48 protein-coding genes and 5 tRNA genes (1 of these 53 only partly in view) are annotated in these 53,408 nt (G+C 71.7%); 41 read left to right on the top strand and 12 right to left on the bottom strand.

The window, feature by feature from the left end; genetic code table 11:
* Window positions 1-2,720: sensor histidine kinase (locus tag FHS39_RS00535; RefSeq protein ID WP_425507720.1), on the bottom strand; the 2,720-nt coding region annotated here is incomplete at its 3' end.
* A gap of 560 nt (window positions 2,721-3,280) precedes the next feature.
* Here FHS39_RS00535 and FHS39_RS00530 point away from each other — a divergent pair.
* From FHS39_RS00530 to FHS39_RS00485, 10 genes are all read left to right on the top strand, one after another.
* Window positions 3,281-3,469 carry a hypothetical protein gene (locus tag FHS39_RS00530; protein ID WP_184346596.1) on the top strand — a complete coding sequence of 63 codons (189 nt, stop codon included), beginning with the start codon at window positions 3,281-3,283 and terminating at the stop codon, window positions 3,467-3,469.
* 103 nt (window positions 3,470-3,572) lie between these two features.
* Window positions 3,573-4,355, top strand: a complete 783-nt coding sequence (locus tag FHS39_RS00525) for a fumarylacetoacetate hydrolase family protein (protein WP_184345753.1) — start codon at window positions 3,573-3,575, stop codon at window positions 4,353-4,355.
* Window positions 4,348-5,823, top strand: a complete 1,476-nt coding sequence (gene gltX / locus FHS39_RS00520; RefSeq protein WP_184345752.1) for a glutamate--tRNA ligase — start codon at window positions 4,348-4,350, stop codon at window positions 5,821-5,823. Before FHS39_RS00525 ends, gltX begins: the two co-directional genes overlap by 8 nt.
* A 197-nt stretch (window positions 5,824-6,020) precedes the next feature.
* A tRNA-Gln gene (locus FHS39_RS00515) sits at window positions 6,021-6,092 on the top strand.
* Window positions 6,093-6,154: 62 nt separating this feature from the next.
* Window positions 6,155-6,227: transfer RNA gene (locus FHS39_RS00510), tRNA-Glu, on the top strand.
* 40 nt (window positions 6,228-6,267) lie between these two features.
* Window positions 6,268-6,340 (top strand) — tRNA-Glu (locus FHS39_RS00505).
* A 13-nt stretch (window positions 6,341-6,353) separates the two neighbouring features.
* Window positions 6,354-6,425, top strand: a tRNA-Gln gene (locus FHS39_RS00500).
* A 36-nt stretch (window positions 6,426-6,461) separates the two neighbouring features.
* A tRNA-Glu gene (locus FHS39_RS00495) sits at window positions 6,462-6,534 on the top strand.
* An 89-nt stretch (window positions 6,535-6,623) separates the two neighbouring features.
* Entirely contained in the window at window positions 6,624-7,517 is an 894-nt protein-coding gene (locus tag FHS39_RS00490; protein WP_184345751.1) for an MEDS domain-containing protein, read from the top strand.
* Window positions 7,507-8,472 (top strand): MEDS domain-containing protein, encoded by a 966-nt coding sequence (locus FHS39_RS00485; RefSeq protein WP_184345750.1) that lies wholly within the window; start codon window positions 7,507-7,509, stop codon window positions 8,470-8,472. The genes FHS39_RS00490 and FHS39_RS00485 overlap by 11 nt, the downstream gene beginning before the upstream one ends.
* 30 nt (window positions 8,473-8,502) lie before the next feature.
* Here the strand turns inward: FHS39_RS00485 and ndgR are convergent, their stop codons facing one another.
* A complete protein-coding gene (gene ndgR / locus FHS39_RS00480; RefSeq protein ID WP_184345749.1) occupies window positions 8,503-9,231 on the bottom strand; it encodes an IclR family transcriptional regulator NdgR in 729 nt (242 codons plus the stop codon).
* A 103-nt stretch (window positions 9,232-9,334) separates the two neighbouring features.
* Here ndgR and leuC point away from each other — a divergent pair, with 103 nt between their 5' ends.
* The 4 genes from leuC (at window position 9,335) to FHS39_RS00460 (ending at window position 12,584) form a co-directional block, all read left to right on the top strand.
* Window positions 9,335-10,768: a 3-isopropylmalate dehydratase large subunit gene (leuC, locus tag FHS39_RS00475; protein ID WP_045933622.1), complete on the top strand. Its 1,434-nt coding sequence runs from the start codon at window positions 9,335-9,337 to the stop codon at window positions 10,766-10,768.
* Between the two features lie 5 nt (window positions 10,769-10,773).
* Window positions 10,774-11,367, top strand: coding sequence for a 3-isopropylmalate dehydratase small subunit (gene leuD / locus FHS39_RS00470; protein ID WP_184345748.1), 594 nt, complete (start codon window positions 10,774-10,776; stop codon window positions 11,365-11,367).
* 180 nt (window positions 11,368-11,547) lie between these two features.
* Entirely contained in the window at window positions 11,548-11,826 is a 279-nt protein-coding gene (locus FHS39_RS00465) for an SCO5555 family protein (RefSeq protein WP_045933620.1), read from the top strand.
* A gap of 89 nt (window positions 11,827-11,915) precedes the next feature.
* On the top strand, window positions 11,916-12,584 hold the full coding sequence (locus FHS39_RS00460) for an HU family DNA-binding protein (RefSeq protein WP_184345747.1): 669 nt from the start codon (window positions 11,916-11,918) through the stop codon (window positions 12,582-12,584).
* Window positions 12,585-12,701: 117 nt separating this feature from the next.
* Here the strand turns inward: FHS39_RS00460 and FHS39_RS00455 are convergent, their stop codons facing one another.
* Both FHS39_RS00455 and cofC read right to left on the bottom strand, forming a co-directional pair.
* Complete coding sequence (locus tag FHS39_RS00455) at window positions 12,702-12,917, bottom strand: hypothetical protein (protein ID WP_184345746.1); 216 nt, start codon at window positions 12,915-12,917, stop codon at window positions 12,702-12,704.
* Window positions 12,918-12,926: 9 nt separating this feature from the next.
* Window positions 12,927-13,586: a 2-phospho-L-lactate guanylyltransferase gene (gene cofC / locus FHS39_RS00450; protein ID WP_184345745.1), complete on the bottom strand. Its 660-nt coding sequence runs from the start codon at window positions 13,584-13,586 to the stop codon at window positions 12,927-12,929.
* 173 nt (window positions 13,587-13,759) lie between these two features.
* On the opposite strand from cofC, the gene FHS39_RS00445 reads away from it, so the two are divergent.
* From FHS39_RS00445 to FHS39_RS00435, 3 genes are read left to right on the top strand one after another with little or no spacing between them, the layout of a single operon-like run.
* Window positions 13,760-14,521 (top strand): 1-acyl-sn-glycerol-3-phosphate acyltransferase, encoded by a 762-nt coding sequence (locus FHS39_RS00445; RefSeq protein ID WP_184345744.1) that lies wholly within the window; start codon window positions 13,760-13,762, stop codon window positions 14,519-14,521.
* The gene (locus tag FHS39_RS00440; RefSeq protein ID WP_184345743.1) at window positions 14,518-15,519 is read left to right on the top strand and encodes an NAD(P)H-dependent glycerol-3-phosphate dehydrogenase; all 1,002 of its coding nucleotides are present in this window, start codon (window positions 14,518-14,520) and stop codon (window positions 15,517-15,519) included. Before FHS39_RS00445 ends, FHS39_RS00440 begins: the two co-directional genes overlap by 4 nt.
* A gap of 34 nt (window positions 15,520-15,553) precedes the next feature.
* Complete coding sequence (locus FHS39_RS00435; protein WP_184345742.1) at window positions 15,554-16,702, top strand: D-alanine--D-alanine ligase family protein; 1,149 nt, start codon at window positions 15,554-15,556, stop codon at window positions 16,700-16,702.
* Window positions 16,703-16,742: 40 nt separating this feature from the next.
* Here FHS39_RS00435 and FHS39_RS00430 read toward each other — a convergent pair whose 3' ends face one another.
* Window positions 16,743-17,246 (bottom strand): DUF3515 family protein, encoded by a 504-nt coding sequence (locus tag FHS39_RS00430; protein ID WP_184345741.1) that lies wholly within the window; start codon window positions 17,244-17,246, stop codon window positions 16,743-16,745.
* A 20-nt stretch (window positions 17,247-17,266) separates the two neighbouring features.
* Window positions 17,267-17,500, bottom strand: a complete 234-nt coding sequence (locus FHS39_RS00425; protein ID WP_045933612.1) for an Lrp/AsnC ligand binding domain-containing protein — start codon at window positions 17,498-17,500, stop codon at window positions 17,267-17,269.
* Between the two features lie 146 nt (window positions 17,501-17,646).
* On the opposite strand from FHS39_RS00425, the gene FHS39_RS00420 reads away from it, so the two are divergent.
* Window positions 17,647-18,618 carry a thiamine-phosphate kinase gene (locus FHS39_RS00420; RefSeq protein ID WP_045933611.1) on the top strand — a complete coding sequence of 324 codons (972 nt, stop codon included), beginning with the start codon at window positions 17,647-17,649 and terminating at the stop codon, window positions 18,616-18,618.
* Window positions 18,619-18,638: 20 nt separating this feature from the next.
* Entirely contained in the window at window positions 18,639-19,436 is a 798-nt protein-coding gene (thiD, locus tag FHS39_RS00415; RefSeq protein WP_184345740.1) for a bifunctional hydroxymethylpyrimidine kinase/phosphomethylpyrimidine kinase, read from the top strand.
* 148 nt (window positions 19,437-19,584) lie between these two features.
* Here the strand turns inward: thiD and rpmB are convergent, their stop codons facing one another.
* A complete protein-coding gene (gene rpmB / locus FHS39_RS00410) occupies window positions 19,585-19,770 on the bottom strand; it encodes a 50S ribosomal protein L28 (RefSeq protein WP_003957616.1) in 186 nt (61 codons plus the stop codon).
* Window positions 19,771-20,027: 257 nt separating this feature from the next.
* Here rpmB and FHS39_RS00405 point away from each other — a divergent pair, with 257 nt between their 5' ends.
* From FHS39_RS00405 to mutM, 10 genes are all read left to right on the top strand, one after another.
* Complete coding sequence (locus FHS39_RS00405; RefSeq protein ID WP_343069277.1) at window positions 20,028-21,698, top strand: DAK2 domain-containing protein; 1,671 nt, start codon at window positions 20,028-20,030, stop codon at window positions 21,696-21,698.
* Window positions 21,699-21,782: 84 nt separating this feature from the next.
* Complete coding sequence (gene recG, locus FHS39_RS00400; RefSeq protein ID WP_184345738.1) at window positions 21,783-24,056, top strand: ATP-dependent DNA helicase RecG; 2,274 nt, start codon at window positions 21,783-21,785, stop codon at window positions 24,054-24,056.
* Window positions 24,057-24,140: 84 nt separating this feature from the next.
* Window positions 24,141-24,659 (top strand): hypothetical protein, encoded by a 519-nt coding sequence (locus FHS39_RS00395; RefSeq protein ID WP_045933607.1) that lies wholly within the window; start codon window positions 24,141-24,143, stop codon window positions 24,657-24,659.
* A 90-nt stretch (window positions 24,660-24,749) separates the two neighbouring features.
* Window positions 24,750-25,349, top strand: coding sequence for a 16S rRNA (guanine(966)-N(2))-methyltransferase RsmD (gene rsmD, locus FHS39_RS00390; protein ID WP_045933606.1), 600 nt, complete (start codon window positions 24,750-24,752; stop codon window positions 25,347-25,349).
* Window positions 25,346-25,855, top strand: a complete 510-nt coding sequence (coaD, locus tag FHS39_RS00385; RefSeq protein ID WP_045933605.1) for a pantetheine-phosphate adenylyltransferase — start codon at window positions 25,346-25,348, stop codon at window positions 25,853-25,855. Before rsmD ends, coaD begins: the two co-directional genes overlap by 4 nt.
* A 97-nt stretch (window positions 25,856-25,952) precedes the next feature.
* Window positions 25,953-27,062: a F0F1 ATP synthase subunit B gene (locus tag FHS39_RS00380; protein ID WP_045933626.1), complete on the top strand. Its 1,110-nt coding sequence runs from the start codon at window positions 25,953-25,955 to the stop codon at window positions 27,060-27,062.
* 191 nt (window positions 27,063-27,253) lie between these two features.
* Window positions 27,254-27,850, top strand: a complete 597-nt coding sequence (locus FHS39_RS00375; RefSeq protein WP_343069276.1) for a YceD family protein — start codon at window positions 27,254-27,256, stop codon at window positions 27,848-27,850.
* A 2-nt stretch (window positions 27,851-27,852) separates the two neighbouring features.
* Window positions 27,853-28,026: a 50S ribosomal protein L32 gene (gene rpmF / locus FHS39_RS00370; RefSeq protein WP_045933603.1), complete on the top strand. Its 174-nt coding sequence runs from the start codon at window positions 27,853-27,855 to the stop codon at window positions 28,024-28,026.
* Window positions 28,027-28,045: 19 nt separating this feature from the next.
* A complete protein-coding gene (rnc, locus tag FHS39_RS00365; protein ID WP_045933602.1) occupies window positions 28,046-28,918 on the top strand; it encodes a ribonuclease III in 873 nt (290 codons plus the stop codon).
* A 100-nt stretch (window positions 28,919-29,018) separates the two neighbouring features.
* Window positions 29,019-29,903, top strand: coding sequence for a bifunctional DNA-formamidopyrimidine glycosylase/DNA-(apurinic or apyrimidinic site) lyase (mutM, locus tag FHS39_RS00360; RefSeq protein ID WP_184345737.1), 885 nt, complete (start codon window positions 29,019-29,021; stop codon window positions 29,901-29,903).
* Window positions 29,904-29,915: 12 nt separating this feature from the next.
* Here mutM and FHS39_RS00355 read toward each other — a convergent pair whose 3' ends face one another.
* A complete protein-coding gene (locus FHS39_RS00355; RefSeq protein WP_184345736.1) occupies window positions 29,916-30,326 on the bottom strand; it encodes a winged helix-turn-helix transcriptional regulator in 411 nt (136 codons plus the stop codon).
* Between the two features lie 111 nt (window positions 30,327-30,437).
* On the opposite strand from FHS39_RS00355, the gene FHS39_RS00350 reads away from it, so the two are divergent.
* Window positions 30,438-31,022 (top strand): NAD(P)H-dependent oxidoreductase, encoded by a 585-nt coding sequence (locus FHS39_RS00350; RefSeq protein WP_184345735.1) that lies wholly within the window; start codon window positions 30,438-30,440, stop codon window positions 31,020-31,022.
* An 80-nt stretch (window positions 31,023-31,102) separates the two neighbouring features.
* Here FHS39_RS00350 and FHS39_RS00345 read toward each other — a convergent pair whose 3' ends face one another.
* Window positions 31,103-32,269, bottom strand: a complete 1,167-nt coding sequence (locus FHS39_RS00345) for a CAP domain-containing protein (protein WP_184345734.1) — start codon at window positions 32,267-32,269, stop codon at window positions 31,103-31,105.
* A 210-nt stretch (window positions 32,270-32,479) separates the two neighbouring features.
* On the opposite strand from FHS39_RS00345, the gene FHS39_RS00340 reads away from it, so the two are divergent.
* From FHS39_RS00340 to FHS39_RS00325, 4 genes are all read left to right on the top strand, one after another.
* Window positions 32,480-32,761, top strand: a complete 282-nt coding sequence (locus FHS39_RS00340; protein WP_045933598.1) for an acylphosphatase — start codon at window positions 32,480-32,482, stop codon at window positions 32,759-32,761.
* Window positions 32,762-33,176: 415 nt separating this feature from the next.
* Entirely contained in the window at window positions 33,177-33,383 is a 207-nt protein-coding gene (locus FHS39_RS00335) for a hypothetical protein (RefSeq protein ID WP_045933597.1), read from the top strand.
* 329 nt (window positions 33,384-33,712) lie between these two features.
* The gene (gene smc, locus FHS39_RS00330) at window positions 33,713-37,285 is read left to right on the top strand and encodes a chromosome segregation protein SMC (RefSeq protein ID WP_184345733.1); all 3,573 of its coding nucleotides are present in this window, start codon (window positions 33,713-33,715) and stop codon (window positions 37,283-37,285) included.
* 210 nt (window positions 37,286-37,495) lie between these two features.
* The gene (locus tag FHS39_RS00325; RefSeq protein ID WP_184345732.1) at window positions 37,496-38,914 is read left to right on the top strand and encodes a sugar porter family MFS transporter; all 1,419 of its coding nucleotides are present in this window, start codon (window positions 37,496-37,498) and stop codon (window positions 38,912-38,914) included.
* Window positions 38,915-39,307: 393 nt separating this feature from the next.
* Here FHS39_RS00325 and FHS39_RS00320 read toward each other — a convergent pair whose 3' ends face one another.
* Entirely contained in the window at window positions 39,308-40,819 is a 1,512-nt protein-coding gene (locus tag FHS39_RS00320; protein ID WP_246469736.1) for a purine-cytosine permease family protein, read from the bottom strand.
* A gap of 208 nt (window positions 40,820-41,027) precedes the next feature.
* Here FHS39_RS00320 and ftsY point away from each other — a divergent pair, with 208 nt between their 5' ends.
* Window positions 41,028-42,269 carry a signal recognition particle-docking protein FtsY gene (gene ftsY, locus FHS39_RS00315; protein ID WP_184345730.1) on the top strand — a complete coding sequence of 414 codons (1,242 nt, stop codon included), beginning with the start codon at window positions 41,028-41,030 and terminating at the stop codon, window positions 42,267-42,269.
* Window positions 42,270-42,432: 163 nt separating this feature from the next.
* Here the strand turns inward: ftsY and FHS39_RS00310 are convergent, their stop codons facing one another.
* Window positions 42,433-43,101 carry a bifunctional DNA primase/polymerase gene (locus FHS39_RS00310; RefSeq protein ID WP_184345729.1) on the bottom strand — a complete coding sequence of 223 codons (669 nt, stop codon included), beginning with the start codon at window positions 43,099-43,101 and terminating at the stop codon, window positions 42,433-42,435.
* Between the two features lie 421 nt (window positions 43,102-43,522).
* Here FHS39_RS00310 and nsdA point away from each other — a divergent pair, with 421 nt between their 5' ends.
* The 5 genes from nsdA to ffh all read left to right on the top strand — a co-directional run bounded on the left by nsdA (window position 43,523) and on the right by ffh (window position 51,066).
* Window positions 43,523-45,049 (top strand): transcriptional repressor NsdA, encoded by a 1,527-nt coding sequence (nsdA, locus tag FHS39_RS00305; protein ID WP_484600443.1) that lies wholly within the window; start codon window positions 43,523-43,525, stop codon window positions 45,047-45,049.
* 314 nt (window positions 45,050-45,363) lie between these two features.
* Entirely contained in the window at window positions 45,364-46,650 is a 1,287-nt protein-coding gene (locus FHS39_RS00300; protein WP_184345728.1) for an ammonium transporter, read from the top strand.
* Window positions 46,647-46,985: a P-II family nitrogen regulator gene (locus tag FHS39_RS00295; protein WP_045933085.1), complete on the top strand. Its 339-nt coding sequence runs from the start codon at window positions 46,647-46,649 to the stop codon at window positions 46,983-46,985. Before FHS39_RS00300 ends, FHS39_RS00295 begins: the two co-directional genes overlap by 4 nt.
* A gap of 20 nt (window positions 46,986-47,005) precedes the next feature.
* Window positions 47,006-49,444 carry a [protein-PII] uridylyltransferase gene (locus FHS39_RS00290; protein ID WP_184345727.1) on the top strand — a complete coding sequence of 813 codons (2,439 nt, stop codon included), beginning with the start codon at window positions 47,006-47,008 and terminating at the stop codon, window positions 49,442-49,444.
* Between the two features lie 77 nt (window positions 49,445-49,521).
* Window positions 49,522-51,066 carry a signal recognition particle protein gene (gene ffh / locus FHS39_RS00285; RefSeq protein ID WP_184345726.1) on the top strand — a complete coding sequence of 515 codons (1,545 nt, stop codon included), beginning with the start codon at window positions 49,522-49,524 and terminating at the stop codon, window positions 51,064-51,066.
* A 102-nt stretch (window positions 51,067-51,168) separates the two neighbouring features.
* Here ffh and FHS39_RS00280 read toward each other — a convergent pair whose 3' ends face one another.
* On the bottom strand, window positions 51,169-51,999 hold the full coding sequence (locus tag FHS39_RS00280) for a class I SAM-dependent methyltransferase (protein WP_184345725.1): 831 nt from the start codon (window positions 51,997-51,999) through the stop codon (window positions 51,169-51,171).
* A 343-nt stretch (window positions 52,000-52,342) separates the two neighbouring features.
* Between FHS39_RS00280 and proS the strand changes: the two genes are divergently transcribed.
* Window positions 52,343-53,408: the 5' portion of a proline--tRNA ligase gene (gene proS / locus FHS39_RS00275; RefSeq protein ID WP_184345724.1), read on the top strand. It continues 350 nt past the right edge of the window; the window shows 1,066 of its 1,416 coding nt (coding positions 1-1,066); it begins with the start codon at window positions 52,343-52,345; its stop codon lies off the right edge, out of view.

Here is a 53,408-nt window from a genome sequence, read left to right as displayed (position 1 = left end):
CGCGCGAACTGGCCGGTGCTCTGCCGGTTGGCAGGGCGGGCGAACCGGCCCGTGTCACCGGGGCCCGCGGGCAGCTCGAACTTGCCGGTGCTCTGCGCCTCGCCGGGGCGGGCGAACTGCCCGGTCCCGGAGGACGGCGGCTCGGTCGCGTCGGTGATCGGCGCGAACTGGGCGGTGTCGCCCGGGCCGCCGCTCAGCGAGGCGCGGTTGCCGGTGTTCTCGACGTCCTCGTGGCCGCGCGGTGCGTCCTGCCCGCCGCGCTGGGAGCCGTTCGAGGGCAGCGGCCAGTCGTCGACCGGGGCCTGGCGGCCCTTGCCGGCGGCCGGCGGCCGGGAGTCGTTGCCCCAGCTCGGCGCCGGGCGGTCGTCCGCGCCGGGGCCGGACGCCCCGCGTGCGGACAGCTGCGGGCGCGCGCCGCCGCCAGCCGGCGGCGGTACGGCCGGGCCGCCGTTGCCGCGCGCGGGCAGCGCGGGCCGGCCGCCCGCGGCAGGGGCACCGCCCTTGCCACGCGGCGAGGTGTCGAAGAGGCTGCCCGCGGCGGCACCGCCGCTGGGGCCGGGGCCCGGGGCGGGACGCGAGGGCAGACCGTTGCCGTCGGCACCGCCGCGCGGCGCGATGGCCGGGCGGGGACCGCCGGGCACCTGGCGGCGCTGCTGGCCCTGGCCCGCGGGGAGCCCGGAGTTCGGCGCACCGGCACCGGGGGCGCCGGGAGCACCCGCGCCCGGAGCGGGCTTCTTGCCGCCCTGGGCGACGTCGACCGGCAGCATGACGAGCGCGGTCGTGCCGCCCGAGTCGGACGGGCGGAGCTGGATGCGGATGCCGTGTCGCAGGGACAGGCGGCCGACCACGAACAGACCCATGCGCCGGGAGACGGAGACGTCCACGGTGGGCGGGGAGGCCAGGCGCTCGTTGATCGCCGCGAGGTCCTCGGGCGACAGACCGATGCCGGTGTCGTGGATCTCGACGAGCACGCGGCCGTCGGGCAGCGCGTGACCGGTGACCTTGACCTTGGTCTGCGGCGAGGAGAACGAGGTCGCGTTCTCGAGCAGCTCGGCGAGGAGGTGCACGAGGTCGTTGACGACGCGGCCGGCGACCTCGGTCGGCGGCACACCGCTGAGCTCGATGCGCTCGTACTGCTCCACCTCGGACGCGGCGGCACGGAGCACGTCGACGAGCGGGACGGGCCGGGTCCACCGGCGACCGGGCTCTTCACCCGCGAGGACCAGGAGGTTTTCACCGTTCCGGCGCATACGGGTGGCAAGGTGGTCAAGCTTGAACAGCGAGGACAGCTGGTCCGGGTCGGCCTCGCGGCTCTCGAGCTCGGAGATCAGGGACAGCTGACGCTGGATGAGGCCCTGGCTGCGGCGCGAGAGGTTGGTGAACATCGCGTTGACGTTGCCTCGCAGAAGGGCCTGCTCGGCGGCGAGGCGGACGGCCTCGCGGTGCACGTCGTCGAAGGCCGCGGCCACCTTGCCGATCTCGTCACGGCTGTGCACACCGACGGACTCCACGGACGTGTCGACGTCCTGCGGGTCGCTCTCGGAGAGCTGCTTGACGAGCTCGGGCAGGCGGTCCTGGGCGACCTTCTGGGCGGTGTCCTGCAGTCGGCGCAGCGAGCGCACCATGGAGCGGGCCACGACGAAGGCGCCGACCAGGGAGATGCCGAGGACGAGCACGATGAGGGCACCGTTGAGGATGGCTTCCTGCTGGGCCTCGTCACGCAGCTCGCGGGCCTTCTGGTCCATCTCCGAGAGGAGCGTGGCCTCGATCTTGGCCATTTCCTGGAGCTTGACCGTGTCCTGGTCGTACCAGTCGCGGTACGTGGTCTTCTCGCTCTTGAAGGCGTCGGTGTTGCCGAAAGCCCGCTCGGCGAAGGTGTTCGCCGTGGTGACGTCCGGGATGCCGCCGCTGATCGACTTGAGCAGCTCGGCGGAGTCGCCGGCGCGGATGGCGGTGAAGCGGCGCAGGGCCTCTTCCTCGTTGTCCAGCGCCGTCTTGCCGTACTGGTGGTCGTTCTCCGTCAGCGTGGGGCCCTTGGGGTTGGCCAGGGCGGCGCTGATGACGGCTCGCTGGATGGAGGCGTACTCCTTGGCGGAGGAGAACGTCGCCAGCGCACGCGTCGCGGAGATCATGTCGCTGTTGCTGGTGGCCTGGGCCATGTCCTGGGACAGCGACAGCAGCGAGACGATCAGTGCGTTGTAGTTGCTGACGGTCTGCGAGATGTAGTCGCGGTTGGTGTAGGCCGTCTTGCGAATGTCGTTGATCTTGTCGAGCTGCTTGGTGATGTCGACAAGGGTGGTCTGCACGCCGACCATCGTCGGGTCGTCCGGCTTGGCCTGGGTGGTGCTCTCCCGGAAGGCCTGGATCGCTCGGTCGGCCTTCTGCTGACTCGAGACGATCTGGTCGTCCTTGGGGTTGTCGCGCACTCGCGGACCGGCGGACGAGTCGCGCTCCTCCTGGAGCGCGTCGGCGAGCTGGGTCGCCTTGCTCGTCATGTCCGTGAGGAGCTTCATGTGGTCGAGCTGGTCGACGTTCTGCAGCGAACTGTCGATACGCAGCGCACCCAGCGTCGTCGCGGCGACGACGGGGAGGGCGAGCAGGGAGACCAGTCGAGTACTAATGCGCCAGTTGCGCAGGGCTATTCGTGAGCCCGGCCCGCTGGGGCCCTTCGCTTTCGGCGTCGCCTCGGCGGCGGCCTCGTCGCCGCTCGGTGCGTCCACGGGTGTGCCGCGGTCCGTCGCTCCGCGCGTCTCCGGCTCCGCCGCAGCGCTGCCCTGCCTCTTGAAACGTCCCTGCACTAGCGTCGCAACCTCTGGACCAGGCGTCCCGCCGGATGAGCGGAGGGACGGTGTCGAGTCGTGGGGGGACCGCGGTGCCCCCCTGGCGGTCCGTGGAATTCCAGCACAGTGCCGGATCCCCCAACAAGGCCGGTGGGGCACACCTCCAGGGTGATGACCGTGTGTGAGGAATGTGATGACGCACCGTAGAACATCAGGTCCCCCATATCGGACTTATCGCGATGAGTCGCTCGGTTGAATGCGACAGTCCCGGCGTGTCCCAGTCTTCATGATCAGGAGCGGAACGTCTGGTTCAGCCCTGCAATGTCCGTTTCGCGGCGCCCCAAACCCCGCCCGTTATGCGGCAATTTTTGATCCATTCGTGAGCAAACTCACAGGAAAGTCGAGACTTCTCCCGCGCCGGAGAGGGGATAGACGCGCCTAGCCTGGTTCTTTACACCCATCGCGATAACGACCAACACGAGGCACCTCCAGTGAAGACAGTGAAGTCGGCGACGCCGTCCCGGAAGACCGCCAACCCCCGCCGCACCACGCTCGCGCACCTGAAGGACGCCGAGGCCCTGCGCGTCGCCGACACCCTCGAGTACGCCGCCGAGCTGCCGCAGGTGACCGCGAACCCGCGCCGCACCGTGCTGATGACCGCGCCCGCCATCGCGGTGCCCCAGGACTGACCCCTGACGCAACCGGCCCATAAAGACACGGGCCGCGCGCGGGCCCCGCGATAGCCTGGAGCGTCAGACTCCGGCCAATCAGAACAAGGGGCATCGGCTACCCGTGCGCATCGCCAGGTTCTCCATCGACGGCAACGTCGCCTTCGGCGTCGTGGAGGGGGACGCCTCCACCGAAGGCGGCCCCGTCCTCGACATCATCAAGGGTCACCCCTTCGCCGAATTCGAGCGCTCGGGGCAGAAGATCCCGCTGAGCAAGGTGCGGCTGCTGCCGCCCGTGCTGCCCAACAAGGTCGTCGGCATCGGCCGCAACTACGCCGAGCACGCCGCGGAGCTGGGCAACGAGGTCCCCGAGATCCCGGTCGCCTTCTTCAAGCCGTCGACCTCGGTCATCGGCCCCGGCGACCCGATCGCCTACCCCTCCTTCTCCAGCGAGCTGCACTACGAGGCGGAGCTCGCCGTCGTCATCGGCCGCATGTGCCGCGAGGTCCCGCGCGAGCGCGTCAAGGACGTCATCCTCGGCTACACCTGCGCCAACGACCTCACCGCGCGCGACGTCCAGCAGCGCGAGAAGCAGTGGGCCCGTGCCAAGGGCTTCGACACCTCCTGCCCCCTCGGCCCCTGGATCGAGACCGAGCTGGACCCGACCGACCTCGGCATCATGTGCACGGTCAACGGCGAACAGCGCCAGCTCGGCCGCACCGCCGAGATGGTCCGCTCCATCGAGGATCTGATCGTCCACATCACCGAGGCGATGACGCTGCTCCCCGGCGACGTCGTCCTCACGGGCACCCCGGCCGGAGTCGGGCCGCTCAACGTCGGCGACGAGGTCGCCGTCACCATCGAAGGCATCGGCACTCTCACCAACAAGGTGATCAAGCGTGGCTAACGCGAACGTCCGCGTACGTTTCTGTCCCTCCCCGACCGGCAACCCCCACGTGGGCCTGGTCCGCACCGCCCTCTTCAACTGGGCCTTCGCCCGGCACCACGGCGGCACCTTCGTCTTCCGCATCGAGGACACCGACGCGGCCCGCGACTCGGAGGAGTCGTACGAGCAGCTGCTCCAGGCCATGCGCTGGCTGGGCTTCGACTGGAACGAGGGCCCCGAGATCGGCGGCCCGCACGCGCCCTACCGCCAGTCGCAGCGCATGGACCTCTACAAGGACGTCGCCGCCAAGCTGCTGGACGCCGGCCACGCGTACCACTGCTACTGCACCACCGAAGAGCTCGACGCGCGCCGTGAGGCCGCCCGGGCCGCCGGCAAGCCCTCCGGCTACGACGGCACGTGCCGCGAGGTCACCGAGGAGCAGAAGGCGCAGTACGAGCGCGAGGGCCGCGAGCCCATCGTCCGCTTCCGGATGCCCGATGAGCCCGTCACCTTCACCGACCTGGTGCGCGGCGAGCTCACCTTCACCCCGGAGAACGTGCCGGACTTCGGCATCGTCCGGGCCAACGGCGCGCCCCTCTACACGCTCGTCAACCCCGTCGACGACGCGCTGATGGAGATCACGCACGTCCTGCGCGGCGAGGACCTGCTCTCCTCCACCCCCCGCCAGATCGCCCTCTACCGGGCGCTCGCACAGATCGGCGTCGGCAACGGCACCACCCCGAGCTTCGGCCACCTGCCCTACGTCATGGGCGAGGGCAACAAGAAGCTCTCCAAGCGCGACCCGCAGGCGTCCCTCAACCTCTACCGGGAGCGCGGCTTCCTGCCCGAGGGCCTGCTCAACTACCTCTCGCTGCTCGGCTGGTCCCTCTCGGCCGACCAGGACATCTTCACGATGGACGAGATGGTCGCCGCCTTCGACATCAAGGACGTCAACGCCAACCCGGCGCGCTTCGACCTCAAGAAGTGCGAGGCGATCAACGCCGACCACATCCGCCGGCTGGACCCCAAGGCATTCATCGAGGCCTGCACCCCCTGGCTGCGCGCCCCGCACGCCAACTGGGCGCCGGAGAGCTTCGACCAGGCTGCCTGGGAGGCGATCGCCCCGCACGCCCAGACCCGCCTGACGGTCCTGTCCGACATCACGGCCAACGTCGACTTCCTGTTCCTGGACGAGCCGGTGGAGGACGAGGCGTCCTGGAACAAGGCCATGAAGGAGGGCTCGGACGCCCTGCTGCGTACCGCCCGGGCCAAGCTGGCCGAGGCTGAGTGGAACGCCGACGCCCTGAAGGCCACCGTCGTCGCCGCGGGCGAGGAGCACGGCCTCAAGCTCGGCAAGGCGCAGGCCCCGGTCCGCGTGGCCGTCACCGGCCGTACGGTCGGTCTGCCGCTCTTCGAGTCCCTTGAGGTCCTCGGCCGCGAGCGCACCCTGGCCCGCCTGGACGCGGCCCTCGCCAAGCTCGCGGGCTGACGCCCGGCGCACACGCCCCACGGGGCCCGGCAGCCCGCCAGGGCCGCCGGGCCCCATGCGTTTGCGCGAAGGGCCTATCGATTTTGGAGCCCCGTCCACCTTCGGGTAATGTTCTTCCTGCGCCGCCCGAGAGGGCCGAGAGGCCGGAGCGGAGGGCGCAAGCCGAACAAGACCCCTTGCGGGGGGTGGAGTTCTGGTGGGGTATGGTGTAATTGGCAGCACGAGTGATTCTGGTTCACTTAGTCTAGGTTCGAGTCCTGGTACCCCAGCAAGAGAAATTCTCTGGAAATTCTCTCGCAAATGTACTGATAAAGTACGAAGCGCAGTGCGAGCCCCCGTTGTGTAGCGGCCTAGCACGCCGCCCTCTCAAGGCGGTAGCGCCGGTTCGAATCCGGTCGGGGGTACTGGTTCCTGACAGGTTGATTCCTGACGGGAATCGCTAGGGCCCCCGTTGTGTAGCGGCCTAGCACGCCGCCCTCTCAAGGCGGTAGCGCCGGTTCGAATCCGGTCGGGGGTACTGGTTCACACCATGGGCTATGGTGTAATTGGCAGCACGAGTGATTCTGGTTCATTTAGTCTAGGTTCGAGTCCTGGTAGCCCAGCGCAGATTGCTTTTCAGGTCTGCAAACCAAAAGCAGGCCCCCGTTGTGTAGCGGCCTAGCACGCCGCCCTCTCAAGGCGGTAGCGCCGGTTCGAATCCGGTCGGGGGTACAAATAAGGAGAAATGCCTTTCGCTTCGGCGAAGGGCATTTTTTCGTGTGCCCTTCCACTGTCTCGGGCCCGGCGAGATAATTCCGGGCATGGTCCATGCCAACGGCGTCCGACGCCGGGTCCACGTCGGTGACCTCCAGCCCGGCGACCATGCCTGCCTGCTCTTCGGGTCGGACGAGGAGCGGGCCTCGATCCTGCGGGACTTCGTGCTGGGCGGCCTGGACGCCGAAGACAAGATCCTCTACCTCAGCGCCGAGGAGGACCCGCCCGGCCCCGCCGCCCTGTTGGACCGCTGCCGCCTGACGAGCGTGCCCGGCGGGCTGGCCGGCCGGGTCGAGGTCGTACGGCTCGCCGAATTCCTCTCCCGGCGCGGCGATTTGGAGCCCGCCGCCCTGATGCGGTGGCTGCGCGGCGCCGCGCAGCGCTCGCGGGAGGAGGGCTACCGTGCGCTGCGGGTCGCCGGAGACCTCGGCGCCGCCTTGCGCGACGAGCACGACGTCCGCACCCTGCTGCGGTACGAGACACTGCTCGCCGAAGAGTTCAGCGCCGGCCAGGCGCTGGCCGTCTGCCAGTACGACATCCGCCGCTGCGAGCCCGCTGCACTGGACGCCTTCGCCTCGGCCCACGCCCGCAGCGTCGAGGCCGATCCCCTGGTGCGCACGGCCGACCTGGTCGTCGTGCGCACGTACCGGCCCCAGGGCCTGCGGATCGAGGGCGTGATCGACACCGACTCCCAGCGCCACCTGCGGGACGCCCTGCGCTCGGTCGCCGCCGTCCGGGGCGACGTCCGGCTGGAGATGTCCCGGGTGGAGTTCCTGGACCTCGGCGGCCTGCGGCTGCTGATGACCTTCGCCAGGGCCCGTGCGGCCCGGCACTGCACCGTGGAGCTGGTGGGGCTGCTGCCGCACCTGTCGCAGGTCATCACGCTGATCGGCTGGGACCGGACGCCAGGCCTGCGGCTGGGGGCTGTGCATGCCTACTGAGGCGGGCCCCGGCGACGCGGAGGGGGCCGGATTCGTCCATCACGCCTGCCTGTACGGGAGCGACGCGGAGTTCCTGGCCATGGCCGTGCCCTTCGTCCGGGACGGGCTGGCGGCGGGGGAGCCCGTACTGGCGGCGGTCACGCCCGCCAGCATCGAGCTGCTGCGGGGCGCGCTGGGGGAGCGGGCGTACGCGCTGGACACCGCCGAGACCGCCGGCTTCGGCCGCCGCCCGGTCGAGCGCGTCCGCGCGTTCCTGCGCTACCACGAGAGCCGTTCCCGCCCCGGCAGACGCATGCGGATGCTGGCCGAGCCGGTGTGGACCGGGAAGACCGCCCGGCAGGTCGCCGAGTGGAAGCGGATGGAGTCCGGCCTGAACGTGCTGCTGGCCGGGCTGCCGGTGTGGATGATCTGCCCCTACGACCTCCGTGCCGTTCCGGCGGACGTGGCGGAGGCGGCCTGTGCCACACATCCGGGGCGGATGGACGGGCGGCGGCTGATCCCCTGCCCCGGCTACGCGGACCCCGCGGCCTATGTGGCGGGTACGGGGCCGCAGGCCGCTCCGGCGCCCGCCGCGGCTGCCCGGCTGGGCCCGACGGCCCGAGTGGCCGCGGTGCGGCTGTTCGCCCGGGAGCGGGCGGCCGGAGCCGGGCTGACCGGGGAGCGGCTGGAGCTGGCCGTCCTGGCCGTCTGCGAGGCCGCGGGGTATCTGCTGGCCGCAGGGGCGCGCGTGGCGCTGCGGGCCTGGGAGGAGCCGGGTTTCCTGCTCTGGGAGCTGCACAGCGCCCAGGCGTGCCCGCTGCCGGCCTTCGCGGGCTTCCGTCCCCCCGGGGTGGCGCCGGACCCGGAGGACGGCCTCTGGCTGGCGCGGAGCCTGAGCGAATCGCTGGACGCAGAGGCTGCGGGGGACGGGGCGCGGATCACGCTGCGGGTGGCCGGGCGGGGGTTTCTCCCCTGATGCGAGCCACAGGGGAGAGACCTCCGCAGGTCAGCCGTTGCGCCGCAGGGCCTCCGTCAGGCGCACCGCCGCGTCCAGGACCGCCTGGGCGTGCATCCGGCCCGGGTGCCGGGTGAGCCGCTCGATCGGACCGGAGACGGACACCGCGGCGACGACGCGGTTGGACGGCCCCCGCACCGGCGCCGAGACCGAGGCGACCCCGGGCTCCCGCTCGCCGATCGACTGGGCCCAGCCCCGCCGCCGCACGCCCGAGAGCGCCGTCGCCGTGAAGCGGGCCCCCTGCAGGCCGCGGTGCAGCCGCTCCGGCTCCTCCCAGGCCATGAGGACCTGGGCCGCCGAGCCGGCCTTCATCGGCAGCGTGGAGCCCACCGGCACGGTGTCCCGCAGGCCGGACAGCCGCTCGGCCGCGGCCACACAGATCCGCATGTCGCCTTGGCGCCGGTAGAGCTGCGCGCTCTCGCCCGTCACATCGCGCAGATGCGTCAGCACCGGCCCGGCCGTGGCCAGCAGGCGGTCCTCGCCCGCCGCGGCGGCCAGCTCGCTCAGCCGCGGGCCGAGGATGAACCGGCCCTGCATGTCCCGCGCCACCATCCGGTGGTGCTCCAGGGCCACCGCCAGCCGGTGGGCCGTCGGCCGCGCCAGCCCCGTCGCCGTGACCAGCCCCGCGAGGGTCGCCGGACCCGACTCCAGAGCGCTCAGCACCAAAGCCGCCTTGTCGAGAACGCCCACACCACTCGAGGCGCCACTAGAGTTGTCCATGCAACGATACTTGCGTCTCACACTGTGAAACGCAAGTTCAATTTTCCCGGCGAACCGCCAACCTGGACGCACAGCACCCACTGGCAACGAATTGGGGACAGCGATGGGACGGACACTCGCGGAGAAGGTCTGGGACGACCACGTCGTCACGCGCGCCGAAGGCGAGCCCGACCTCCTCTTCATCGACCTGCACCTGCTCCACGAGGTCACCAGCCCGCAGGCCTTCGACGGGCTGCGCAAGGCCGGCCGCAAGGTCCGCCGCCTCGACCTGACCATCGCCACCGAGGACCACAACACCCCCACCCTCGACATCGACAAGCCCATCGCGGACCCCGTCTCCCGCACCCAGCTGGAGACCCTGCGCCGCAACTGCGCCGAGTTCGGCGTGCGGCTGCACCCGCTGGGCGACGTCGAGCAGGGCGTTGTCCACGTAGTGGGACCGCAGCTGGGCCTGACCCAGCCCGGCACCACCGTCGTCTGCGGCGACAGCCACACCTCCACGCACGGCGCCTTCGGCGCGCTCGCGTTCGGCATCGGCACCAGCCAGGTCGAGCACGTGCTGGCCACCCAGACGCTGCCGCTGGCGCCCTTCAGGACCATGGCGGTCACCGTCGAGGGCGAACTGCCCGAGGGCGTCACCGCCAAGGACCTGATCCTCGCCGTCATCGCCCGGATCGGCACCGGCGGCGGCCAGGGCCACGTCATCGAGTACCGCGGGCCGGCCGTGGAGAAGCTGTCGATGGAAGCCCGGATGACCGTGTGCAACATGTCCATCGAGGCGGGCGCCCGAGCGGGCATGATCGCCCCGGACGAGACCACCTTCGCCTACCTGAAGGACCGCCCGCACGCCCCCAAGGGCGAGGACTGGGACGCGGCCGTCGCCTACTGGCGCACCCTGCGCACCGACGACGACGCCGTCTTCGACCGCGAGGTCGTCATCGACGCCTCCGAGCTCTCCCCCTTCGTCACCTGGGGCACCAACCCCGGCCAGGGAGCACCGCTGTCGGCGGATGTGCCCGACCCCGCCTCGTACGCGGACCCCTCGGAGCGCTTCGCCGCCGAAAAGGCGCTGGAATACATGGGGTTGACGGCAGGTCAGGCGCTGCGCGACATCCGGGTGGACACCGTCTTCGTGGGCTCGTGCACCAACGGCCGGATCGAGGACCTGCGCGCGGCGGCCGGTGTCATCGAAGGCCGCAAGGTCGCCGACGGGGTACGGATGCTGGTGGTCCCCGGGTCGGTCCGGGTGGCGCTGCAGGCCGTCGACGAAGGGCTGGACAAGGTCTTCACCGCGGCCGGCGCCGAGTGGCGGCACGCGGGCTGTTCGATGTGCCTGGGGATGAACCCCGACCAACTCGCGCCCGGCGAGCGCTCCGCGTCGACCTCCAACCGCAACTTCGAGGGCAGGCAGGGCAAGGGCGGCCGCACCCACCTGGTCTCGCCGCAGGTCGCCGCCGCCACCGCCGTCCTGGGGCACCTGGCCTCCCCGGCCGATCTGGCCGGGGCCACCGACGTACGCACTCCCGTGGAGGTCTGACCCCGATGGAAGCTTTCACCACGCACACCGGCCGGGCCGTCCCGCTGCGCCGCAGCAACGTCGACACCGACCAGATCATCCCCGCGCACTGGCTGAAGAAGGTCACCCGCGACGGTTTCGAGGACGGGCTCTTCGAGGCCTGGCGCAAGGACCCGGAGTTCGTCCTGAACCGCCCCGAGCGCGCGGGCGCCTCCGTCCTGGTGGCCGGGCCCGACTTCGGCACCGGATCCTCCCGGGAGCACGCGGTGTGGGCGCTGCAGAACTACGGCTTCAAGACCGTCCTCTCCTCCCGCTTCGCCGACATCTTCCGCGGCAATTCGCTGAAGAACGGTCTGCTGACGGTCGTCCTGCCGCAGGAGACCGTGGATGCGCTCTGGGAGCTGACCGAGGCCGACCCGTCGGCCGAGGTGACGGTGGACCTCGTGGCCCGCGAGGTACGCGCCGGCGGCATCACGGCCGGTTTCGAGCTTGACGAGAATGCCCGGTGGCGTCTGCTGGAGGGGCTGGACGACATCGGACTGACCCTCCGGCATGAGGCGGATATCGCCGCCTATGAGGCCGTGCGGCCTTCGTTCAAGCCCTCCACAGCCCTGATCTGAGGTGGATTCGAAGTAGTTTCGAGCTCATTTGGCCCAGTGTCGGAAGCCGCTTCGAGACCCCGGATTTTCGCTGCTCACCAAGGGTTTGGCATGATGCGCCCCCTGTCTTCGGACAGGGGGCGCATCGCATTGTTGAGGCCCCGTGAAGCGACAACTCGCCTCAGATGGCACAATCGGTGCATGGAACGCGACAGCCAACTCGAGCTATACCGGCTCGTCGCCGACCAACTGAAGGAAGCGCACACAAGGGTGCGCGCACTGCAAGTCCCGGAGGGCGTACGGATGGCGCTGTCCCGGCAGCTGCTGGCCATCACGGCCTCGGCGAAGCACGATCTCTCAGGCGCGGCAAGGCGTCTGGACCGGCTGATGAACGACCTTGACGAGGGCCGTTTCCCCGAAGAGCGCGATCCCACGGAACTCCGTGATGGGTCGGGTTCGTTGCGGCACAAGGGTGATTAGACCGTTTCGTGTTTGATTTGCGGTATATATCTGCCTAACGTGCGAAAAAGCTGGAGCACATTCCAGCCAATGTCTCCGAAGGGGAAGACGTGAACAAGGCGCAGCTCGTTGAAGCGATTGCCGACAAGCTCGGCGGCCGTCAGCAGGCCGCAGACGCTGTCGACGCGGTACTCGACGCGATCGTCCGTGCGGTTGTCGCAGGCGACCGGGTCTCGGTCACCGGCTTCGGCTCGTTCGAGAAGGTCGACCGCCCGGCCCGTTACGCCCGCAACCCGCAGACGGGCGAGCGGGTCCGGGTCAAGAAGACCTCGGTGCCGCGCTTCCGCGCGGGTCAGGGCTTCAAGGACCTGGTGAGCGGCTCGAAGAAGCTCCCGAAGGGCGGCGAGGTCTCCGTCAAGAAGGCGCCCAAGGGCAGCCTTTCGGGCGGCAAGGTCACCGCCAAGGCCGCGGCCAAGAAGGCCACCGCCAAGAAGGCCACGGCGAAGAAGGCCGCCGTCAAGAAGACGACCGCGGCGAAGACCACGGCCAAGAAGGTCACGGCGAAGAAGACCACCGCCAAGAAGGCGGCGCCGGCGAAGAAGGCCACCACCACCACGACGACCGCGAAGAAGGCGGCCGCGAAGAAGGCCGCTCCCGCCAAGAAGGCCACGGCGAAGAAGACCGCCCCCGCCAAGAAGGCTGCTGCGGTCAAGGCTCCGGCCCGCAAGACGACCGCGCGCAAGACCACCGCCAAGAAGACTGCCGCCAAGAAGAAGTAAGGCAGCGGAGGAACGGCGTCACGCGCCGGGCCGGGCTCCCCTCGGGGAGCCCGGCCCGCGGTGCGTCCACGGCCTGTTGCGGCCGCTCCTCCAGTGGCTTTCAGGGCCGGCGGCTTTTCAGAACGTCTGCAGCGTCACCAGCGTCACGCGACGGTCCGCCACGGGCCCCTCGGCGGGCTCCGCGAACTCGATCCGCACCCGCTGCCCCGGCCGCAGCAGCCGCAGCCCGCCCGCATCGAAGGCCGCCGCGTCGAAGGGCACGGGGGTGCCGTCGTCCAGGAGCACGCTCCCGGAGCGGGTCTGAGGGTCGTAGGTGTACGCGGTGGCCTGCATACCGGCAGCCTAGTCGGCCGCCACACCCCCCGCGCCGACGGTCCGCGGCCCGCCCAGGGCCGCCGCGGTACGGGGACCGACCCCCAGCGCCAGGGCGGCCCGCAAATCCTCTTCCGTATCCACGTCCCGGCGCACGGAATCCACGCCCGCCAGCACGATCTCCCGGGCCCCCGAAGCGAGGTGCCGGGCGCGCGAACGGCCCTCGAACGCCGGAGCCAATTCCATTCCCGGGGCCGCCGCCAGCAGGGTCGTACCGATTCCCGCCGCATCCGGGAGAAATGCCCGCGGGAATTCCCCCGCGGAATCGAGCACCCGCCCGAGTTCTGCCGGGCGCAGCGCCGGAAGGTCCGCGTTGAGCGTCGCCACCGCAGAATTCGGCCATTGTCCGCGTATGGATTGCGCCCCGTGCGCCAGTGCGGCGTTCAGCCCGCCGCGGCCGGGCGGCTCGGCCAGCACCCGGGCCCCCAGCGCAGCCAGGTGCGTTCCCGCCGGGCGGTCGTCCGTGACGACCACCACATCCCGTACGCACGGGCAGGCCAGGGCGGCGCCCACCGTGTCGAGCGCGAAGGCCAGCGCGAGCGCGGGCCGCGGCAGCTGCGCCGCGCCCCCCGCGAGACGGCTCTTGGCCGCGGCCAGCGGCTTCAGCGGCACCACCAGGGTCCACGCCACGTCCGCCCCCTCTCTTGCGTATCGGGCCCATTGTCACCCGCTGCCGCCGCCGCGCACGGAGCGCGGGGTTACGGTGTTCTCGACAGACCGGGTACCTGGGGCGACACTTGTCCGGCTCCCGGGTGAGCAGCAGACCCGCAGCAGCTTCCAGGTCCCAAGAGAAGGGTGTCCGAGTGTCCCGCCACAGAATCGGCTTCTGGTACCGCTTTACGGCGGTGTTGGCGAAACCGCCGCTCGTGGTTCTGTTCAAGCGGGACTGGCGGGGAATGGAGCACATTCCGGCCGAGGGCGGGTTCATTACCGCCGTCAACCACAACTCCTATCTCGACCCGCTCTCCTACGCCCACTACCAGTACAACACCGGGCGTGTCCCCCGCTTTCTCGCCAAGGCCGCCCTCTTCAAGGGCAGCTTCGTCGGCGCACTGCTGCGCGGCACGGGCCAGATCCCCGTCTACCGCGAGTCCGCGGACGCCGCCACCGCCTTCCGGTCCGCCGTCGACGCCATCAACAAGGGTGAATGCGTGGCCTTCTACCCCGAGGGCACCCTCACCCGTGACCCCGACATGTGGCCCATGGAGGGCAAAACCGGCGCCGCCCGCGTCGCCCTGCTCACCCGCGCCCCCGTCATCCCCATCGCCCAGTGGGGCGCCAACGAGGCGATGCCGCCCTACGCCAAGGAGAAGAAGCTCCGGCTCTTCCCCCGCAAGACGCTCAAGGTGCTGGCCGGCCGGCCCGTCGACCTCTCCGCGTTCTACGACAGGGAGCCCACCGCGGAGGTGCTCCGCGAAGCCACCGACGTGATCATGCGGGCCATCACCGAACTCCTCGCCGAACTCCGCGGCGAGCCCGCCCCCGCCGAGCCGTACAACCTCAAGAAGGCGCGCGCCGCCACCCGCCGCGAGGCCGGATCTCCCGAAGGGGATGACAGCAAGTGACACGCTGTGCCGTCTACGGCACCGGATCCTGGGGCACCGCCTTCGCGATGGTCCTCGCCGACGCGGGCTGCCAGGTGACCATGTGGGGCCGCCGCGCCGCCCTGGTGGACGCCATCAACACCGGCCGCACCAACCCCGACTACCTCCCGGGCGTCGAGCTGCCCGCCGCGGTGCGGGCCACCACCGACCCCGCCGAGGCCGCGGACGGCGCGGAATTCACCGTCCTCGCCGTCCCGTCCCAGACCCTGCGCGGCAATCTGGCCGCCTGGGCGCCGCTGCTGCCGGCCGACACCGTGCTCGTCTCCCTGATGAAGGGCGTCGAACTCGGCACCGCCAAGCGCATGAGCGAGGTCATCGAAGAGGTCGCCGGGGTGGGCCCGGACCGCGTCGCCGTGCTCACCGGCCCCAACCTCGCCAAGGAGATCGCGGCCCGGCAGCCCGCCGCCGCCGTCGTCGCCTGCCGCGACGAAACCGTCGCCAAACGGCTCCAGGCCGCCTGCCACACCGCCTACTTCCGCCCCTACACCAACACCGACGTCGTCGGCTGCGAACTGGGCGGCGCCGTCAAGAACGTCATCGCCCTCGCCGTCGGCATCGCCGACGGCATGGGCCTGGGCGACAACGCCAAGGCCTCCCTCATCACCCGAGGGCTGGCCGAGACGACCCGCCTCGGCCTCGCCATGGGCGCCGACGCGCACACCTTCGCGGGCCTGGCCGGCATGGGCGACCTCGTCGCCACCTGCTCCTCGCCGCTCTCCCGCAACCACACCTTCGGCACCAACCTCGGCCGCGGCATGACCCTCGCCGAGACCATCGCCGTCACCAAGCAGACCGCCGAGGGCGTCAAGTCCTGTGAGTCCGTGCTCGATCTGGCCCGACGCCACCATGTCGACATGCCGATCACCGAGACCGTCGTCGGCATCGTCCACGAGGGCAAGCCGCCCATGGTCGCCCTCAAGGAACTGATGGCGCGCAGCGCCAAAGCCGAGCGACACTGACCCATCCCCTGCCACCAGGTACTCTCAACCCGATATGAGCAGCGAGACCTCCCCCCAGAGCCCTGCCCGGAAGCCGCGCGTCGCGGTCGTCTTCGGCGGTCGCAGTTCCGAGCACGCCATCTCCGTGGTGACCGCGGGCGCCGTCCTGCGCGCCATCGACCGCGCCAAGTACGACGTGCTGCCGATCGGCATTACCACCGACGGCCGTTGGGCGCTCACCGCCGACGACCCCGAGCGGATGGCCATCGCCGACCGCGCGCTGCCGAGCGTCGAGCAGCTCGCCGAATCGGCCGAGGGCGGCGTCGTGCTGCCCGTCGACCCCTCCAACCGCGAGGTCGTCTACACCGAACCCGGCGCCGTGCCCAAGGCGCTGGGCGAGGTCGACGTCGTCTTCCCCATGCTCCACGGCCCCTACGGCGAGGACGGCACCCTCCAGGGCATGCTGGAACTGGCCGGCATCCCCTACGTCGGCGCCGGCGTCCTCGCCTCCGCCGTCGGCCAGGACAAGGAGTACATGAAGCGGGTCTTCACCTCCTTCGGGCTGCCCGTCGGCCCGTACGTGGTGATCCGCCCCCGCGAGTGGGAGGCCGATCAGGCCGCCGCCCGCAAGAAGATCGTCGACTTCGCGGGCGAGCACGGCTGGCCGCTCTTCGTGAAGCCCGCCCGCGCCGGTTCGTCCATCGGCATCACCAAGGTCGACGATCTCTCCGGCCTGGACGAGGCCATCGCCGAAGCCCGCCGCCACGACCCGAAGATCCTGGTCGAATCGTTGCTGCGCGGCCGTGAGATCGAGTGCGGCGTGCTCGAGTTCGAGGACGGCCCGCGCGCCAGCGTGCCCGCCGAGATCCCCCCGGTCTCCGCCCACGACTTCTACGACTTCGAGGCCAAGTACATCGACTCTGCCTCCGGCATCGTGCCCGCCCCGCTCGGCGAGGACGAGACGCGCCGGGTCCAGGAGCTGGCCGTGCAGGCCTTCGAGGCCGCGTCCTGCGAGGGGCTGGTCCGCGCGGACTTCTTCCTCACCGAGGACGGCGAGTTCGTGATCAACGAGATCAACACCATGCCCGGCTTCACGCCCATCTCCATGTACCCGCGCATGTGGCAGGAGAGCGGCGTCGGCTACTCGGAGCTGGTGGACCGGCTCATCGAGGCCGCCCTGCGCCGCTCCACGGGCCTGCGCTAGGACCTTGGCCCGATCCGTCTGACGGTTCCCTCGGGAGCCGTCAGACGACCCCCACAGGGATCGTCTTCTTCACGGCGTCGGCGAGATCGGTGAGCGCGCCGATCTGCACGGCGTTGCCGACGACCTCCTTCGGCAGCGTCACCTCCACGAACGCCAGCCGCAGCGTGGTCGTACAGCGCACGCTGCCGTCCGGCTGCTGTTCCGGAAGCCACTCCACACCGTCGATCTCCACCGCGTCGGCCGTGGGGTTGTAGTGTTCGGTGCCAGGCGTAAGGATCTTGGGACGCGGCACCCCGCAGCGCAGCGAGATCGCCGGATCGCCCCACACCGCGGTGAAGTCGGAGACGGGATCGGCGGTACGCCGCTTCTTCCCGTCCACGGCTTCGGGCAACTCCTTGTGCAGCGCCCGGCAGAGCCCGGCCTGCGCCGCCGACGGGGTGGGCACCGCCGGGCCCGCCTGCCGGTCCGCGGCCGAACAGGCCACGGAGGTCAGCAGCAGGGCTACGGCGGGCAGGCCGAGGGGCCGACGGAGCGAATACTTCACCGGCCGAGCATACGGGGGAGCTACAGATGGACGACCGGGCAGGTCAGAGTGCGGGTGATGCCGTCCACTTGCTGGACCTTGGCGACCACCATGCGGCCGAGTTCGTCCACGGTGTCGGCCTGGGCGCGCACGATGACGTCGTACGGCCCGGTGACGTCCTCGGCCTGGATCACTCCCGTGATCTTTCCGATGACTTCGGCCACGGTCGACGCTTTGCCGACCTCGGTCTGGATCAGGATGTACGCCTGTACCACGGAACCTCCAGGGCGGCTTCGAGGATCATGTGGGGAGAAGAGACGCCACGGTACCGCGTCGCCGCACGGCGCGGGGAGACCCGCGCGGCCTGCGCGGCGCGGCGCACGCGGAAACCGATACTCCGGAAACTCCGAGGAGGAGCTCAGTGAAAGGCACCGTGGGCGAGTTGGGGGAGTTCGGGCTCATCAGAGAGCTGACCTCCCGGCTCACCACCACCCCGGCGGTCCGGCTCGGCCCGGGCGACGACGCCGCGGTGGTCGCAGCGCCCGACCGCAGGGTCGTGGCCAGTACGGATGTGCTTCTGGAGGGGCGGCACTTCCGCCGTGACTGGTCCACCGCCTACGACGTCGGACGCAAGGCTGCGGCCCAGAACCTGGCCGACATCGCCGCCATGGGCGCGGTCCCCACCGCCGTCCTGCTCGCGCTCGTGGTGCCCGCCGAGCTCCCCGCCACCTGGCCGACCGAGCTCATGGACGGAATCCGCGACGAATGTCAGGTCGCGGGCGCCGCGGTGGTCGGCGGCGACGTCGTGCGCGGCGAGACCATCACCGTCGCCATCACGGCCCTGGGCGATCTGCGCAACCACGAGCCGGTCACCCGCTCCGGGGCCCGCGCCGGCGACGTCGTCGCGGTCACCGGCTGGCTGGGCTGGTCCGCGGCCGGCCTGGCCGTGCTCTCCCGGGGCTTCCGCTCGCCGCGCGCCTTCGTCGAGGCCCACCGGCGCCCCGAGCCGCCGTACCACGCGGGTCCCGCCGCGGCCGCGCTCGGCGCCACCGCCATGACGGACGTCAGCGACGGCCTCATCGCCGACCTCGGGCACATCGCCGAGGCCAGCAAGGTCCGCATCGACCTGCGCACGGCCGCCATCGACGTGCCCACGCAGATGTCCGACATCGGGCAGGCGGTCGGCGTCGACCCGCTGCAGTGGGTGCTGACCGGAGGAGAGGACCACGCCATCGTGGCGACCTTCCCGTCGGACGTGAAGCTCCCGGCCCGCTGGAAGGTCATCGGCGAGGTGGTCAACCCCTCCGCTCTGCCGCAGGTGACCGTCGACGGCGCCCCCTGGGACAAGGCGGGCGGCTGGGACCACTTCGGCGACACGGAACCCGACGACTAGAACGGACTAGATTCGGGTCCATGCGCATACCCCCGAGGGTGCTGACCGTCGCCGGATCCGACTCCGGCGGCGGTGCGGGCATCCAGGCCGACCTCAAGACGATGCTCGCGCTGGGCGTGCACGGCATGAGCGTGCTCACCGCCGTCACCGCTCAGAACTCCCGCGGCGTCCAGGGCGTCTGGCCGCTGCCCGCCGAGGCGGTACGGGCCCAGTTCCGCAGCGTCGTCGACGACATCGGGGTCCAGGCCGTCAAGACCGGCATGCTGGCCTCGGCCGAGCTGGTCCGGACCGTCGCCGACCTCCTCGCGGACGTGACCGCCCCCGTCGTCGTCGACCCGGTCGGCATCTCCAAGCACGGCGACGCCCTGCTGGCCGCCTCGGCCCTCGAAGCGGTCCGCACCCGCCTGCTGCCGGCCGCCACGGTCGTCACGCCCAACCTGGACGAGGTCGCCTGGCTGACGGGCGTACAGGTGGCCTCCGAGGCCGATCTGCGGCGGGCCGCCGAGGCGGTGCTGGCGTACGGGCCGCGCTGGGTGCTCGTCAAGGGCGGTCACCTCTCCGGCGACGCGGTGGACCTCCTGACGGACGGCACCGAGGAGCGCTGGCTGCGCTCGGCCCGCCTGGACAACCGGCACACGCACGGCACGGGCTGCACGCTGGCGTCGGCCATCGCCTCGGAGCTGGCCAAGGGCCGGACCGTGCCGACGGCCGTGACGGCGGCCAAGGAGTACGTCACGGGCGCGATCGCGGGCGGCTTCCCGCTGGGGGAGGGCATCGGCCCGGTGGACCACGGGTGGAACCTGCGCCGGACGGGCTGAATTCCCGGCGGAACGCGCTGGATTTCGATCGGAACACAAAGGGCGGCCCGTAAGAGAGCGACCCACAAGAGAAGCGGAACGCAAAAAACCGGCCCACCCTAAGGTGGACCGGTTTTCAAGGCGGCGAAGCTGCCGCGCTACTAGCTAGTTAGCGCGAGACCTTGCCGGCCTTGATGCACGAGGTGCAGACGTTGAGGCGCTTCGGCGTCCGACCGACCACGGCACGCACACGCTGGATGTTGGGGTTCCAGCGACGGGACGTACGGCGGTGCGAGTGCGAAATGTTGTTGCCGAAGCCCGGCCCCTTGCCGCAGACGTCGCAGTTGGCAGCCACGGGTCACTCCAAAGACTTCAGATGCACTTACGGGAAATCCCGGCGTACCTAAGTCGGTGGTGACCGGCTTGCCAGGGGATATGGCCCGACTCTCGTCAGGCAACCGGAGCAGCATACAACGACCGCTCCTGGACAACGAAACTACCATGACCGGCCCGGACCCCGCCCGGCCTGCCCGCTTCGCACCCCGGCGGGACTACTCTGCCCACTGCCACAGCCCCGATGCCACAGCCCCGAGCACTCCGAGGAGGACACAGGTGCCGCCCACGCTGGACGCCGATGCGGTACGCACCTGGTGCGCTCTGGCGCTCGACGCGCTCGGCCGGGCGCGCGAGGAGATCGACGCGATCAACGTCTACCCGGTCGCGGACGGCGACACCGGCACCAACCTCTACCTGACCGTCGAATCCGCCGCCCGGGCCGTCGACGCCGTCTTCGACGGCCACGCCACCGAGGGCCCGGGCTCCCGCCCCGGCCTGGCCGAGGCCGTCCGCGCAATGGCGCACGGCGCGCTCATAGGGGCCCGCGGCAATTCCGGCACGATCCTCGCCCAGCTGCTGCGCGGCGTGGCCGAGACCCTCACCCCCGGTGACGAAGGTCACCGCACCCTTGACGACGCCGAGCGGCTCCGGCAGGCCCTGCGGCGGGCCGTCGTGTCCGCGTACGAAGGCGTGGCCCGCCCGGTCGAGGGCACCGTGCTCACCGTGGCCGTGGCGGCCGCGGACGCCGCCTCGGCCACCGGGGGCGCCGACTGCGCCGACGTGGCCCGCGCCGCGTACGAGGGGGCCCGTACGGCCCTGGAGGCGACCCCCGGGCAGCTGGACGTCCTGGGCCGGGCCGGAGTGGTCGACGCGGGCGGCAAGGGGCTGGTGGAGGTCCTGGGCGCGCTCGTGGGCGCACTGGAAGGCGGGAAACCGGCCACCGAGCCGCTGCCGGCCGCCCCGCCTCGCGCCACGCGCGCGTGGGCGGCGGAAGGCTGCCCCGCCGACCTCGGCGGCACCCCGGTGCACGGCGCCGAGCCTGCCTTCGAGGTGATCTACCTCCTGGAGGCGGACGACGAGGCCGTCGCCCGGCTGCGCACCCGGCTCGACGCCCTCGGCGAATCCCTGGTCGTCGTGGGCGGCGACGGGCTGTGGAACGTCCACGTCCACGTCGACGACGCCGGTGCCGCCGTGGAGGCGGGCATCGAGGCCGGGCGCCCGCACCGCGTGCGCATCACCCACTTCGGCGCCGCGCGCGTGGCCGCCACCCACACCCGCGAGCGCGTCCAGCGCGCCGTGGTCTGCGTGGTGCCCGGCGAGGGCCTGGCGGCCCTGTGCGCGGAGGCCGGGGCCACCGTCGTGGGCGTCCGGCCCGGCGAGGCGCCCGCCAGCGGGGAACTCGTCGAGGCCGTCCGCCGGGCGCACGCCCGCGAGGTCGTCCTGCTGCCCAACGACGCCGAGCTGCGGCACACCGCGGCCGTCGCGGCCGAGGAGGCCCGCACCGAGGGCGTGCGCGTCGCCCTCATCCCGACCCGCTCCCCGGTGCAGGGCATCGCCGCCCTCGCCGTCCACGAGCCCGGCCGGCGCTTCGACGAGGACGTCGTGGCCATGACCTCCGCCGCAGGCGCAACCCGCTACGCCGAGCTGTGCGTCGCCGAGCGGCAGTCCTGGACGATGGCCGGCGTGTGCCAGGCGGGGGACGTCCTCGGCCTGATCGACGGTGACGTGGCCGTCATCGGCGAAGAGCTGGCCAGCACCGCCGAGACAGTGCTGGACCGGATGCTCGCCGCCGGGGGCGAGATGGTCACCCTCGTCCTGGGCGCCGGGGTGCCGGACGCGGTCGCGGACCGCCTCCGGCGGCACGTACGCCGCGGCCACCTGGCCGTCGACACGGTCGTCTACCACGGCGGACAGCAGTCCGCGCCCCTGATCATCGGCATCGAATAGCGATCGGACGGCGGGCGGACGAGGGGTGGACGGCAGGCGCCGAAACGTGCCGCCGACGCCCGGCTGTCACTGCCGTGGTGTGCAATGGGACGCGTGCCCGCGCTCGAAGAACCCCTCAAGAAGATCCTCGGCGGCAACACCGCGAAGGTGATGGCCGAGCACCTCGACCTGCACACGGTCGGCGACCTGCTGCACCACTACCCGCGCCGCTACGCCGAGCGCGGCGAGCTGACCCGCCTCGCCGACCTGCCGCTGGACGAGCACGTCACCGTCGTCGCCCAGGTCGCCAAGGCGGCCATGAAGACCTTCAACCACGGCAAGGGCGTCCGGCTGGAAGTCGTGGTCACCGACGGCAGCGGTTCGCTGACCCTGGTCTTCTTCGGCAGGGGCGCCTACGCGCGCGAGAAGGAGCTCATCCCGGGCCGCCGCGGCATGTTCGCGGGCAAGGTCTCCGTCTTCAACCGGACCCGGCAGCTCCTGCACCCCGACTACGAACTGCTGGACCGCGACAGCGGCGCCGAGGCCGCCGAGTCCTTCGCGGGCAAGCCGCTGCCGATCTACCCGGCCTGCAAGCAGTTCCAGTCCTGGAAGCTCAGCAAGGCGGTCGACACACTGCTCGACCTCTTCGAGGCCGAGCAGTGGCAGAACATCACCGACCCGCTGCCGCCCGCCCTGCGCGAGGGCCGGGGCCTGGCCGAGCTCGCGGACGCCTTCCGCAAGGTGCACCGCCCGCGCACCAAGGCCGACATCCAGGACGCCCGCGACCGCCTCAAGTGGGACGAGGCGTTCGTCCTCCAGGTCGCCCTCGCCCGCCGCCGGCACACCGAGTCCCAGCTCCCGGCCGTGGCTCGCAAGCCCGTCGCCGACGGCATCCTCGACGCCTTCGACGCCAAGCTGCCCTTCACCCTCACCGAGGGCCAGCGCACGGTCTCGGCCGAGATCTTCGACGACCTCGCCACCGAGCACCCCATGCACCGGCTGCTCCAGGGCGAGGTCGGCTCCGGCAAGACCATGGTCGCCCTGCGCGCCATGCTCGGCGTCGTCGACGCCGGCGGGCAGGCCGCCATGCTCGCCCCCACCGAAGTGCTCGCCCAGCAGCACCACCGGTCGATCACCGAGATGATGGGGGAGCTGGCCGAGGGCGGCATGCTCGGCGGCGCCGAGCACGCCACCAAGGTCGTGCTGCTCACCGGCTCGATGGGGGCGGCGGCCCGCCGCCAGGCGCTGCTGGACCTCGTCACGGGCGACGCCGGGATCGTCGTCGGCACCCACGCGCTCATCGAGGACAAGGTGCAGTTCCACGACCTGGGCCTGGTCGTCGTCGACGAACAGCACCGCTTCGGTGTCGAACAGCGCGACGCACTGCGGGCCAAGGGCCACTCCCGGGGCGAGAAGCGGACGCCGCACCTGCTGGTGATGACCGCGACGCCGATCCCGCGCACCGTCGCCATGACCGTCTTCGGCGACCTGGAGACCTCGGTGCTCGACCAGCTGCCCGCCGGCAGGTCGCCCATCGCCACCCACGTCGTGCCGGCCAAGGACAAGCCGCACTTCCTGGCCCGCACCTGGGAGCGGGTGCGCGAGGAAGTGCAGGGCGGGCACCAGGCGTATGTGGTCTGCCCGCGCATCGGCGACGACCTGGGGGAGGAGGGCGACGCCCCCAAGACGTCCGGCAAGGCGTCCAAGGCCGCCAGGGCCGCCGAGGCCGAGGCGAAGGACGGGACCGGGGACGGCGGCGAGCGCCGCCCGCCGCTGGCGGTCCTCGACATCGCCGAACAGCTGGGCAAGGGGCCGCTGGCCGGGCTGCGCGTCGAGGTGCTGCACGGGCGGATGCAGCCCGAGGCGAAGGACGACGTCATGCGGCGCTTCGCGGCGGGCGAGGTGGACGTCCTGGTGGCCACGACCGTCATCGAGGTCGGCGTGAACGTCCCCAACTCCACCGTCATGGTGATCATGGACGCGGACCGGTTCGGCGTCTCCCAGCTGCACCAGCTGCGCGGCCGCGTCGGCCGCGGCTCGGCCCCGGGGCTGTGCCTGCTGGTCACCGAGGCCTCCGAGGCAAGCCCCGCGCGGACCCGGCTCGACGCCGTGGCGCGGACGCTGGACGGCTTCGAGCTCTCCCGCATCGACCTCGAACAGCGCCGCGAGGGCGACGTCCTGGGCCAGGCCCAGTCCGGCGTCCGCTCCAGCCTGCGCATGCTCACCGTCATCGACGACGAGGAGGTCATCGTCGCCGCCCGCGAGGAGGCCACGGCCGTCGTGGCCGCCGACCCCGAGCTGGAGCGGCTGCCCGGCCTGCGCACCGCGCTCGACGCCCTCCTGGACAAGGACCGCGAGGAGTTCCTGGACAAGGGCTGATTGTCAGACCCCCCTGGGAGAATGGACACAGTCCGAGCCAATCCACTACCGGATGGGCCGACTTGGACCACAGGGGGCTCTTTCATGTCGTTCCGTCACATCAATGAACTGCCGCTCGGCGACAAGGTCTTCCGCATCGAGCTCGCCAGCGACGACGACACCACCGTCACCCTCACCCTCACCGGCTGGCACGAGGACTCCCCGGAGACCCTGCTGGCCTCCGGCGCCCTGACCCTGCCCCTCGCCGAGACCCCGTCCCTGCGCATCGCCCTCAACCGGGCCCTGCGCGCCCTCGCCCTCGTCGCCGACGTCGCCGAGCCCATCCCGGACCGCGACGTGCTGCGCGAGCTCTTCCCCGGCCACGGCGCCCCCTGGGTGCCCCAGCACGAGGAGGATCTCGCCCAGCGCTTCCACGCCGGCGAGACCATCGCCCGGATAGCCGCCCGCTTCGGCCGCACCCCCGACTCGGTGCGCACCAAGCTCCGCGAGCTGGGGCACGACCCGCGCCGCCCGGAGTACTGCCCGCCCGACGGCTGCCTGTCCTGGTCGCGCTACGCCTCGCCTGCCCTGGTCGGGGCGGCCGGACAGACACCGCAGGACTGACCCGCCGCCGACGCCCTAGGCTGATGGGGCGGCGGTCGCGTTCCGGCGCCTCGCCGCCCCGTCACCACACCGCGAAGGACTCGAGGAACCATGACCCGCGTGATCGCCGGCACCGCCGGCGGACGCCGCCTGGCCGTGCCGCCCGGCACCGGCACCCGCCCCACCTCCGACCGGGCGCGCGAGGGCCTCTTCTCCACCTGGGTCTCCTTCCTGGGCACCCTGGACGGCGCGCGCGTGCTCGATCTCTACGGGGGCTCGGGTGCGGTCGGCCTGGAGGCGCTCTCGCGCGGGGCCGCGCACGCCATGCTGGTGGAGGCCGACGCCCGCGCCGTCCGCGTCATCCGGGAGAACGTCCGCGTGATCGGGCTGCCGGGCGCCGAGGTGCGCGCCGGCAAGGCCGAGCAGATCGTCGCGGGCCCGGCCCCGCAGAGCCCGTACGACGTGGTCTTCCTCGACCCGCCCTACGCCGTGACCGACGAGGACCTCCGGGAGATCCTCCTCACACTCCGCGCCGGGGGCTGGCTCGCCGACGAGGCGCTCGTCACCGTGGAGCGCAGCACCAGAGGCGGTGAATTCCGCTGGCCGGAGGGGTTCGACGCACTGAGGGCCCGTCGCTACGGCGAGGGGACGCTTTGGTACGGTCGCGCCGCTTCGGCGTGTGCCGCCGATTCGGCATCAGCCACGTCATGAATGGACCGGAGAGCGAGGAAACACCGTTGCGCCGCGCCGTCTGTCCGGGGTCGTTCGACCCCGTCACCAATGGACACCTCGACATCATCGCCCGCGCTTCCAAGCTGTACGACGTGGTCTACGTCGCCGTGATGATCAATAAGTCCAAGCAGGGCCTGTTCACCGTCGACGAGCGGATAGACCTGCTGCGGCAGGTCACCGCCGAGTACGGCAATGTGAAGGTGGAGGCCTTCCACGGACTGCTCGTCGACTTCTGCAAGCAGCGCGACATCCCCGCCATCGTCAAGGGGCTGCGGGCCGTCAGCGACTTCGACTACGAGCTGCAGATGGCCCAGATGAACAACGGCCTCTCGGGCGTCGAGACCCTCTTCGTGCCCACCAACCCCACCTACAGCTTCCTCTCCTCCAGCCTGGTCAAGGAGGTGGCGGCCTGGGGCGGCGACGTCTCCCACCTGGTGCCGCCGCTGGTGCTGGAGGCCCTCGGCGAACGGCTCACCCATAAGTGATGCGCTGACGCGCCGTCAGTGGCCGCCGGGGCGGGCGCGGCGGCCGTACAGTCGTCCCGTTCGTTCCCGTCCGTAGAAGAGAGTGGCGAGCGTCAAGGTGGACGTGCAGAGAAAGCTCGACGAGATCGTCACGACCGTCGCGGGCGCCCGGTCCATGCCCATGTCGGCCTCCTGTGTGATCAACCGGGCCGAGCTGCTGGCCCTGCTCGAAGAGGTGCGGGCTGCGCTGCCCGGCTCGCTCGCGCGGGCCGAGGAGGTCATCGGCGGGCGGGAGCAGCTGGTGGCCGACGCCCATGAGGAGGCCGAGCGGATCCTCCAGGCTGCGCGCGACCAGCGCGGTTCGCTGATCTCCGACACCGAGGTGGCCCGGCAGTCCCAGGAGGAGGCCGACCGCATCCTCGCCGAGGCCCGCCGGGAGGCCGACGAGATCCGGGCCGAGGCCGACGACTACGTCGACAGCAAGCTCGCCAACTTCGAGGTCGTCCTGACCAAGACCATCGGCTCGGTCGACCGCGGCCGCGAGAAGCTGCTCGGCCAGGGCGGCGGGGCCTACGGCGACGGGGGCGAGGACCCGGAGGCGCCCGAGCCCAGCGCGGACCCCGCCACCCAGCGGCTGCGCGCCGATCAGTACGTGGACGCCAAGCTGGGCGCCGTCTCGGCCGTGCTGGCCAAGACGCTGGAGGGGGTCGCGCGCGGCCGGGAAAAGCTGCAGGGCGCCCGCCCGGTGGACGAGCTGGGCGCGCTGGCGGAGCAGGGTGCCCCCGGGCACGCGGGCCACACCAGCGACGCGGACTTCCTGGCCGGTCTTGCGGCCCCCCAGGAGCCGGTGGCGGCGCCCCAGGCGCACCAGGTGCCCCAGCAGGCCACCTGGTCCGACTACGCCGCGCCCGCCCCGGAGTACGCCGCCCAGGACCCGTACGGCTACCCCCAGCAGCAGCCCGCCCACTACGCGCCGCAGGCGGACCCGTACGCCGTCCAGGGCGGCTACCAGCAGGACGCCTACGGCTGGGCGGCGCCGCACGACGGCGCGGGCCAGGGCTATGCCTCGGGGGGCTACCAGACACCCGCCGAGCCTCAGCACCACCAGCCTCACCAGCCCTCGCAGCACCACCACTCCCAGGGCGGTGCGACGCTGGACGAGACGAGCCTGTTCGACACCAGCATGATCGACCTCGACCAGCTCCGGCGGTACGAGCAGGGCCGCTGACCGCCTGTCCGATGCGTCCCTCCGGGCGCGGATTGGGTCTACGGCGGGCCGTCCAGTATCCTGGCTCTTCGGTCGCGCGTATGTCCGCGATCCGGGCTGCCCGCCGCACGTCAGTGCTCCCGTGGCGGCCGTCACCGCAGCGTAGAAAGCAGGAAGCCCTGAACGCCCGCCTTGATCACCGTGACCCTCTCGTGTTCGACACACGCGAGCTGGGCCGGCGTCCCGGTGCGCTGAAGCGGCTCTCCCGCTCGGTTCCCGCCCCCAAGGATCTCGGTATCGAGGTCATCGGCGTGGCCGAAGGCGCCGTGGTGGAGCTGGACATCCGGCTCGAGTCGGTCATGGAAGGGGTGCTCGTCACAGGCACCGCCCGTGCACCGCTCACCGGGGAGTGCGTAAGGTGTCTGGAGCCGATCGAGCGCGAGCTCGAGACGGACTTCCAGGAGATGTACTCCTACCCCGACGCCGACGACCGGAGCCGCCCCGCGGACACCGGCGACGACGCCGAGGACGACGAGGAGGACATGCTCTTCCTCGAGGGCGACTTGTTCGACCTCGAACCCGTGCTGCGGGACGCGGTGGTGCTCACACTGCCGCTGCAGCCGGTGTGCCGGGAAGACTGCCCCGGCCTGTGCTCCGAGTGCGGAGCGCGGCTGGCGGACGACCCGGATCACCATCACGACGCCGTCGACATTCGTTGGGCGGCACTGCAGGGACTCGCCGGTTCCGACCAGGACGGCGAGATGGACAACGCACCCCGCTCCGTCGGGGATGACTCACAGGAGAAGTAGCCGTGGCTGTTCCGAAGCGGAAGATGTCGCGCAGCAACACGCGCCACCGCCGGTCGCAGTGGAAGGCTGCGGTCCCCACCCTGGTGGCATGCGAGAGCTGCCATGAGCCGAAGCAGCAGCACATCGCGTGCCCGAGCTGCGGCACCTACAACAAGCGCCAGGTCATCGCGGTCTGATCGGCGGGTGACAGGCTCCATGTCAGACGCCACTACATCGTCCCGCAACCGCGGGAGTGGTTCCGGATCCGGATCCGGACTTGTCTCCGGACAGGATTCCGCATCGGCGGACACGGCCTCGTCTCACACGCTTCTGGAAGGGCGGCTCGGGTACAGACTCGAGACCGCCCTTCTGGTGCGTGCGCTGACTCACCGTTCCTTCGCCTACGAGAACGGCGGGCTGCCCACCAACGAGCGGCTGGAGTTCCTCGGGGACTCCGTGCTGGGCCTGGTGGTCACGGACACGCTCTACCGCATCCACCCCGACCTGCCCGAGGGTCAGCTGGCCAAGCTGCGGGCCGCGGTGGTCAACTCGCGTGCGCTGGCGGAGGTCGGCCGCGGGCTCGACCTGGGCTCGTTCATCCGGCTCGGCCGGGGCGAAGAGGGCACGGGCGGCCGGGACAAGGCGTCCATCCTTGCGGACACCCTGGAAGCGGTCATCGGCGCGGTCTACCTCGACCAGGGTCTGGAGGCCGCCGCCGAACTGGTGCACAGGCTCTTCGATCCGCTGATCGAGAAGTCCTCCAACCTGGGCGCGGGCCTGGACTGGAAGACCAGCCTCCAGGAGCTGACGGCCACGGAGGGGCTCGGGGTTCCCGAGTACCTGGTCTCCGAGACCGGTCCGGACCACGAGAAGACCTTCACGGCTGCTGCCCGCGTCGGTGGTGTCGCGTACGGCACCGGCACCGGCCGCAGCAAGAAGGAAGCGGAGCAGCAGGCGGCGGAATCCGCCTGGCGCTCCATCAACAGCGCGGCGGAAGCCCGCATGGCGGCCGAGAAGGCCGCGGCGGAGTCCGGCACGGCGAAGGCGGGCCCCGAGCCCGCCGACGGCGCGCCGAGCGCCTCGCACTGATCCACCGGCCGGCCCGCGGCGCGTCACAGCGCCGCGGGCCGGCCGTTTTTCGTCCGGCTTTCCCCGGCTCTGTCGTCACCGGTACTTCGTCAGGAGTGTCATGCCCGAACTGCCCGAGGTCGAGGTCGTCCGCGCGGGGATAGAGCGCTGGGTGAGCGGGCGCACGGTCGCCGCCGTGGAGGTGCTGCACCCCCGGGCGGTCCGCCGCCACCTCGCCGGTCCCGACGACTTCGCCGCCCGGCTGGCCGGGCAGCGGCTCGGCGTCGCACGGCGGCGCGGCAAGTACCTCTGGCTTCCGGTGGAGCCCGCGGCCGGGGGCGTGCCCGAGCGGGCCGTCCTCGCCCACCTCGGCATGAGCGGCCAGCTGCTGGTCCAGCCGCAGGGTTCCCCCGACGAGAAGCACCTGCGGGTGCGGGTGCGCTTCGCCGATGCCGCCGCCACCGAGCTGCGCTTCGTCGACCAGCGCACCTTCGGCGGGCTGTCGCTGCACGAGACGGTGGCCGACGACCCCGACGGCCTCCCGGACGTGATCGCGCACATCGCCCGCGACCCCGTCGACCCCGCCTTCGACGACGACGCCTTCCACGCGGCGCTGCGCCGGCGCCGTACGACGATCAAGCGGGCCCTGCTCGACCAGTCACTGATCAGCGGCGTCGGCAACATCTACGCCGACGAGGCGCTGTGGCGCACCCGGCTGCACTACGACCGTCCGACCGCGACGCTGACCGGCCCGCGCACGGCCGAGCTGCTCACTCACATCCGCGAGGTCCTCAACGAGGCGCTGGCGGCGGGCGGCACCAGTTTCGACAGCCTCTACGTCAACGTGAACGGCGAATCGGGATACTTCGACCGGTCGCTGGACGCCTACGGGCGGGAGGACGAGCCCTGCCGCCGCTGCGGCACGCCGATCCGGCGGCGTCCCTGGATGAACCGCTCCAGCTACTTCTGTCCGCGCTGCCAGCGTCCGCCGCGCGCCACCGCCTGAACCGCGGCGCGGTCAGCGCCCGCCGTCGTAGCTCTTCCGGGCCGCGAGGACGTCCGGCATCCGGGCCTCCACCAGGTCGATCAGCCCCATCAGCCGCTTGGTGATGTCCTGCCCCAGCGGCGTGAGCCGGTAGTCCACGCGCGGGGGGTTGGTCGGCTGTGCCTCGCGGTGGACGAGCCCGTCGCGCTCCAGGGCGTGCAGGGTCTGGGAGAGCATCTTCTCGCTGACGCCCTCGACCCGGCGGCGCAGCTCGTTGAAGCGCAGCGTGTCCTCCCGCAGCGCGCCGAGCGTCAGGCTGCCCCAGCGCCCCGTGACATGGCCGAGCGTGTCGCGGGAGGGGCAGTTGCGCGCGAAGACGTCGAAGGGCAGCTGCCCGTCCAAGGCGCAGTCGCGGGGTGCCTCCTGGGTGCCGTCGATCGTCATGACAACACCATACTCCTGCACAGCGCTAACCAGAGGGTTGCGCTTTCCAAAAGTTAGTGCTCTCCTTGAGTCACCGCACCACCCCCTCCGTCCTACGAGGAGCACACCACCGTGACCACGCCCGTCGTCTCCATCGCCTACCACTCCGGCTTCGGCCACACCGCCGTGCTCGCCGAGGCCGTCCGGGCCGGTGCCGCCGCCTCCGGCGCGACCGTCCACCTGGTCAACGTCGCCGAGATCACCGACGAGCAGTGGGAGCTCCTCGACGGCTCCGACGCGATCATCTTCGGCTCGCCCACCTACATGGGCACCGCTTCCGGCGCCTTCCACGTCTTCGCGGAGGCCACCTCCAAGCGCTGGTTCACCCACGCCTGGGAGAACAAGATCGCGGCCGGCTTCACCAACTCCGGCTCCAAGTCCGGCGACAAGCTGCACACCCTGCAGTTCTTCTCGGTCCTCGCCGCCCAGCACGCCATGCACTGGGTCGGCCTCGGGCTGCACCCGGGCTGGAACAGCTCCTCCGCCTCCGAGGACGACATCAACCGCCTCGGCTTCTTCCTCGGCGCCGGCGCCCAGACCGACACCGACCAGGGCCCGGACGGCGTGCACAAGGCCGACATAGCCACCGCGGAGCACCTCGGCCGCCGCGTCGCCGAGCAGGCCCGGATCTACGCCGCGGGCCGCGCCGCCCTCTGATCCGCGCACACTGCACCCAAGTGACGGCCGTGGGCCCCGGATACACGTCATCCGGGGCCCACGGCCGTGTGCGCGCGCTGTCAGTAACCGAAGTCCTGCGTCCACCACGGGCCGTTCCCGCCCTCGTGCACGCCGACGCCGAGGCTGCGGTAGTCGCAATTGAGGATGTTGGCCCGGTGGCCGCTGCTGCGCATCCAGGCATCCATCACGGTGTGGGCGTCGGGGTGCCCGCGTGCGATGTTCTCGCCGCCGAGGTTCGTGATGCCGCGCTTGGCGGCCCGGTCCCAGGGCGTCCTGCCGTCGGGGTCGGTGTGGTCGAAGAACCCGCGCTTGGCCATGTCGTCGCTGAACGACTGGGCCAGCCGGTTCAGCCGGGAATCGGCGCGCAGCGGGCGGCAGCCGGCCTTCGCCCGCTCGGCGTTGACCAGGGCCAGCACCAAGTGCGCGGCCGCCGACCGGGTGTCGGCCAGCGTCCCCACGCTCACCGCGGGCCCGTCGTCGTCCGCGGCGGGGGCGGGGGAGTGCGGCCCCGGATCCGGGGTGGTGGCTTCCGGAGCCGGGCGGGAGTGCGCGGCGGGAGCGGCGGGCGGCGCGGAGGCGCTCGCCGAGGCGGGGCGCACGCGCTCGGCGCTCCGGCTCACAGGAGTGCCGCCGCGGTCCACCAGCTCCGCCGCGATCTGCTGTTGCCCTGCGTCCTGTCGCTCCTGTCGCTCCTGTCGCTCCTGCGCGGCCCGGCGCGCGGCCTCCTCGGCCGCCTTCCCCTGCTCCCGCTGCTGTTCGCGCTGCGCTGCGCGGTCCGCCGCGGCGGTGGGACGCGAGCGCGGGGCCGGCGCCGCCGCGAGCGGGCCGTCGGCCAGCACCTGACCGCTGGCGCCGCGGCCGAGTGGCGGCGCCGCGCCGCCGCCGACCGAGAAGATGCCCGTGGGCAGCAGGCCCGAGACCACCGCCACCGCGCCCATGGCCACCGCCGCCGATGCGCCGAGCAGGCCCGTCCTCCGGCCGGCGGACGCCACCTTCTTCCCGCCCTTCGCGGAGGCTGCGGCCTTGCCGGCCGGTGCGGCCGCGCCACCGGCCGCGGCCGCCCGGGCGGCCGTGCTCGCCGCCTTGGCCGCCCGGCTGCGCCGGGCACGGCGTGGGCTGCGGTGCCGCCCGGCGCCCAGGGGGTCGGGGTGGAGGACGGGGAGTGGCTGGGTGACGGCTTCGGCCGGATCTTCCGCAGTGTCGAACAGTTCGGTCGACTCGCTCATCAGGGGAGCCCGGTTTCTCCGGGCATTCGCTGCCGCTTCATCGGCGGTCAGGGGGGCAGAGCGTCGATGGCGACCCATCCGCTGCCTTCCTTACGTTTTCGGCGTCAAAGTGCGTCACTCGTACGGGGGAGCCTTAATTGGGCGCGACTGTACGGCACGAGGTGGGGGGCCGAAGTGCTGCGCATGCAATTGGCCGGTTAACGTGCGGACATGAACGAGAATGTCCGTCTGACGGCGTGGGTCCGAGGTCATGTGCAGGGTGTGGGTTTTCGATGGTTCACCCGGGCCAATGCTTTGCGGATCGGTGATCTGATCGGCTTTGCCTCCAACCTCTCCGACGGCCGCGTCCAGGTGGTGGCGGAAGGCCCGCGCCCCGGCTGCGAACAGTTGCTCGACTGGCTGCGGACGGGCGACACGCCCGGGCGCGTGGAGGGCGTCACGGAGATCTGGGACACACCGAAGGGCGGCTATGACGGATTCGAGATCCGCTGACGGTGCGCACGGGAAAGCGGATTGTCGCCCGTACGGGGCCGTTCATCGGGGTGCTCCGGAGGCTGCCGGAGGGGCCTTTATATGCCATTGGCATATGTACTCAAGAGAAATTGCCTGATGGTTGCCAACTCGGCCGCATCGTGCAAGGCTGCCTCTCAACGGATGATCTCTACGCCCCTCGGGCCCCGGGAGCGGAATGCGGCGCGGATTCCCGCGCATGCACCCCTGGGACGCCTGCGGATACGGGGTGTGATCGTGTTGACCGTCTAACCATTTGGTGAGACTCTGGAAGCCCCGCGCACCTTAGCTGTTTGGCATTGAAACACCGCTAGTCACGATGGCAGACACCGCGGGTGCGAATCCCTCACGACCCACACCGCTTCGGTCGGTCACTCAGTGTGGAGGACCATCCATCATGGCAAAGGCGCTTCTCGGTTACGTCGGCGGCTCCGACCCCCGAGTCCTCTCCGAGATGCGACGGCTTCAGCAGCGAGTCCAGGACCTCGAATCCGAGCTCATTCGGATGCAGGCCGAGAATGACGCGCTGTCTGCCGCCGCTCACCACGGTGACTCGCTGCTCGACAGCATCGACGTACCCCAGGCGGAGCCTGCGCTCGCCTGATCCGTGCCCTGCCCCGGGGGCCCGGTCGGGCTGCACTGTCAGCCGCTTGAGAGTTGCAAGGGACGCTTCGGCGTCCCTTCGTCGTATATGGCTCGACGCATCCGGCGGCCCGGACATCCGCTCTGGGCCCGGTCCTCCCGCTCCGGTGCCCGATCCTGCCGAACCCGCCGATTTCCCCCGTCGCGCCTCTTGCACGTGTAGTGCCCTGGACCTTCCGGGATGAAACCAAGAGTTGGACGCAGCACGGCGCGCACCTTGCCGCAGGAAGTCCGTCGCGCTCCCGCGCCAGGACCCCGCCGTGCGCCGCCCGGCCGGTAGAGTCCGCATGCGTGCACCTCAAGAGCCTGACCCTGCGCGGGTTCAAATCCTTCGCCTCCGCCACCACCCTGCGCTTCGAACCCGGCATCACCTGTGTGGTCGGTCCCAATGGCTCCGGGAAGTCCAACGTCGTCGACGCCCTCTCCTGGGTCATGGGCGAACAGGGTGCCAAGTCCCTGCGCGGCGGCAAGATGGAGGACGTCATCTTCGCCGGGACCACCGGCCGCCCCCCGCTGGGCCGCGCCGAGGTCTCGCTGACCATCGACAACTCCGACGGCGCCCTGCCCATCGACTACGCCGAGGTCACCATCACGCGGATCATGTTCCGCAACGGCGGCAGCGAGTACCAGCTCAACGGCGACACCTGCCGCCTCCTCGACATCCAGGAACTGCTCTCGGACTCCGGCATCGGCCGCGAGATGCACGTCATCGTCGGCCAGGGCCAGCTCGACTCCGTCCTGCACGCCGACCCCATGGGCCGGCGCGCCTTCATCGAGGAGGCCGCGGGCGTCCTCAAGCACCGCAAGCGCAAGGAGAAGGCGCTGCGGAAGCTCGACGCGATGAAGGCCAACCTCGCCCGCGTCCAGGACCTCACCGACGAACTGCGCCGCCAGCTCAAACCGCTCGGCAGACAGGCCGCCGTCGCCCGCCGGGCCGCCGTCATCCAGGCCGACCTCCGCGACGCCCGGCTGCGGCTCCTCGCCGACGACCTGGTGACCCTCCGCGAGGCGCTGCGCACCGAGATCGCCGACGAGGCCGCGCTCAAGGCACGCAAGGAGGCGGCCGAAGCCGAGCTGCACGCGGCGGCCCAGCGCGAGGCCGCGCTCGAGGAGCAGGTCCGCGAGCTGACCCCGCGCCTGGCCCGGGCCCAGCAGACCTGGTACGAACTCTCCCGCCTCGCCGAACGCGTCCGCGGCACGATCAGCCTGGCCGACGCCCGCGTCACCAGCGCCACGGCGGCCCCGGCCGAGGAGCGGCGCGGCCGCGAACCGGAGGACCTGGAGCGCGAGGCGGCCCGCATCCGCGAACAGGAAGCCGAGCTCGAAGCCGCGCTGGAAGCCGCCGGGCGCGCCCTGGAGGACACCGCGGACCACCGGGCCGAGCTGGAGCGACGCCTGGCGGAGGAGGAGCGCAGGCTCCGGGACGCCGCCCGGGCCACCGCCGACCGCCGCGAACAGCTCGCCCGCCTCCAGGGCAAGGTCACCGCCGCCCGAGGCCGGGCCGCCTCGGCCGAGGCGGAGATCGGACGGCTGGCCGCCGCCCGCGACGAGGCCCGCGAACGGGCCGCGGCCGCGCAGCAGGAGTACGAGCGGCAGCAGGCCGAAGCCGACGGCGCAGACGCGGACGACGCCGAGCTCGCCGCGCGGCACCGGCAGGCCAAGGACGAGCTCGCCACCGCGGAGGCCGGGCTCAACGCGGCCCGCGAGGCCGCCACCGAAGCCGAACGCCGCCGCGCCGCGATCACGGCCCGTCACGACGCCCTGGCCCTCGGCCTGCGCCGCAAGGACGGCACCGGCGCCCTGCTGTCGGCGAAGGAACGATTGGGCGGACTGCTCGGCCCGGCCGCGGAGCTGCTCTCCGTCACCCCCGGCTACGAACTGCAGGTGGCCGCGGCCCTCGGCGCGGCGGCGGACGGCATCGCCGTCGGCGGCCTCGCGGCCGCGGCCGAAGCGCTGCGCCTGCTGAAGAAGGAGGACGCGGGCCGCGCGACCCTGCTGCTCACCGGGGCACCGGAGACCGAGGTCCCCGCGAGCACCGGCGGCCTCCGCTTCGCCGTCGGCCTGGTCCGGGCGCCGGAAGAGCTGATGCCCGCCCTCGCCCGGATGCTGCGCGACGTCGTGGTCGTCGACACCCTGGAGGACGCCGAGGAGCTCATCGCCAGGCACCCCGCACTGACGGCCGTCACCGGTGAAGGCGACCTGCTCGGCGCGCACTTCGCGCAGGGAGGTTCCAGCGGAGCGCCCAGCCTGCTGGAGACGCAGGCCGCCGTCGACGAGGCCGCGGCGGAGCTGACCGGGCTGGACGCCAGCTGCACCGAGCTGGCCGGGCAGCGCCGCGCCGCGGAAGAGCACCGCGCGCGGTGTGCGGCGCTCGTGGAGGAGCTCGCCGCCCGCCGCAGCGCCGCCGACCGGGAGAAGTCGCAGGCCGCGCAGGCACTCGGGCGGCTGGCCGGGCAGGCCCGGGCGGCGGCCGGGGAGGCCGAACGGGCTGCGGCCGCGGCCGAGCGCGCGCAGGAGGCGCTCGGCCGGGCCGCCGAAGAGGCGGAAGAGCTGGCCGAGCGGCTGGCCGCCGCCGAGGAGCTGTCCTTCGCGGACGGCGAGGGAGAGGACGAGCCGGACACCTCCGTACGCGACCGGCTCGCGGCGGACGGCGCCAACGCCCGTCAGACCGAAATGGAAGCGCGGCTCCAGGTCCGTACGCATGAGGAGCGGGTCAAGGCGCTCGCGGGCCGGGCGGACGGGCTGGACCGGGCGGCGCGCACCGAGCGCGAGGCGCGGGCGCGGGCCGAGCAGCGGCGCGCCCGGCTGCGGCACGAGGCCGAGGTGGCCGGGGCCGTCGCGGCCGGGGCCCGGCAGCTGCTGGCCCATGTCGAGGTCTCGCTGGTACGGGCCGACGAGGAGCGGCAGTCCGCCGAGGCGGCCAAGGCCGAGCGCGAACGCGAGCTGGCCGAGGGCCGCAACCGGGCACGGGAGCTGAAGGGCGAGCTGGACAAGCTCACGGACTCGGTCCACCGCGGCGAGGTGCTGGGCGCGGAGAAGCGCCTGCGCATCGAGCAGTTGGAGGCGAAGGCGCTGGAGGAGCTGGGCGTCGAGCCGGCCGGGCTGGTCACCGAGTACGGCCCGGACCAGCCGGTGCCGCCCTCGCCGCCGGCCGAGGGCGAGGAACTGCCGGACGACCCGGAGCACCCCCGCAACCAGCCCGTCCGCTACGTCCGGGCCGAGCAGGAGAAGCGCCTCAAGGCGGCCGAACGCGCCTACCAGCAGCTGGGCAAGGTCAACCCGCTCGCGCTGGAGGAGTTCGCGGCGCTGGAGGAGCGTCACAAGTTCCTCTCCGAACAGCTCGAAGACCTCAAGAAGACGCGCACCGACCTGCTCCAGGTGGTCAAGGACGTCGACAAGCGCGTCGAAGAGGTCTTCACGGCGGCGTACCACGACACGGCGCGCGAGTTCGAGGGCGTCTTCTCCCGCCTCTTCCCCGGCGGCGAGGGGCGTCTGGTGCTCACGAACCCGGACGACATGCTGGCCACCGGCGTGGACGTGGAGGCCCGCCCGCCGGGCAAGAAGGTCAAGCGCCTCTCCCTGCTCTCCGGCGGAGAGCGCTCCCTCACCGCGGTCGCCCTCCTGGTGGCGATCTTCAAGGCCCGCCCGAGCCCCTTCTACGTCATGGACGAGGTGGAGGCGGCCCTGGACGACACCAATCTCCAGCGGCTGATCCGGATCATGAAGGAGCTCCAGGAGAGCTCCCAGCTGATCGTGATCACTCACCAGAAAAGGACCATGGAGGTCGCCGATGCGCTCTACGGCGTGTCCATGCAGGGCGACGGAGTGTCAAAGGTGATCAGCCAGCGCATCCAACGGAGTTGATCTTGTAGAGGCCGACTTCAACTATTGAACTCAACCTCTGCAAAACCTCGGGGAAACTTCTTCGTCACAATCTATTGACTTAGAAAATTGAAGGCATAGGGTCTCCCACGTTGCTTACGCCTTCAAGTGGTGGCCGCTTCGATCTTGTGGCCCGCTGAAAGGCCACCCCCACACTCCCGGCAATGTCGCCGGGCGCCCCAGGAGTACACGTTGACCAGCACTGCGATGGCAGAGGGGACGGAGGGCCGCAAGGCCCAACCGGACCACCTCGGCCATGTCATCTTCATCACCGCGGCCGCGGCCATGGGTGGCTTCCTCTTCGGGTACGACAGCTCCGTGATCAACGGCGCCGTCGAGGGCATCCGCGGCAAGTACGACATCGGGTCCGCCGCCCTCGCCCAGGTCATCGCCATCGCCCTGATCGGCTGTGCCATCGGCGCCGCCACCGCGGGCCGCATGGCGGACCGGATCGGCCGCATCCGCGTGATGCAGATCTCCGCGACGCTCTTCACCATCAGCGCCGTCGGTTCCGCTCTGCCCTTCGCCCTGTGGGACCTCGCCTTCTGGCGCGTCCTGGGCGGCATCGCCATCGGCATGGCCTCGGTCATCGGCCCGGCCTACATCGCCGAGGTCTCCCCGCCGGCCTACCGCGGCCGCCTCGGCTCCTTCCAGCAGGCCGCGATCGTCGTCGGCATCGCCATCTCGCAGCTGGTCAACTGGGGCATCCTCAACCTCGCCAACGGCGAGCAGCGCGGCAAGGTCATGGGCATCGAGGCCTGGCAGCTCATGCTGGGCGTCATGGTCGTCCCGGCCGTCCTCTACGGTCTGCTCTCCTTCGTCATCCCCGAGTCGCCGCGCTTCCTGATCTCGGTGAACAAGCTGGACAAGGCCAAGGCCGTCCTCGCCGACGTCGAGGGCAAGGGCATCGACCTCGACGCCCGCGTCCGCGAGATCGAGCACGCGATGCACAGCGAGCAGAAGTCCACGTTCAAGGACCTGATCGGCGGCAAGGCCGGCCTGCTCCCCATCGTCTGGGTCGGCATCGGCCTCTCGGTCTTCCAGCAGCTCGTCGGCATCAACGTCGCCTTCTACTACTCGGCGACCCTGTGGCAGTCCGTGGGCATCGACCCGAGCGACTCCTTCCTCTACTCCTTCACCACCTCGATCATCAACATCGTCGGCACCGTGATCGCGATGATCTTCGTGGACCGGGTCGGCCGCAAGCCGCTCGCGCTCGTCGGCTCCGCCGGTATGGCCGTCTCCCTCGCCCTCGAGGCCTGGGCCTTCGCCTCCAAGGCCTCCGACGGCTCGCTGCCCACCGGCCAGGGCACGGTGGCGCTGATCGCGGCCCACGCGTTCGTCCTCTTCTTCGCCCTGTCCTGGGGCGTCGTGGTGTGGGTCTTCCTCGGCGAGATTTTCCCCAACCGCATCCGCGCCGCGGCGCTCGGCGTGGCCGCGGCCGCGCAGTGGGTGGCCAACTGGGTCATCACGGCGAGCTTCCCGAGCCTGTCGGACTGGAACCTGTCCGGTACGTATGTGATCTACGCGGTCTTCGCCGTGCTCTCGATTCCCTTCGTGATGAAGTTCGTGAAGGAGACGAAGGGCAAGGCGTTGGAGGAGATGGGCTAACCCCCCCCCGCCGCCCTTCTCCAGGTCGCTGCCCCGGCTCACTCCGAGCCGGGGCAGCGGCCTTTTTGTGCGGGCCTGTTGCCGGCTGACCGCCGGTGGGCGGACACGCGTCTGCGGCGCGTAGAGGGCGGGGCGGGTGCGGCCCGGTGGTCCGGTTGTGCCCACCCGTTCCGCCCAGCGGAACGATTGCCCACAACCAGGTGGAGGGGACGGGGTGGGGCCTGGCAGGGGGCGTGGGGGTTATTTGCGGCGGCGTGGGCGGTGCCTTCGGGATTGGGCGCACCCGCCGTAAATAATCCGGCCCCCAGAAGGCCCCACCCCACCCCGGCCCCGCCCCCCGACAAACGAAAGAGGGCCCCCAACAGGGGGCCCTCGATCCAAGCCGACGGTTGGTTACGCCGGAACCGGCTCCGCCTCAGCGGCCTCAGCCTCTGCCTCAGCGGTCTCCGCAACCACGGCACCCGTCTCCCGAGGCGTCGGCAGCACTGCCATCAGCACCGCCGAGATGACGATCGTCGCCGCCCAGCCCAGCCCGTACTTGCCGACGAACGTCCCCGAGAACGGCCCCGAGAACCAGTCGCACTTCGTGAAGCACACGCCCGCCACCAGCGCCACGACCCAAGCCGTCATCGCCTGCCAGCAGAACCCGCCCACGTACCAGTAGCGGCTCGTCCGCCCCGTGTCCATCAGCGCCGCGGCGTCGTACCGAACGGCCCGCACCCGCCGCCGCGCCATGTCCACCGCGTAGACACCGATCCACGCGGAGAACGACACGGCCAGCAGGATCAGGAACGTGATGAAGGAGCTGAGGAAGCTCTTCGCGACGAGCATCAGCATCAGGCCGCCCACCAGCGAGATCACCGCGTTGATGCTGACGGCCATCGCCCGGGGCAGCTTGACGCCCATCGTCTGGGCGGTGAAGCCGGCCGAGTACATCGACAGGCTGTTGATCAGCAGCATGCCCACGATCGCGGTCACCAGGTACGGAACGGCCAGCCACGTCGGCAGGATGTCGCCGAGGAACGACACGGGGTCCGGTGCATCGGCCAGGCCAGGCGCGGCCACCGCCATCACGGCACCCATGAGCACCATCGGCACCATGACCACACCGGCACCGGACACCGTCGCGCCGACGATCTTCTTCCCGGACGCGGAGTGCGGCAGGTAGCGCGCGAAGTCGGGACCCGTCGGCACCCAGCTGATGCCGCCGGCGGCAATCGTGCCGATGCCGGCGATCAGCATCGCGGTGGACCCGGCCGGCCGGGAGAAGACCTCGCTCCACTTGATGTGGGCGATCAGATAGCCGAGCACCAGCACGCTGAAGACGCCGAAGAGGTACGTCGACCACTTGTTGCAGACGTTGAGCGCCTTGCGCCCCATGCCGCTCACCAGGAACGTACAGGCCACGAAGACGAACAGCGTGATCACGATCAGCACGGTGTTGCTCTTCACGCCGAAGAGCAGGTCCAGCACGGTCAGCACCGCATACGCGCCGGTGACCGCGTTGATCGTCTCCCAGCCGAACCGCGCGACCCAGAGGATCGCACCGGGGAAGAGGTTTCCGCGCACGCCGAACGTCGCCCGGGAGAGCATCGCGCCCGGCGCCCCGCCCCACTTGCCGGACACCGACAGGATGCCGACCAGGCCGAAGGAGACGACCGCCGCACAGGCCGCGACGACCAGCGCCTGCCAGAAGTTCAGGTGGTTGAAGACCACCAGCGCGGCGCCCATGGTGAGCAACAGCACGCTGATGTTGGCGGCGACCCAGGTCGGGAAGAGCTCCCGGACCCGGCCGTGCCGCTCGTGATCGGGTACGGGCTCGATGCCGCGGGTTTCTATCGCGCCTTCGGAATCGGCGGCGCCGGAAGGGCTGGACGCGGTGGCGCCGTTGGCAGCGTCGTCCATGTGTGGGGCCATGACGGGGGCTCCGTGCAGAGTGAAGCAGGGCGGGGCCTGGGCAGAAAGGGACGGTGGGACTCTACGCGCGTCGCAGAGCCCTGCGCCATCGTACTTTGCTCTAGCTTTGGGCGGTTAGTTCCATTGGTCCTCGTGGCAACGTACAAATTGCCGAGGCTCCGCCCAGCCCCGCCGGGTGTCCGATACTGGGTGCGTTATGGAAATCGTCATCCTTGCCGTAGTCATCGCTGTGGTCGCGCTCGGCGCGATCGGCGGGCTCGTGGTCAGCAGCCGCAAGAAGAAGCAGCTGCCCCCGGCGCCGCCGAGCAGCCCGTCCGTCACCGCGCCGCCCGCCGAGCCCCAGGTCGGCGAGGAGGCCGAAACCGCGCGCCCGGAGCCGCGCCGCACCGTGGAAGAGGTGGAGCTCCCCGAGGCCCCGGCCCCGGAGGAGACCGCACCGGTCGTCGAGCCGGAGGAGGCGGCCCCCGCCGCCCCCGCCGAGCCGGAGATCGAGGTCCCCGAGCCGACCGCCGGCCGTCTGGTCCGGCTGCGCGCCCGGCTCTCCCGCTCGCAGAACTCCCTCGGCAAGGGTCTGCTGACCCTGCTCTCCCGGGAACACCTCGACGAGGACACCTGGGAGGAGATCGAGGACACCCTGCTCACCGCCGACGTCGGCGTCGCCCCCACCCAGGAGCTGGTGGAGCGGCTGCGCGAGCGCGTGAAGGTGCTGGGCACCCGCACCCCCGAGGAACTGCGCCTCCTGCTCCGCGAGGAGCTGCTCGCCCTGGTCGGCACCGAGGCCGACCGCAGCGTCCACACCGAGCCCGGTGTCGGCGTGAACGGCGAGGAGAAGCCCGGCGTCGTGATGGTCGTCGGCGTCAACGGCACCGGCAAGACCACCACCACCGGCAAGCTGGCCCGCGTGCTGGTCGCCGACGGCAAGTCCGTGGTGCTCGGCGCGGCGGACACCTTCCGCGCGGCGGCCGCCGACCAGCTTCAGACCTGGGGCGAGCGCGTGGGCGCCCGCACCGTCCGCGGTCCCGAGGGCGGCGACCCGGCGTCGATCGCCTTCGACGCGGTCAAGGAGGGCATCGCCGAGAACGCCGACGTCGTCCTCATCGACACCGCCGGCCGGCTGCACACCAAGACCGGTCTGATGGACGAGCTCGGCAAGGTCAAGAGGGTCGTGGAGAAGCACGGCTCGGTCGACGAGATCCTGCTGGTCCTGGACGCCACGACCGGCCAGAACGGCCTGGTCCAGGCCCGCGTCTTCGCCGAGGTCGTCAACATCACCGGCATCGTGCTCACCAAGCTCGACGGCACCGCCAAGGGCGGCATCGTCGTGGCGGTCCAGCGCGAGCTGGGCGTGCCCGTGAAGCTGGTGGGCCTGGGCGAGGGCGCGGACGACCTGGCGCCGTTCGAGCCCGAGGCGTTCGTCGACGCCCTGATCGGCGACTGACGCAGACCCGCCCGACGTCGCCCCGACGCGGAAAGGGCCCCCTCACAGGTGCAGCTGTGAGGGGGCCCTTCCGTATCGGGCGCCGGATGCACTCCGGGCTCCGAAGCCCGTCACGCTTCCCGGCCCGTCATGCCCCGCGGCCCCGTCCCTTGGCCGCGGCGCCTCACCACCCCGCCGACCGGTGGCAGACGTAGGCGAGCGTCCCCAGCAGCAGCCGGGCCTCCGGCGGCCGGCCCGCGGTGTCCAGGGCGGGCGGCAGCAGCCAGCGCATCGGACCGAGGCCCGCGAAGTCCGAGGGCGGCGCCGTGATGTGGTCGCCGGGGCCCAGGCCCCGCAGGTCGAGCCGGGCGTCGTCCCAGCCCATGCGGTAGAGGAGCTGGGGGAGTTCCGCGGCGGCGCCGGGGGCGACGAAGAACAGCGCGCGCCCGTGCGGGGTCAGGGCCACCGGGCCCAGCGGCACCCCCATCCGCTCCAGCCGCGCCAGTGCGTGCCGGCCGGCCGCCTCGGCGACCTCCAGCACGTCGAACGAGCGGCCCACCGGCAGCAGCACGGCCGCGCCCGGCACCTCGGCCCAGGCGGCCGCCGCCTCGTCGAGCGTGGAGCCGGCCGGGACGGTCGGGGCGAAGGAGAGCGGGTGGGCGCCCGGGGCCGGGCAGTCGGCGCCGCCGCACGAGCAGGCCGGGCGGCCGCCGCGCGAGGCGCGGGCGCCGGGCACCACCTCCCACCCCCACAGGCCGGTGTACTCGGCGACCGTGGTCACGCACTCGGACGCGCGGCCTCGGCGCCGAGAGCTCGAGCGCAGGTCCCGGATGCCGCCGATTGTGAAGCCCATGCCCCCTCCAACGGGTCGTCCTCGCAGATGGTTACGTGTCGGAGTGTCTCGGACACGTACGGTCGCGGACCCGGTCCCCGAGGCGGCGCGACGGTGTGCAATGGGTGGTGCAGCCCGAGGTGTGCGCCGTGGCGCGCATCGGTCCATCCCTTCTCCGCTCGCCCCGTGTCAAGTCAATCGCGCCAGGGCCCGGAGGAGTTCATTCGTTGGGGTGGCGAATGGTGGCGTTTGCTGGACTGCTCTCGCCTGACCGGTGATCGTAGGATTACTTTCGGTACATGAACCCCGCCGGGTGGGCGGCCGCAATGGGCGGTGCGTCGCGGGCGGTTTGTGTTTGCCGCCGGCGCGCTCGGGCGCCGTGCGCAGTCCTGGCGCGCCGAGTGGCGTCGCGCCGAGCAGAGTTCGGGATGGGGGCGTTCCAGTGGGCGGCAACGTCAGCGGTGCCGGTGGTGCCGAAGGGTCTGACAGGGCCGGCAAGGCTGAGAAGGCCGACAAGTCGGAGAAGCGCCCCAACGAGCAGCTGGGCTCGTGGTTCCTGCGCAGCGGCTGGTCCAAGGGCGAGCTCGCCCGGCAAGTGAACCGCCGGGCCCGCCAGTTGGGCGCCCACCACATCAGCACGGACACCTCGCGCGTCCGCCGCTGGCTGGACGGCGAGCAGCCGCGCGAGCCCATTCCCAAGATCCTCTCCGAGCTCTTCTCCGAGCGGTTCGGCTGTGTGGTCGGCGTGGAGGACATCGGCCTGCGCGTCGCCCACCAGTCGCCCTCCGTCTCCGGCGTCGACCTGCCCTGGGCGGCGCCCCAGACCGTCGAGCTGCTCGGCGAGTTCTCCCGCAGCGATCTGATGCTGGCCCGCCGGGGCTTCCTCGGCACCTCGCTCGCGCTCGCTGCCGGCCCGGCCCTGATCGAGCCCATGCAGCGCTGGCTGGTGCCCGGCCCCACCGGCCGGGACGGCGAGCCGACGGCCGAGCGGGACCGCGCCCGCCGCCCGCGGCTGTCCAAGCCCGAGCTGGAGCTGCTGGAGTCCACGACGGTGATGTTCCGCCAGTGGGACGCCCAGTGTGGCGGCGGGCTGCGCCGCAAGGCCGTCGTGGGCCAGCTCCATGAGGTCACCGACCTGCTCCAGGAGCCCCACCCCGACGCCACCGCCAAGCGCCTGTTCCGGGTGGCCGCCGAGCTGGCCGAGCTCGCGGGCTGGATGAGCTACGACGTGGGCCTCCACCCCACCGCGCAGAAGTACTTCGTGCTGGCCCTGCACGCCGCCAAGGAAGCCGGAGACCGCCCCCTCGGGTCGTACGTCCTCTCCAGCATGAGCCGCCAGATGATCCACCTGGGGCGGCCGGACGACGCACTGGAGCTCATCCACCTCGGCCAGTACGGCTCGCGGGAGACGGCCACCTCGCGGACCCAGGCGATGTTGTATGCGATGGAGGCCCGGGCGTACGCGAACATGGGCCAGCCCGCCAAGTGCAAGCGCGCTGTCACCATGGCCGAGGACTGCTTCGCCGACTGCCTCCCCGGCGAGGGCGACCCCGACTGGATCCGCTTCTTCTCCGAGGCCGAGCTCAACGCGGAGAACGCCCACTCCTACCGCGACCTCGCCTACATCGCCGGGCGCAGCCCCGCCTACGCCTCACTGGCGCGGCCCAAGATGGAGCGCGCCGTCGAGCTCTTCTCGCAGGACAACGAACACCAGCGTTCGTATGCGCTCAACCTCATCGGCATGGCCACCGTGCACCTGATGGAGCGTGAGCCCGAGGAGTCCACGGTGCTCGCCGGACGGGCGCTCAAGATCGCAAAGCAGGTGCGTTCGGAGCGGGTCAACAACCGGCTCCGCAAGACCGTCGACACCGCCGTGCGCGACTTCGGCGATGTCGCCGAAGTCATAGACCTGACCGACCAACTCGCCATCCACCTGCCGGAATCCGCGGAGGCCGTCCAAGCGGTCTGATCCCTTCCGGCCCACCTACCCGGCCGCGGCGACCACCCGTACAGCCCGACTCGGCTCCCCCACGCCAGGTCAATCCGGGCAGGTCGCCGCGGTCGGTCGACCGTCGGCTCCCGGCGCGGGGGAGAGTAGCGGCAGTCGCCGCCCGGCCCCGGGCGGTTCACGAGGGCGTAACACGCCCTCCACCTTCGTCACTGGCGTGAAACAACCCATGGCATCCACCGAAACCCCGCTGCGCCAGCCTCGTGGCCACACCGGCCCACCTGGAACACCGGCCCGTACGGGGCTCGGGCCATCGCCGCGAGGAGACACCGACATTGAATGGCGCAGATACCGCATTCGTATTGATCAGTGCCGCCCTGGTGATGCTGATGACACCGGCGCTGGCCTTCTTCTACGGCGGCATGGTGCGGGTCAAGAGCGCCCTCAACATGCTGATGATGTCGTTCATCTCGCTCGGCATCGTCACCGTCCTGTGGGTGCTCTACGGCTACTCGCTCGCCTTCGGTGACGACGTCGGCGCCGGCCTCCTGGGCAACCTCGACCACATCGGCTTCAAGGGCATCAGCCCCGAGACGCTCACCGGCGGCAAGGAAGGCATTCCGGTCTTCGCCTTCGCCCTCTTCCAGATGATGTTCGCCATCATCACCCCGGCCCTGATGAGCGGCGCACTCGCCGACCGCGTGAAGTTCTCCGCCTGGTCGCTGTTCATCGCCCTGTGGGTGACGATCGTCTACTTCCCCGTCGCCCACTGGGTCTGGCAGCCCGACGGCTGGCTCGCCAAGCTCAAGGTGATCGACTTCGCCGGCGGCACGGCCGTCCACATCAACGCGGGCATCGGGGCGCTCGCCGCCGTCCTCGTCGTCGGCAAGCGCATCGGCTTCACCAAGGACCCCATGCGCCCGCACAGCCTCCCCCTGGTGATGCTCGGCGCGGGACTGCTGTGGTTCGGGTGGTTCGGCTTCAATGCCGGCTCCGCCCTCGCGGCCAACGGCACCGCCGCCAACATGGCGATGAACACCCAGGTCGCCACCGGCGCGGCCATGCTCGGCTGGCTCGTCTACGAGCGCATCAAGCACGGCGCGTTCACCACGCTGGGCGCGGCCTCCGGCGCCGTCGCCGGCCTGGTCGCCATCACGCCCTCCGGCGCCGCGGTCAACGCCTTCGGCGCCATCCTCATCGGCCTCGTCGCCGGAGCCGTCTGCTCCTGGGCCGTCAGCTGGAAGTTCAAGCTCGGCTTCGACGACTCCCTCGACGTGGTCGGCGTCCACCTCGTCGGCGGCGTCATCGGCACCCTGCTCGTCGGCCTCCTCGCCACCAACGGCATCGGCGGCGCCACCCAGCTCGGCCGCCAGGCCGCGGGCGCCTTCTCCGTGATGGCCTACTCCTTCACCGTCTCCTGGCTGCTGGCCAAGCTCGTCGACAAGCTGATCGGCTTCCGGGCCGACGAGGACGACGAGGTCAGCGGCATCGACCAGGCCTTCCACGCCGAGACCGCCTACGACTTCAGCGCCGTCGGCGGCGCCGCGGCCTCCCGCTCCACCGCGACCGCACCCGCCCCGGCCGCGGGCGACCGCCCCCGTACCAAGAAAGTGGACGCATGAAGCTCATCACCGCGATCGTCAAGACGCACCGCTTCGACGACGTCAAGCAAGCGCTGCAGGACTTCGGCGTCCACGGCCTCACCGTCACCGAAGCCAGCGGCTACGGCCGCCAGCGCGGCCACACCGAGGTCTACCGGGGCGCCGAATACAAGATCGACCTGGTCCCCAAGATCCGTATAGAGGTCCTCGCCGAGGATGCCGACGCCGACGCCGTCATCGACGTCATCGTGGCCGCGGCACACACCGGAAAGATCGGCGACGGCAAGGTCTGGGCCGTCCCCGTCGACACGGTCGTGCGCGTACGGACCGGCGAGCGCGGCCCGGACGCGCTCTGAGACCCACGAGGGAAACCGAGTTGACGGACAACACCACCACACCGCCCGCCGGCTCGGAGCCCCACGGCTACGCGGCGGCCCGGATCGAGCTCCTCCACCGAGGAGCCCCCGCCGGGCCGCCGCTGCGCAGCGCGCTCGCCCGGATCACCGACGACTGGCTGACCTCCCTGCTCGGCCCCGCCCAGGGCACAGCCCTCGTCGCCGTCGGCGGCTACGGCCGCGGCGAGCTCTCCCCGCGCAGCGACCTCGACCTGCTCCTCCTGCACGACGGCAGCGCCCCCGCGGCGGAGATCGCGGCGCTCGCCGACCGCGTCTGGTACCCCGTCTGGGACATGGGCCTCGCCCTCGACCACTCCGTGCGCACCCCCGACGAGGCCCGCAAGGCGGCCGACGGCGACCTCAAGGTCCACCTCGGCCTCCTCGACGCCCGCCACGTGGCCGGCGACCCCCGCCTCAGCGCCGCGGTGCGCACCGCCGCCTACGAGGACTGGCGCGCCCAGGCCCCCGCCCGCCTGCCCGAACTGCGCGAGATGTGCGAGGAACGGGCCCGCCGCCAGGGCGAGCTCCGCTTCCTCCTCGAACCCGACCTCAAGGAGGCTCGCGGCGGCCTGCGCGACGCCACCGCGCTGCGCGCCGTCGCCGCCTCCTGGCTCGCCGACGCCCCGCGTGAGGGCCTCGAACACGCCCGCACCCTCCTGCTCGACACCCGCGACGCCCTCCACCTGGCCACCGGCCGGGCCACCGACCGTCTCGCCCTCCAGGAGCAGGACCAGGTCGCCGCCGCCCTCGGCCTGCCCGACGCCGACGCCCTGCTGCACCGCGTCTACGAGGCCGCCCGCACCGTCTCCTACGCCGCCGACGTCACCTGGCGCGAGGTCGGCCGCGTGCTGCGCGCCCGCTCCGGCCGGGCCCGGCTGCGCCGGATACTGGGCGGCCGCGGAGGCCGCGGAGGGTTCGTCGAAGCCGAGCGCATCCCGCTCGCCGAAGGCGTGGTCGAGCAGGACGGCGAGGCCGTCCTCGCCCGCACCGCCCGGCCCGAGCACGACCCTGTCCTGCCCCTGCGGGCCGCCGCCGCAGCCGCCCAGGCGGGCCTGCCGCTCTCGCCGCACGCCGTACGGCGCCTGGCCGCCGCCGGCCCGCTGCCGGTGCCCTGGCCCGCCGAGGCGCGGCAGCAGCTGGTCACCCTGCTCGGCGCGGGCGAGTCCACGGTCGCCGTCTGGGAGGCCCTCGAAGCCGAGCGGATCGTCTCCCGGCTGCTGCCCGAGTGGGAGCACGTACGCAGCCGGCCCCAGCGCAATGCCGTCCACCGCTGGACCGTCGACCGGCACCTCGTCGAGACCGCCGTGCAGGCCGCCGCCCTCACCCGCCGCGTCGGCCGCCCCGACCTGCTGCTGCTCGCCGCCCTCCTGCACGACATCGGCAAGAGCCGCCCCGGCGACCACAGCGTCACCGGCGAGCAGCTCGCCCGGGAGGTGGCCGCCCGCATCGGCTGCGAGCCCGACGACACGGACGTCCTCGCCACGCTCGTCCGCCACCACCTGCTCCTCGCCGAGACGGCCACCCGCCGCGACCTCGACGATCCCGCCACGATCCGCACCGTCACCGAGGCGGTGGGCCGCACCGGCACCCTGGAGCTGCTGCACGCGCTCACCGAGGCCGACGCCCTGGCCACCGGACCGGCGGCCTGGAGCACCTGGCGGGCCGCGCTCGTGGCCGACCTGGTCCGCCGCGCGGCGGCCGCGCTGGCGGGCGAAGCGACCGAGGACCGCACCGAGCCCGGCCCGCCCACCGCCGAGCAGGAGCGCATGGCGGTCGAGGCGCTGCGCACCGGCGGCCCGGTCCTCGCCCTGCACGCCCGGCCGGAGGGCGCGGAAGGGGACGCGGCGCCGGTGGGCGTCGAGCTGACCGTCGCCGTCCCCGACCAGCCCGGCGTGCTGCCCGCCACGGCCGGCGTCCTCGCCCTGCACCGCCTGACGGTCCGTACGGCCGAACTGCGCACGGTCGACGCCGCTCCCGCGACCGAAGGCTGCGCCCTGCTGCTGAACTGGCGGGTCGCGGCCGAATACGGGGCGCCCCCCGAGGCGGCCCGGCTCCGGGCCGACCTGGTGCGCGCCCTGGACGGCTCCCTCGACATCCCGGGCCGCCTGGCCGAGCGCGAGGCGGCCTACGGCAAGCGGCGCCGCGGCACCGTCCCGGCGCCGCCGAGGGTGAGCGTGGCCCGGGGCGTCTCCCGCGCGGCGACGGTCCTGGAGGTCCGCGCCCAGGACGCCCCGGGCCTGCTGCACCGCATCGGGCAGGCCCTGGAGGCGGCGGGTGTATGGGTACGCAGCGCACACGTGAGCACGCTCGGGGCGAGCGTGGTGGATGCGTTCTATGTGACGGGTGCGGAGGGGCTGCCGCTGGAGGCGGGTGAGGCGGCGGCGGTGGCCCGCGGAGTGCAGGAGGCGCTGGGCGGCTGACCGGACCGCGGGCCGCCCGATACCCTTGGGGGTCAGCCGCCGCCTTGGACACTCAACAAGAAGGATCCGCGACCACCGTGTTCGATACCCTCTCCGACCGCCTCGCAGCGACGTTCAAGAACCTCCGGGGCAAGGGCCGCCTCTCCGAGGCGGACATCGACGCCACCGCACGCGAGATCCGCATCGCCCTCCTCGAGGCCGATGTCGCCCTGCCCGTCGTCCGCTCGTTCATCAAGCAGGTCAAGGAGCGGTCCCTCGGCGCCGAGGTCTCCCGGGCGCTGAACCCGGCGCAGCAGATCGTCAAGATCGTCAACGAGGAGCTCGTCGGCATCCTCGGCGGCGAGACCCGCCGCCTGCGGTTCGCCAAGACCGCGCCGACCGTGATCATGCTCGCCGGTCTCCAGGGTGCCGGTAAGACCACGCTCGCCGGAAAGCTCGGCCGCTGGCTCAAGGCGCAGGGCCACGCGCCGCTGCTCGTCGCCTGTGACCTGCAGCGCCCCAACGCCGTCAACCAGCTGAGCGTCGTCGCCGAGCGCGCCGGCGTGGGCGTCTACGCGCCGGAGCCGGGCAATGGCGTGGGCGACCCCGTCCAGGTGGCCAAGGACTCGATCGAGTACGCCCGCACCAAGCAGTTCGACATCGTCATCGTCGACACCGCCGGCCGTCTCGGCATCGACGCGGAGATGATGCAGCAGGCCGCGGACATCCGCGATGCGGTCTCGCCGGACGAGATCCTCTTCGTCGTCGACGCGATGATCGGCCAGGACGCGGTCAACACCGCCGAGGCCTTCCGCGACGGCGTCGGCTTCGACGGCGTGGTGCTCTCCAAGCTCGACGGCGACGCCCGCGGCGGTGCCGCACTGTCGGTCGCGCATGTGACCGGCAAGCAGATCATGTTCGCCTCCAACGGCGAGAAGCTGGACGACTTCGACGCGTTCCACCCGGACCGCATGGCGTCCCGCATCCTCGGCATGGGCGATGTGCTCAGCCTGATCGAGAAGGCCGAGCAGACCTTCAGCCAGGACGAGGCCGAGAAGATGGCGGCCAAGCTGGCGAAGGGACCCAAGGAGTTCACGCTCGACGACTTCCTGTCCCAGATGGAGCAGGTCCGCAAGATGGGCAGCATCTCCAAGCTGCTCGGCATGCTGCCCGGCATGGCCCAGATCAAGGACCAGATCAACAACCTCGACGAGCGGGACGTCGACCGCACCGCCGCGATCATCAAGTCGATGACCCCGGCCGAGCGCCAGGACCCGACGATCATCAACGGCTCGCGCCGTGCCCGTATCGCCAAGGGTTCGGGCGTGGACGTCAGCGCGGTGAAGAACCTCGTGGAGCGCTTCTTCGACGCCCGGAAGATGATGTCCCGCATGGCCCAGGGCGGCATGCCGGGGATGCCGGGCCTGCCGGGCATGGGCGGCGGCGCCTCGCGCAAGAAGAAGCAGCAGAAGCAGGCCAAGGGCAAGCGCCAGAGCGGCAACCCGATGAAGCGCAAGGCCGAGGAGCAGGCCGCGGCCGAGCGGCGCGAGCAGGCGCAGGCGGGCAACCCGCTGGGCCTGCCCGCCGGCCAGGACGCACAGGACTTCGAACTGCCCGACGAGTTCAAGAAGTTCATGGGCTGATTCAAGAAGTTCACGGGCTGACCGGCCCGTCCGCGAGCCCCCGGTGGCACCCGCCGCCGGGGGCTTCCGCATGGCGTGGGGCGTACGCCCCCAGGGCACGCCCTAGACGCGCGCGATCAGGTACCGGAAGACGTTGGGCATCCACACCGTGCCGTCGCCCCGCAGATAGGGGTGGAGGGCCTCGATGAGTTCCTTGGTGACCTGCTCCTCGTCGGTCGCCCGGGCCGCCGCGTCGAAGGCTCCCGTCGACAGCAGGCCGCGTACGGCGCTGGTCATGTCGGCGTAGCCGTACGGGCAGGAGACACGGCCCGAGCCGTCGGGGGCGAGCCCGGCCTGGCGGGCGAGGTTCTCCAGGTCGTCGCGGCCGCTGGGGCGCCAGCGGGCCGGCGCGCACATCGGGTCGGCGAGCCGGGCCGCCACCCGCAGCGCCCCGGAGGCCGCGCAGCGTTCCTGCGGACCCCAGCCGGCCAGCACCACGGGCGAGCCGTGCTCGGCGCAGGCGGCCGCCCGGGAGATGGCCTCGGCCAGGCCGCGCGGCCCCGGGCCCGCGCAGAACAGGGGGTCGAAGGCGGTGATGAGGTTGAAGCACGGGCCCGCGGGGTCGAGGACGGTCTCCGGGCCGCCCAGCCCCAGCCGGGTGCCGTCGTCGCCGTGGCCGCCCTCGGGCAGCAGCCGTTCGCGCGCGAGCTCGAGGCGGCGGCCGTCGCGGTCGACGCCGCAGACGCGGGCGCCGCGGCCCGCGGCCATCAGCAGGGCCAGCCCCGAGCCGCAGCCCAGGCTGAGCAGCCGGGTGCCGGAGCCGACCTCCAGCCGCTCGTACACCGCTTCGTAGAGCGGCACCAGCATCCGTTCCTGGATTTCCGCCCAGTCGCGGGCCCGCGACCCGGGCGGGGTTGAGGACGGCAGGTGCCGCCGCACGAGCGTTGGTGTCATCGAAAGCGCCCCAATCCGCCGGAAGACGTGTCGTCGTGATCCGTAAGCCGCCCCCATGTGGTGGTGCTGTGCGTGCCGGGCCGTGCGTGCGGCGCGCGTGAAGCGTCGCCGTGAATTTCCCCCCGATGCCAGAGAACTCCGCTTCCGTCCCCGAGTCCAGGGGATGACGGAAGAAGGTTCTCCCGGGCTCGCGATGGCATGTGCCGGGTGTCATAGCCTGGCCAGAGCTCGGGCCGGGCCTGGCCAAAGCTCGGCTCCGGCAGCCCCGGCGCGCGGCCGGGAAGAGGGGGTTGCGGGCCGACGGATTCACACTCGGCCACACGCGCCCCGTACCATGCCCACCATGGCAAAGGCTCCCATTCTCACCCCCCAGGCGGAAGACTTCCCGCGCTGGTACCAGGACTTGATCAACAAGGCCGAGCTGGCCGACAACGGCCCGGTGCGCGGCACCATGGTCATCCGCCCGTACGGCTACGGGCTCTGGGAGCGCATGCAGCAGGAGATGGACGCCCGGATCAAGGACGCGGGCGCCTCCAACGCGTACTTCCCGCTCTTCATCCCGCAGTCCTACCTGACGCGGGAGGCCGAGCACGTCGAGGGCTTCGCCCCCGAGCTCGCGGTCGTCACGCACGGCGGCGGCAAGGAGCTGGAGGAGCCGGTCGTCGTCCGGCCCACCTCCGAGACGATCATCAACGAGTACTTCTCCAAGTGGGTCCAGAGCTACCGCGACCTGCCCCTGCTGATCAACCAGTGGGCCAACGTGGTCCGTTGGGAGATGCGCCCGCGCGTCTTCCTGCGCACCAGCGAGTTCCTCTGGCAGGAGGGCCACACCGCCCACGCCACCTACGAGGACGCCCGCGACTACGCCGCCCGCATCCACCGGGACGTCTACTACGACTTCATGGTCAACGTCCTGGGCATCGATGTGGTGCTCGGCCGCAAGACGCCCAAGGAGCGTTTCGCGGGCGCCATCAACACCCTCACTCTTGAGGGCATGATGGGCGACGGCAAGGCGCTGCAGCTGGGCACCAGCCACGAGCTCGGCCAGAACTTCGCCAAGGCCTTCAACACCTCCTACCTGTCGAAGGACGGGCAGCAGGAGCTGGTCTGGCAGACCTCCTGGGGCGTGTCGACGCGCATGGTCGGCGGTCTGATCATGTCGCATGGCGACGACAGCGGTCTGCGGGTGCCGCCGCGGCTGGCGCCGGTCCAGGCCGTGGTCCTGGCGATCAAGGGCGACGAGGCCGTGCTGGCCAAGGTCCGCGAGATCGGCGACGTGCTCAAGGCCGCGGGCGTGCGGGTGCAGGTCGACGACCGCACCGACACCCCCTTCGGCCGCCGCGCCGTGGACTGGGAGCTCAAGGGCGTGCCGGTCCGCATCGAGATCGGCCCGCGCGACCTGGAGAACG

Source organism: Streptomyces olivoverticillatus (assembly GCF_014203555.1).
Lineage (GTDB): Bacteria > Actinomycetota > Actinomycetes > Streptomycetales > Streptomycetaceae > Streptomyces > Streptomyces olivoverticillatus.
The sequence above is the reverse complement of the archived record's forward strand: the minus strand, read 5'-3'. Positions and strand labels throughout refer to the sequence as shown.

Coding starts and splice junctions, on each gene's coding strand:
- mutM (WP_184345737.1), top strand. CDS start 29,019: ATGCCCGAACTGCCCGAGGTCGAGGTCGTCCGCGCGGGGATAGAGCGC.
- FHS39_RS00340 (WP_045933598.1), top strand. CDS start 32,480: ATGAACGAGAATGTCCGTCTGACGGCGTGGGTCCGAGGTCATGTGCAG.
- FHS39_RS00455 (WP_184345746.1), bottom strand. CDS start 12,917: ATGCAGGCCACCGCGTACACCTACGACCCTCAGACCCGCTCCGGGAGC.
- thiD (WP_184345740.1), top strand. CDS start 18,639: ATGCGCATACCCCCGAGGGTGCTGACCGTCGCCGGATCCGACTCCGGC.
- FHS39_RS00345 (WP_184345734.1), bottom strand. CDS start 32,269: ATGAGCGAGTCGACCGAACTGTTCGACACTGCGGAAGATCCGGCCGAA.
- FHS39_RS00465 (WP_045933620.1), top strand. CDS start 11,548: ATGGAACGCGACAGCCAACTCGAGCTATACCGGCTCGTCGCCGACCAA.
- coaD (WP_045933605.1), top strand. CDS start 25,346: ATGAATGGACCGGAGAGCGAGGAAACACCGTTGCGCCGCGCCGTCTGT.
- leuD (WP_184345748.1), top strand. CDS start 10,774: ATGGAAGCTTTCACCACGCACACCGGCCGGGCCGTCCCGCTGCGCCGC.
- FHS39_RS00490 (WP_184345751.1), top strand. CDS start 6,624: ATGGTCCATGCCAACGGCGTCCGACGCCGGGTCCACGTCGGTGACCTC.
- ftsY (WP_184345730.1), top strand. CDS start 41,028: ATGGAAATCGTCATCCTTGCCGTAGTCATCGCTGTGGTCGCGCTCGGC.
- rsmD (WP_045933606.1), top strand. CDS start 24,750: ATGACCCGCGTGATCGCCGGCACCGCCGGCGGACGCCGCCTGGCCGTG.
- recG (WP_184345738.1), top strand. CDS start 21,783: ATGGGACGCGTGCCCGCGCTCGAAGAACCCCTCAAGAAGATCCTCGGC.
- FHS39_RS00485 (WP_184345750.1), top strand. CDS start 7,507: ATGCCTACTGAGGCGGGCCCCGGCGACGCGGAGGGGGCCGGATTCGTC.
- FHS39_RS00435 (WP_184345742.1), top strand. CDS start 15,554: ATGAGCAGCGAGACCTCCCCCCAGAGCCCTGCCCGGAAGCCGCGCGTC.
- ndgR (WP_184345749.1), bottom strand. CDS start 9,231: ATGGACAACTCTAGTGGCGCCTCGAGTGGTGTGGGCGTTCTCGACAAG.
- leuC (WP_045933622.1), top strand. CDS start 9,335: ATGGGACGGACACTCGCGGAGAAGGTCTGGGACGACCACGTCGTCACG.
- FHS39_RS00355 (WP_184345736.1), bottom strand. CDS start 30,326: ATGACGATCGACGGCACCCAGGAGGCACCCCGCGACTGCGCCTTGGAC.
- FHS39_RS00395 (WP_045933607.1), top strand. CDS start 24,141: ATGTCGTTCCGTCACATCAATGAACTGCCGCTCGGCGACAAGGTCTTC.
- FHS39_RS00280 (WP_184345725.1), bottom strand. CDS start 51,999: ATGACACCAACGCTCGTGCGGCGGCACCTGCCGTCCTCAACCCCGCCC.
- FHS39_RS00320 (WP_246469736.1), bottom strand. CDS start 40,819: ATGGACGACGCTGCCAACGGCGCCACCGCGTCCAGCCCTTCCGGCGCC.
- FHS39_RS00295 (WP_045933085.1), top strand. CDS start 46,647: ATGAAGCTCATCACCGCGATCGTCAAGACGCACCGCTTCGACGACGTC.
- FHS39_RS00310 (WP_184345729.1), bottom strand. CDS start 43,101: ATGGGCTTCACAATCGGCGGCATCCGGGACCTGCGCTCGAGCTCTCGG.
- FHS39_RS00335 (WP_045933597.1), top strand. CDS start 33,177: ATGGCAAAGGCGCTTCTCGGTTACGTCGGCGGCTCCGACCCCCGAGTC.
- rnc (WP_045933602.1), top strand. CDS start 28,046: ATGTCAGACGCCACTACATCGTCCCGCAACCGCGGGAGTGGTTCCGGA.